Genomic DNA, 57,671 nt, shown 5'->3' with positions numbered 1-57,671 from the left:
GCGTTCCGCGGTAACCGCATGATCCAGCTCAAGCGAGCCGCTGAGGCGCTCGGCAAGCAGGTCGACGAAGCACTCGCGACCAACCGTGCCACGGTGATTGAGGCCATTGAGGGACGCAAGACCGAGGTTCTCGGCAGCGCCTACTACGAGAACGCCACGGAGGACGCAAAGCAGAGGGCCGTTCGTACGATCGACCAGCTCATCGATCGACTCAGCAGCGAAAGGCAGATCGCGCTCATCCGCGAGCAGGGGAACAGCTTCGAGGAGAAGACCTACCCTGCGCTGCTCGATCAGCTCGTCTCTTCCGCCCGCCCCACTGGCGGCACCGACGACCCCGCACCCGTGCCGGTCAAGCAGACCGTCTCGGTCAAGACCATCACGGTGCCGGATGCCCACGGCGTGCTGGAGACCCCCGAGGACGTCGACCGGTACCTCGAAGCGCTCCGTAGTGCCCTGCTGTCCACGCTCAACGACGGAAAGCGAATCGCGCTCTGATGGAAACCGCTCCGCTCAAGTCTTTCGCTGCCTGGGCCCGCACCGCACTCATCCGTGAGGTGGAGGCTCGCATCGCGGTCGTACTCGCCCCTGCCTCGCCCGAGCGTGTCGAGCAGCGCAGCGCCGTCGTGGCACTGGAGAAGGCCGTCAATGCGACTGGCGGCGGTGACAGAGGCCGCGCCGCCGTAGCGGACAAGGTCGCCTACACCTGGTTCAACCGCATCATCGCGCTGCGGTTCATGGACGCCAATGGCTACACCGGCGTCAGCGTCGTCTCACCCGAACGAGGCCGCGAGGCCGGCCAGCCGGAGATCCTTGCCGAAGCTAAGCGCGGGAACATCGACAGCACGGTCGTCACCGACCAGCGCACCGTCGAGACCGTGACGACCTTGCTCAATGGCACGCGCCGCAGCGACGACCCGCAAGGCGAGGCGTACTCGCTGCTGCTCGCGGAGTACTGCCGTCACTGGAACCGTGCCATGCCGTTCATGTTTGAGCGCGAGGGCGACTACACCGAGCTACTCATCCCCGCCAACCTGCTCGCAGACGACTCCGTGCTAGCCCGCGTTGTCACCGTACTCAACGAGGACGTCTGCCAAGACGTCGAGGTCATCGGCTGGTTGTACCAGTTCTACATCTCCGAGCGTAAGGACGAGGTCTTCGCCGGGTTCAAGAAGAACAAAAAGGCCGGCGCTGCCGAGATCCCCGCCGCCACCCAGCTCTTCACCCCACACTGGATTGTCCGCTACCTCGTCGAGAACTCCCTCGGACGGCTTTGGCTGCTCAACCGGCCCGCTTCGCAGCTCGCCGACCAGATGGACTACTACATCGCCCCGGCCGACGAGGAAAGCGACTACCTCAAGGTCTCCAGCCCCGAAGAGCTGAAGATCATCGACCCCGCATGCGGCTCCGGCCACATGCTCACCTACGCGTTCGAGCTGCTCTATGCCATATATGAGGAAGAGGGCTACGCGCCGTCTGATATCCCCGGGCTGATCCTCGCCAACAACCTTTACGGTACCGAGATCGACCCTCGCGCGGGAGCTTTGGCCGCGTTCGCTCTCACAATGAAGGCGCGCGCCCGCAAGCGTACCTTCTTCAACAAACAGGTCGAGCCGAACATCTGCGTGCTCGAACCTATTTCGTTCACCCCGGACGAGCTGAAAGACACGTGCGTCACCCGCGGTGGCGACCGCGCGGCCGAGGAGGTGTTCTGGAACCAGTTCCGGCACGCTGACACCGTCGGATCACTCATCCGCCCACGCGAGGAACTGATCGAGCCGCTCAGGGAGTACCTCGATGCGCAGAGGTCGGACGACGGCGACATCATCGGCGATGAGCTTCGGGAGCGTGCACACAAGGTCATACGGCAGGCGGAGTACCTCTCTCCCCGTTACCACGTCGTCGTCGCGAACCCGCCATATATGGGTACTGGAAACATGGATTCCCGCCTGAGCGACTTCGTCAAGGCCAAGTTCCCCCGCTCGAAGTCCGACCTCTTCGCAGCTTTCATCGAGCGCAACATTGACTTGTCCGTCTCGAACGGACGAGTGGCCATGATCACGATGCAGTCGTGGATGTTCCTGTCGTCGTTCGCAAAGCTCAGGAAGCAGATCGCCGACGGTCACCAGATTTCCTCGATGGCTCATCTGGGGACCAACGCGTTCGACAGCATCGGTGGGGAGGTTGTGTCCACCACGGCGTTCGTCATCGCGGTCGACTCACAGCGCAATCCCTTCCACGGAACTTACGTCCGGCTTGTCAGGGGTGCGAGGGAATCCGAGAAGGCGAGTGAACTGCGCCGGGTCGCGGCGGGGGAGAGTCGAGACATCCTGTACCGAGTCAGGAACTCGGACCTCGCCGCGTTGCCCGGCGCGGTGATCGCGTATTGGATGAGTCCTGTCCTACTCCACGCGATGACCGGCAACGAACTGCTGGGCAGTGTCGCGGAGCCGCGCTGCGGCATGAACACTGGAGAGAACGCGCGCTTCGTCCGGAACTGGTGGGAGGTCGACTCCGGACGCAGTTTCCTCGACGCGCCGAGCACGGAAGTCGCACATGGCTCCGGGAGGAAGTGGTTCCCGTACAACAAGGGAGGTTCGTACCGAAAGTGGTACGGGAACCAGCAGTCGGTTGTCGCCTTTGATTCCCACAGCTACGACATCTTGAGTAGGCAGGGGAATCACCTCCCGTCGCGGCAGTTCTACTTCCATCCGTCAGTGTCGTGGTCGAAGATCGCTGGCTCGTCACCATCGTTCAGGCACTTCCCCGAAGGATTCGTGTTCGATGGTGCCGGCATGTCCCTCTTCGCGGATTCGGAGCAGCAACGGAGACTCTTCCTAGGTTTCTTGAACTCCAAGGTTTCCGAGGCTGCCCTTGAGGCTATTGCGCCGACCCTCAACTTCCAATCCGGCGATATTGCACGACTTCCGCTTCCACAGAAAGTCGATCAACCGGACGTCGACAGTGTTGTTTCCGGACTCATCGAGGGTTCGCGTCAGGACTGGGACGCGCAGGAGATTTCCTGGAACTTCCGCGTGAATCCCTTGGTGGCCGCGTCGGACAATGGTGAATCCGCGTTGGCGTCGGTGCTCGCACACCACCGGGCGGTCGAGCTGGATCTGGTCGATGTGCAGCGCCGGCTCGAAGAGCGCAACAACGAAACCTTCATTCGCGCGTTCGGACTGGAAGGTGAACTCGATCCCCGGGTCGAGGAGAGCGAGGTGACGCTTCGGGTCAATCCGCCGTTCAGGTACGGACCGGGCCGGTCGGACTACGAAGAGATTCGCATCGCGGATTCGCTCGTCGATTTCCTGTCGTATGCGGTCGGTTGCGTCTTCGGGCGCTACAGCCTCGATGAGCCGGGACTGATCCTCGCAGACCAGGGCGACACGCTGCAGGACTATCTGGCTAAGGTGCCGAACCCGTCGTTCATGCCCGACAAGGACAATGTGATCCCGATCGTCGACGGCGATTGGTTCGAGGACGACATCGTGGCGCGGTTCCGGCAGTTCCTCCGGGTGGCGTTCGGTGGCCAGCACTTCGAGGAGAACCTGCGCTTCGTCACCGAGTCGCTCGGTGTCAAGGACTTGCGCGACTACTTCGTGAAGTCGTTCTACAAAGACCACGTTCAGCGGTACAAGAAGCGGCCGATCTACTGGCTGTTCTCCAGCCCCAAGGGATCGTTCAATGCCCTCGTCTACATACACCGCTACTCGCCGTCCACGGCCTCGACCGTGCTCAACGAGTACCTGCGCGAGTTCAAGGCGAAACTGGAGGCCAGCCGACAGCACCACGAGCGCCTTGCTGCCGGCTCCGGCACGCCGCGGGAGAGGGGTGCCGCGGAGAAGGAGGTGGACCGCCTACGCAAGGTATTGCTCGAACTTGACGAGTACGAGCACGACGTGCTGTACCCGCTGGCGACCCAGCAGGTACAGATCGACCTCGATGACGGGGTAAAGGCCAACTACCCGAAACTCGGTGCCGCCTTGAAGAAAATCCCCGGTCTCGAGGCAAGCGATGGCTGAGGCATCCGTCGTTCGGTCCCACTTGGAGCGTCGCTTCGAGACGCACCGGGTGGTGTTCTGGCACGACCCCGAGGGCGAGTACGCCGCCGACCTTGACTCACTCGACTTGGATGGCGTCGAGATCGTACGTGTCGCCAACGACGAGTACGCGGTCAAGAGCCGGCTGCTGCACTCGGAGCCCGAGGGGAAGTTCCTCGTCTACCGCTCGGGCGCCGTGCCAGCGGGAATCGGCAACTGGTTGCTCGACCTGGAGCTGGCTTACGGGGTATTCACTGCGGACCGCACCTCGTTGGTGCAGCAGGAACTAGGGATCAACGGCGACGGCGTCGGCGAGATAGTGCAATCTCACGAGAAGTTCTTCCAGGCGCCCAAGCGAGTGCAGAGCCTCAAGGCGCTACTCAACGCTGACGATGACACCCGGAAGCTGCAAGCCAAGATGTCCGTGGTTCTGCTCGGTCAGCGAGAGCACAGCCTGCTGGAAATCACCCGTACGTTGCTCATCGAGAACGCCAGTGGTGCGAGCGCGAAATACGGCGCGCTCGTCGAGTACGGCCTCGACCACTTCTACTGGCGGGGAGTCGGGTCGATCTACGGGTACACGTCGCCGAGCCCGAGCCTCGAAGACTTCGTGCTGTGGATGTTCCGGCAGGCCGTCGACGGGTTCAAGTCAGAACGCCCCGGAGGGCTACGGGACATCCAGCTCGACTTCGCCAGTTTGCGCAATGACCGGCGGAGCGAGAAGGCGATGACCACACTTGCGAGGCGGGCGGCCGGAGACCTGGACTACTTGAGCACCATCCAGGACGCAAGCTTCCGAGATCTGCTGGGCAACGACCTGTTCGAGGAGGTCGACCAGAAGATCATCAGTGATCTTGCGCGCGCCGTAGCCGACCGAGCGGTCACGGCCCGCGAAGTCACTGAAGTCGTTCGCGGGCGTCAGAGCAGCTTCTGGATCGACGGGTATCGCAGGCTGTACGCCGCGATCGGTAGCGCTTCTGACCTGATGACCGCGCTCAGCGCGCTCAGCCTGTCGATGCAGTCGTTCGATGAGGGCTTGGAGCGGTACCGGCGAGACTGGTTCCGCATCGATCAGTTCTACCGGCAGTTCACCTACGCGGCCCGCACCGCCGAGCACACCGGGCCGCTGGAAGGGCTGCGGGCGCAGGTCGAGTCGTTCTATGCGAACAAGTTCCTGTACACCCTCGGCGCGGCGTGGCAGCAGCATGTCGATGGCGTCGACCGGTGGCGTTCCGCCGTGCTCCGGCCGCAGACCTCGTTCTTCGCCGACCACGTCAGGCCCATCACGCGGGACGGCCGGCGTAAGGCCGTCGTCATCATCTCCGACGCCCTGCGCTACGAGGTCGCCGACGAGCTGGGTTCGCGTATCCGCCAGGAGGACCGTTTCGACGCGACCCTTGATGCCGTTCTGGGTGTGCTGCCGAGCTACACCCAGCTCGGGATGGCCGCGCTCTTGCCGCACACCAGGGTCGGGCATTCCGGCAAGGGTGATCTCGTCGATGTGGATGGCCAGCCGTCGTCAGGCACTGGCAACCGCAGCAAGATCCTCGCCAGCGTGCGGGGCACGGCGATCCCCGCTGAAGACCTGCTCGGCATGACCCGCGATGAGATTCGCGAACTTTACCGGCAGCACCAGGTGCTGTACGTCTACCACAACCGCATCGACGCGATCGGCGACAAGCAGGGCACCGAGCGGCAGGTTTTCGAGGCCGCAGAGAAGACGCTGGAAGAGCTTGTCGACCTGGTCAAGCGCCTCGCAAGCGCCGACGCAACCAACATCCTCGTGACCGCCGACCACGGCTTCCTCTTCCAGGACTCCGCACTCGACGACGCCGGCTACCTGTCGGTCGCCCCGCAGGGCGACAACATCGCCGTGCAGGCACGCCGCTACGTGCTGGGCACAGGGCTGAAACCCGACCCGGCGTTCAAGACGTTCACCTCTGCGCAGCTCGGGCTCGACAGCAACTACGAAGTGCAGGTACCGAAGTCGATCCACAGGCTGCGGCTCAAGGGTTCCGGCGCGAGGTTCGTCCACGGCGGCGCGACTCTCCAGGAGATCGTCGTGCCCGTGCTGGCGATCAACAAGAAGCGTAAGAGCGACACCCGCTTGGTCAACGTGGAGATCCTGCCCGAGTCGGACAAGATCACGACCGGGCAGTTGGTGGTGAAGCTCTTTCAGAGCGAGCCGGCGAGCGAGAAGGTCCAGCCACGCACGGTGCGGGCGGGCCTCTACGTCGGTGAGACCCTCGTCTCGAACCACGCCGCGCTGGTGTTCGACCAGGAGTCGACCGACAAGCGAGACCGTTACCAGCGCGCGGTCATGCTGCTCAGCCGGGATGCGAACGACTACAACAACCGGGCAGTCGAGTTCCGCCTGGAGGAACTGATCCCCAACACCAACCAATGGCGCGTCTACGCCAAGGCGATGTACACGCTGAAGCGCTCATTCGCCTCGGACTTCGACTTCTAAGGAGGGTGCAGCCATGAGCGAAGTGAGTGAGGTCAGCCAGGAGGCATCCGTCGGCCTAGACGCGCCAGTCGATGCCGTGCCGACGCAGAGCGAGCTGGACCGCAAGATCAACCGGCATTTCCCGGGAGCGGTCGTGCGCAAGGACCTGGTGAAGGCCGTCAAAGGCAACGCCATCGTGCCCTCCTACGTGCTGGAATACCTGCTTGGGCAGTACGCGGCATCCGACGATGAGGCCACCATCCAGGCGGGCATCGACACGGTGCGCAAGATCCTGGCCGACCACTACGTGCACCGGAACCAGTCCGAACTGGTGAAGTCCACGATCCGCGAGCGCGGGCGGCACCGCGTTATTGACAAGGTCACGGCCACGCTCAACGAGAAGGACGACGTCTACCAGGCCGAGTTCGCTAACCTCGGCATCAAGGGCGTACTTGTCGAGCCCACCACGATCAAGGCGCACCCGAAGCTGCTCGTCGGAGGAGTTTGGTGCATCTGCGACATCGAGTACTTCCACAGTGACGACTCGCGGGTTGTGCCGTGGATACTTGGTTCGATCAAGCCCATCCAGTTGTCGAACTTCGACGTCGAGGGCTACCTGGCGGCTCGGCGCGCGTTCACCACCGACGAGTGGATCGACCTACTCGTGCAGTCCATCGGGTTCAATCCCGAGTTGTTCGGGAGAAGGGCCAAGCTCATCCAGCTCGTGCGGCTCATCCCGTTCGTGGAGCGTAACTACAACCTCGTCGAGCTTGGCCCCAAGGGAACCGGCAAGTCCCACATCTTCTCGGAGTTCTCGCCCCACGGCATGCTCATCTCCGGTGGCGAGGTCACCGTGCCGAAGCTGTTCGTCAACAATGCCAACGGGCGCATCGGCCTGGTCGGCTATTGGGATGTCGTCGCGTTCGATGAGTTCGCCGGCAAGAAGAAGCGCGCCGACAGGGCGCTCGTCGACATCATGAAGAACTACATGGCGAACAAGTCGTTCTCCCGCGGCGTCGAGACGCTCGGTGCTGAGGCGTCGATGGTGTTCGTCGGCAACACCTCCCACACCGTGCCGTACATGCTCAAGCACTCCGACCTGTTCGACGAGCTGCCCGAGAGCTACCACGACTCCGCCTACCTCGACCGGCTGCACCACTACAGCCCTGGGTGGGAGGTCGACACCATCCGCGGGGAGATGTTCTCGGAAGGCTACGGATTCGTCGTCGACTATATCGCCGAAGTGCTCAAGTCGATGCGCTCCCAGGACTACTCGGACCGCTACCAGCAGCACTTCTCGCTCTCGTCGGACATCTCGACGCGTGACCGTGACGGGATCCACAAGACGTTCTCCGGGCTGATGAAGATCCTCTACCCGCACGGGGAGGCCGCGCCTGAGGAGATAGAGGAGATCCTGCGGTTCGCGATCGAGGGACGCAAGCGCGTCAAGGACCAGATCCTGCGGATCGACTCGACCATGGCCGATGTCAAGTTCGGGTACCTGGACAGGAGCGGAACCTGGCACACGGTCTCGACCCTGGAGGAGGAAGAATATCCGGCGTACTACCATCGCGACCGCCGCGAAGGTTCGGGGGCTGCTGATAGCGCGATCGAACCGCCGACAGGCGTGACGGTGCCCGCCGTCCATGACGAGACCCCGGATGAGCACGCGCATGTGGTGGCTCCGCTGTTCGAGGGGCACCGTGAGTTTCAGGAGAACCAGCGCGGCGTCTCGTTCGACACGCTGCTCGCTCCGTACCTGCGTGGAGCCGGGCAGATTACGATCACAGACCCCTACATTCGACAGTTCCACCAGGCTCGCAACCTCATGGAACTCATCGAGGGGATCGCCGTCATCAAGGACGCCGCCGACGAGGTCAACGTCAAGCTCATCACCTCAGAGAGCAACGGCGGCGAGGACAAGGTCCGCAAGCAACTTGAGCTCCTGGTCAAGGTTAAGCAGGGCGCAGCAGCCGGCGGCATCAACCTCGACGTCTCGTTCACAAACACGATCCACGACCGGTCGATCGTCACCGACACTGGCTGGAAAATCGTGCTAGGGCGCGGCCTCGACATCTTCCAGTACGTCACCGGTGACGCGTTCGACCTCGCGACCCGGCTCCAGGAGTACCGCCAGGTGAAGACGTTCGGTGCGACCTACATTCGCGAGGGCAAGTGATTGAGGCGTGACTGCCTGGCCAGGACTCCGGTGGACTGGGCGTCACGCCGGTCAAGGGCGAACATCTTTGATCAGCGGAAACGGGATTCTGCGACACTGCCCAGCGCCGCCCGAGATGCTCTTGCGCGCCCTCGCAGTGCGTAAGCGCAGTCTTCCGGACGCCGCCCCAAGCGCTGGTCCATCAGGGCACCCTGAGTTGCCTCCGGGTCGCATTCGGTCCCGCATACAGGGCGTTCTCGTCCGGTTCCCGGTCCTGGTACTCGGTGCCGGCGACCGGCGCGAGGCATGAGCCGAGGAGGTCGATGCGCGGGCCGACGGCCAGATCGCGGCGAAGGAACACCAGTCGGTGAGGGCGCCCCTAGCCGTACGAAGCACCCACCCACGAACATTCTCATTCAGCGGCGGTGCACGTCCCGAAAACTCATGGACCGATGCCTCTGGGCCCACGGGTTCCGCAGCGGGTCACTGCAGCCCCACCCGCCGGCCCGAGAACCCCCTTGAAGCGACGCGACAGGCGTGGGCACATGCCCGTCGAGCCCTGAAGGGGTACTGGCACAGCCACATCAGAGGCGATGAGTCGGCTCTGGCAAACGCCGTCGCGATGGCGGACCGCGGCAGGTCGATCGCACCCAGCGTGAGACCCGTACCCCAGGACTGATACTCCACCGCAACGCAGCCGGCCGACGCGCGTTGTGGCGGCTGATCTCCGTCATACCGGATGAGGACTTCAGTGCGCCCTGCCCTATGGCCTACGCTCCGTCGGCGAGGGCTGGCGTGCAAGGTCACCGCGAAAGCGGGCCGCCCATCACGTCGAGACCCACCCCGCACCGCGCACTCGCGCTAGTGTTCTGAGTCAGGGATTCTGTTCAGATATGAGGCGAGGCGTTCGAGGATCTCGTCGGAGGTCTTCGTCCAGACGTATGGCTTGGGGTCTGTGTTCCAGGCTGCGATCCAGTTGCGGATGTCCTTTTCCAGGGCCTGGACGGATTTGTGGACGCCTCGCCGTATCTGCTTGTTGGTGAGTTCGGCGAACCACCGCTCGACGAGATTCAGCCAGGACGAGCCCGTCGGTGTGAAGTGCAGATGGAACCTGGGGTGAGCCAGCAGCCACTTCTTGATGGCGGGAGTCTTGTGGGTGGCGTAGTTGTCGCAGATCAGGTGGATGTCCAGACCGGCGGGTACTTCCTTGTCGAGCTTGGCCAGGAACTTCTTGAACTCCTCGGCGCGATGCCGGCGGTGCAGCGAGCCGATCACCTTGCCGGTAGCGACCTCGAGGGCGGCGAACAGTGTGGTGGTGCCGGCGCGGACGTAGTCGTGGGTTGCCCGCTCGGGAACCCCGGGCATCATCGGCAGCACGGGCTGGGACCGGTCCAGGGCCTGGATCTGCGACTTCTCGTCCACGCAGAACACCAATGCCCGCTCGGGCGGGTCCAGATACAACCCAACGACGTCGTGGACCTTGTCGACGAAGTACGGATCGGTCGACAGTTTGAAGGTCTCCGATCTGTGCGGCTGCAGCCCGAACGCCCGCCAGATCCGTGACACCGACGACTGCGAAAGACCCATCTCTTTCGCCATGGACCGCGTCGACCAGTGCGTCGCGTTCTTCGGGGTGGACTCCAGCGTCTTGGTGACGACTGCGGCGACCTGTTCGTCCGTCACCGTTCTCGGGCCGCCCGGACGCGGCATGTCACCCAGACCGGCTATCCGATACTGCACGAACCGGGCCCGCCAACGGCCCACCGCATGAGGCGTCGTGCCCAACTGCTCCGCAACATCCTTGTTCGAAGCCCCGGTTGCACAGGCCAGGATGATCCGACACCGCAAGGCCCACGCCTGCGGCGTGGACCGGCGCCGCACCCACTCCTCGAGTGCGGCCCGCTCCTCACCCGACAACGTCAACTCGGCCTTCGGCCGTCCCGTCCGCACCATAGGGCAAGCCTATACATCTGAACTGAATCCCTGACTCAGAACACTAGGGCCTGTCTGGAGTTGAAATCTTTGTGGGCTGATTCGGGCTATCGAACTGGCGCTTGACTGGTAGAACCGTCGGTGTGACGCGACGCCAGCTGAGCGACAGTGAGTGGGAGTTGATCGAGTCGATTCTGCCGGTCGGACAGTACGGCCCGTACCCGCAGCGGCTGCGTAAGCAGTGCGAGGGCTTGGTGTGGCGGTTCCGGACCGGTAGCCAGTGGCGGGAGATGCCGCGGGAGGAGTTCGGGGCCTGGCAGACGGTCTACGAGCGCTTTGCCTACTGGCCCATAGTGTCGACTCTGGCAGGGCTGCAGGGCATTACGCTCCTTCCATGTGGAGTGAGTCGAACAACTATGGCTTCGAGAACGAGCAGGACTACCTGCGGTCGATCAAGAAGGACGACAGCTATACGTTCACGTACCCGTTCGAGTACATCGCTAAAAACCACGGGAACGACAACTACGACATCGGCACAGCGGTCATGGTGGTCCGGGTCCAGTGGACCGACACGGAGGCCGGGTACACGATGGCCTACGACGTCCCCGAGATGGACAAGATCGACCCCGCTGAGGGGAACGGCGATGCAGCGAGCTTTTACGAGAGCGACGTTTGCTGGCGGCTCGAAAGCGACCTCGACGGCATGGGGATCAGCTTCGAGCTTCGTGCCTTCTAGAGCCTGTCTGGAGTTGTGCATCACGTGGCGGGGTCGAGGCTGCACATCCAGATGATCGAGCTGCGTAGTTGGAGCCCTGCCATGTAGCTGTCGGGTATCTTGTCGTAGCGCGTGGCCAGGCCCCGCCAGGCCCGGATCCTGTCAATGCAGCGCTCCACGGTGTTGCGGTCCTTGTACTGCTCGGCGTTGTGGGACACCGGTCGGCCGCCGGCGCTGCCGCGCTTCTTGCGGTTGGCGGCCTGGTCGGCCTTCTCCGGGATCACGGCCTTGATGCCGTGTTTGCTCAGGTGGGCGCGGTCGGCCGGGAAAGGTACGCCCAGTCGGCAGCATCCGCGTCGGGGCGGGTGCGGGGGCGGCCGACGGGCCCGCGCACCCTGACGTTTTTCAGTACCGCGACGAACTGAGGACTGTCGGCGGCCTGCCCGGATTTCGCTGCCCTTTTTCTCCGCCGCAGCCTCCTCCAGCGCCGTCAGGACCTCCGGGTCCACCACCATCTCGGCCGCGTCGATGCGCACGCGCCACCGTGGAGTCCACGCTCACCAACGACATGTCCGCCTGGCCGCGTCGGGCGGCCTCGGCGATCATCCCCTCCATCAGCGCGGCGAACACGCCCGCGTCCCGCCACTGGGCAAAGCGCTCGTAGACCGTCTGCCAGGCCCCGAACTCCTCCCGCGGCATCTCCCGCCACTGGCTGCCGGTCCGGAACCGCCACACCAAGCCCTCGCACTGCTTACGCAGCCGCTGCGGGTACGGGCCGTACTGTCCGACCGGCAGAATCGACTCGATCAACTCCCACTCACTGTCGCTCAGCTGGCGTCGCGTCACACCGACGGTTCTACCAGTCAAGCGCCAGTTCGATAGCTCGAATCAGCCCACAAAGATTTCAACTCCAGACAGGCCCTAGTCGTGATCGAGGTTCGAGCAGCATCCCCAGCTGTGTACATATCGATGCCGCGGCTCAGCAGCCGCGCCACCGCCGACTTTCAGATCCCGGCGTGCAGGTGTGCCGCCCAGAGGTAAGGGGACCTTGGATATCGATCACGGAAATTACGCACAGTGCGGTGCAGAGCACGGGCAGCTGCATCTATGTCGAGGCCACCATGCGGGTCGGTGCCCCCGCCGAGCTCAGCATAGAAATCGGCTGCCATATGTGAGGCCACCTCGTCGTTTATCTCCCAGAGGGTGCCAACGACGTGGGGGAAACCGGCAAGCTGAAAGGCCGATGTGAGGTGGATGGCCTCATCGATCAGCTCTACGGATTCCATGAACGCTGTTCGGCACGCTGACAAATAGGCCAGGTGGGCCGAGTCCGTCCTCACTGCTGCGAGGCTCGCCACCGTGAGCGGATCACGTTCGTGGTCGTGCAGAAGCAACAGACTTTGGGACGGATCGTCGGGGTCGTGGGCGCCGTGACATGCGAAATGAACGACCCCACAATCGGAGAGAGACTTCAGGACCCGCGCCTTGGTCGGTCGTGTCTCCGAACCGGGGGCGGTCATGCCGTCAGCCTCTGCGCCCGGCTCCATCAGGAGCGTCGACTCGGGCAGCAGGCCGCACAGCATTTCGGCTTCTTCCGAGACGTGGTCCAGGCGGCCTTGGACGCCCGGAGTGGTGGGCATGGCCACGATCAATGCCCGGCTCACGGACGGCGTGGAGGCCCGATGACGGCGTGCGTGGTGCAGTGCGCGAATAGTGGTGGTGTACGAGGAGACGACGCGGTCCATGACCGTCCGCGGTTCGCTGTCTTCCAAGCCCGCCCGGAGCGGCTCGGAAAGATGGCCTGCAGCGTGCAGGGGTAGCAATGAGAGAAGCCCGCCAGGTGCCCACCAGACGCGGGGCCACGGCTGGGCAGGAGTGGGCTCACGAGTGAAACCGAGGCTACGCAGGACCGGTTCGACCGCCGCGTCCCACAGCCACCCCAAGACAGCGTGAAGCGCCGCTTGCGCCTCTTTCCGAGCGAGGGGCGTCGAGTGCGGATCCGCAACGGTTTCCAGGGCCCTGTGGAAGGTCTGTATCTGGTCGATGACGAGGTCGTACGTGAGGTCGGGCAGGTTCAGGGACTCGATTCCATCGGACGTCAACAGCAATGCGTCGCTGCGATAGTTGCTGACGTTGAAGCTCACCACTGGGCCGGAGTTGGCTTGTGCTAGAAGCTCACTGACGGCGGGGGGACGAGCAAAGCTGGCGAATCCGTCCTGCATTCGGATGTTGTCCAGCGTGGCCTGAAGTTGGGCGGCCCGGTTGCGTCGTTGCTCCTGAGCATCGACCGCACGTACGGCCGCGCTAACTCGGCCCTGGGGCTTCGTGGGGGAGGCCATTTCCATCGGCCGGTCGAGATCGTCCCGCAGCGCCTCGAAGCGATGGGCCAGGTCGGGATGGCGCTCACGAAGCTCTGCGAGGTCGCTCCGCATGTCCAGCGCCTGGCTGTGGAGGACGCCGCGGCCGACCTCGATCAACTGCAGTGCCTGCACTGCTCGATCGGCGGGTGTGCCGTCGTGAGAATCGAGAGCCAGTGCAGCGGCGTCTCCGGCCAGTCCGGACCACTTGCCCATGGCGTGCTGCTGGTCACCACGGCTCAGCCGGCGGTCTGCCACTTCGGGTAGCAGGCGTACGGCACCGGCCAGGAGCTCGGCTGCGAGATCAGGATCTGGGCGTCCGGTCATTGAGGCCGCTGCCTGAGCGGCCCGAATCCGAATCGAGGGCCTGGACCCGTCGGCTCGCGCACCTTCCACGTGGGCAGCCAGGGCGGGATCAAAGTCGTGCGGTGAGTGAGTCTGCTGATACCGGAGATGCAGGGCCGTCCCGAGCTGGAACAGGTAGTCGGCGCGCTCTGGATGTTCCGCGGGCGAGATGTCGAGCGCGGCCTGGCACGCAACCACCGCCTGATCCAGGTCCGCTATAGATCCGGTCTTCTCGAACCTGCCGGTCAACACACCTCCCAGCAAGGACAAATACTTCGGGCGCTCGGGGTGGTGGGATGGGACAGTGGCGGTCGCATCGCGTCCCGCCACGACCGCGCCGTCCAGGTCCTCAACGCTTCCAGTGCGCTGAAAGCGGGCATGCAGGGCGGTGCACAGATTCGCGAGGAAACGAGGGCGATCAGGGCTGCTTGCTTCCACAATCCTGAGGACCTCGCGGTTCCCTCGGATGACCTCGTCGAGGTCTTGAAGGTCCCTGTTCCGTTCGTAGCGTTGCAACAACACTGCGCCAAGATTGGACAGCATCGCCGCCAAAGCGGAATGTGCACGAGGTGCCGTCTTCACAGCTCCGTGTGCAAACTCGATCGCGGCATCCAAGTCCGACGACGCCCCGGTGTGCTTGAACCGAGTCCACAGCATCAGACCAACATTGGACAGACGGGTCGGCCGGTCAACGTGACTGTCCGCGGTGGCCTGTGCGGAAGCGCGACTCGCGCTGATCGCCTCGTCCAGGTCGGCCATATGACCAGTGCGTTCGAATCGCTGCCAGAGGGAGGTGGCCAGGTTGTTGAGAACCGCGTTGAACTCGCTCTTCTGCGGGGCGATTTCTCGGGAGGCGGCGCGGTTCATTTCGATCGCCGCCTCGAGGTCAAATCTGTCGCCGACGAGGCGGTATCGCGCTAGGAGCGCTTGTCCGAGGCCAGAGAGACGAAGCCCACGAGCCCGGTGCCCCGGCGGGAGCAGCTCCAGAGCCTCTCGGAACGCGTTCACGGATCGGTCCAGATGGGCTGCTTCCCCGGTACGCTCGAATCGCGTTAGCGCGATGCCGCCGAGCCCAGACAGGAATATGGAGCGCCCAGGATGTTCTTCGGAGGCAGCCTCGACTGCGGCTTGGCAGCACTCCATCGCGTTCTCCAGATCCGCCGGGACACCGGTACTTTCATATCGGGCCCGCCAGGCGATCCCAAGGTTGTGAAGAACTCCTGCCTTGTCGTCGTCCTCGGCGCAGAGGTCTGACGCTTCCTGGAAATCTTCGATCGCCGCGTCCAGGTCCGACAGGATGCCTCTCTCGGTGAACCTAGTCTGCAGTGCGGTGCCCAGATTGTTGAGTCCGCCAGCCCGGTGGGCAGGGGATCCCGCGGCCGCTTGGACTGCCAATCGAGCAATCTCGATCGCATCGTCCAGGTCCGCCACCTTACCTAGATGGGTGAAGCGTCCCATCAGCATGCCTGACAGGTTGGACAGCATGACCGGCTGGTTCGGATGTCCTGTGCCCGTGCTTTCCACTGCGCCCAGGGCAGCGTCAATCGCCGCTTCCAGATCCGCTGATTCGCCACCTGCGTCAAAGTGAGATTTCAGGATGACGGAAAGATTGGACAGCGTTTCCGCGTGCTCGCTTTCGCCGCGGGGGACAGCTGCCGCGATGCGCCGCAGGAGATCGGTCAATCTTGCTCGCAGCGCCGGGCTCGGCGAAGCGTTCCCTTGCTGGATTCTCCAGGCAAAGGCAAGCGCTCGCTGGGCCACATCTGGAAGCAGTTCGTCCGGCAGGTCCTCCTCGTCCGCGCCGAACACGAAGCAGGGCGTGAACTTCGCGACGGCCTCCTCTCTGTCCCGCTGCCCGGCCCCCTCGGGAAGTGCCCGGTACCTGAAGGCGTGCAACCAACCGAGGGCGTAATGGCCTTCCAGATCGGACTCATCATTTCCGAGTATCGCGGCAAGTTGGCAAGCTTCAACCAGTGCTTCTTGCTCCAGCACCACCCCAAGGTCCTGTTCGCGGGCCAGCCGGTCCAGCCGTAACCCGACTGCGGCAATCCGCTTCTCCAGTTCGTGCTCTCTTGCGAAGTCCTGCTCACGCCCCTGCATGAACCGTCCTGTCACTTCAATTCTCCGGTAGGTCTGGTTGCTGAACGGTCCGCGTCTGCCGAGGTGAGTCTCTGAATTTGACTGAGCTCACAAAGCCGGTTCCGTCGCAGGCACTGGGCTGCTAAGCCGTCGCATGACCGCGCCACCGAGCGGAGGCCCCATCGGCTGCTCGTCGATCCGCAGCTTGTCGGCCAGGTCCGTCAGGTGAAGGCGCACGGATGCCTCCAACAGCGTGGCGTAGGTGTCCGACGCAGCATGGAGACGACGTGCCGAAATGACCACCAGCGTGGCGGCGAGCGGCATCGCGGGCCACCACCACCAGGCCAGGGCCAGATAGAGCAGGGCCCATCCACCGAGAACGGCTGCTCGCGTCAACGCGGCGCGGGCCCTGCCGATCTCACCACGTATCTCCTCCGGCAGCACGAGCCAGAGGTGCGGCCAGAGGATGAGTAGATTGGCATGTACGTCTCGGTCCAGCCTGACCGCGGCAGCGTGGATTCGATCACCGCTCCAGGTCGGCCGTTCAGGCCGTTCCACTGCAATCCGTACGCACCTGTGGGCCGCGCGGTGACGCTCCCGGGGCCGTGGGCGGTCGGCCGGACGCGGAGCACGTTCCAGAAGCTGTAGGGCTTCGTACTCCGCCCGTGCCACATCCCATCGGCGCTGCCGGCGTGCCACGTGACGCTCGGCCAACTCAACGAACGGCCACGGCCACGCTTCCCAGCCGGCGGCCAGGGCGGCACGCTCGACAACGGAGCCGAAGGACTGGGCGGCCACACCGGTGGCGGCCGCACCGGCCAGGATGGCAGCGAGCAGCACGACCTGGCCTCCTATCGTGGTTGCTTGGGGAGCCCGGGCCGCGTCCGAGATCGCGTGAGTAAGCCGCCCCACGTCCAGCGCAGCGCTCTGCCCAAGAGTGTGTCCAGCTGCGGCGATCGCCAAGTAGAGCGCGCCTGGCAGTACGAGAAGGGTCAGCCACCGCTCGGCTAGCTTCTTGCTGAGTTCGCTGAGAAGCCCTCCCACTACGGAAGCCTCTCCCGGATCAGCGCCGTCTCGGCGGAGGCAAACTGGCAGCGCGGCAAGTCGTCATACACCTCATGAGTGGATCGACCGATGCACATCTGCAAGGGGCACCGGTACACGACGTCCACATCTGCGACACCGGCTGGCATCACGCTGCGTCCCGATCCGCCGTAGACCCCCGACGGGTCGCCTGCGCGTCGAACCGCTGCGTGCAGAGCGTCCAGAAGGGCGGTGAGCGAGACGGTGTCCGCGGCGGGACCACCGACTACGGCTCCGACAGCGCGCAAGGCGGCGTCGTCCTCATCGAGCAGCGCAGCAAGTTCGTCACGATGTGCGCACACGTACGACAGTGCCTTGGCGATCCTCAGGCCGCCTACTTCCGCCTGGCTCGTCATGCAGAACTCCGCCCCTGCCCTTGTTGATCCACCAGGCAGCCATTCTTGCTCCAGATGTGAAGGTGCACGCCCGGGTTCGCCAAACTTCCTCAGGCAGAGCTACGAAGTCGTCGAGGTCCCTGAAAGGGCGGTTCAGCCGATCTGTTCTGCCCGATCGGTCTGCGGGCGGACGGCGCACCAACTGACACGCAGCGGTTACACCACGCCACCTGTCCGAGCAGCGACTCTGACTGAGGTCCCGCTGGGAGCCATCTGGGAGCCAACCCGCTCCCCCACCCCCCTTGAGACCACCCGAGACCACGACAGACCGACCCTCTGACCAGGGAAAACACCATCGCCCCTGGCAAGATCGGTAACCGACCCTCATTCGGGACGAAGAGGTCGTGGGTTCAAATCCCGCCACCCCGACAGCCGTAATAGCAGGTCAGAGGGCACTTACGAATTTTCGTAAGTGCCCTCTGTCGTGCTTGGGGGCCAAACAGGGGGCCAACGGCTTTCGATCAAGCCTCGCTGTCGCTGCGCCTGGCCTCGAACTGGAAGATCTCGTCCATCGCCTCCGCTCCCTGCGTGATCACAGGACGAAGCTGCTTGCGGTAGACCGCCTCCGTCGTCGCCTGGCTGCTGTGGCCCACCAGCATGGCGATCCGTTCCAGCGGGATGCCGTGGTCCGAGAGCAGTGACACGAAGCTGTGCCGGAGCTCCCGCGGCGTCCACTCCGGCGCCAGTCCGGCCTTCTTCACGATGGCCCGGAAGTCGCGACGCACGTTGGCAGCGTCCACGGGCTCGCCACTCCTGGTTGCGAAGACACGGCCCGCCGGATTCCACTGGACTCCGCGTGACGCCCGCTCCTGCTTCTGGCAGCGTAGGTGCTCCTCAAGGACCTCCACCCCCTGCATAGGCAGAGCGATCGCCCGTCGGCTCTTCCGAGTCTTCGTCTCCCCGTGGCGACGCACAGATCGCCATACGGCAGCGTGGGGCGGAATATCGTTCTCGGGCGCGAGGTACACGTGATCCCAGGTGAGAGGACGCGCTTCCTCCGTCCATACCCCGCTCAGAAGGGACAGCACAAGGTACGCGTACAGCCGCGAGCCCCGGGCGGCTACCAGAACCGCCTTAGCCTGCTCAAGGTTCAGAGCCTTACTCGGTCGCCCCGTCCGGCCTTCCGGCACGGTGACCAGGGCGGCCACGTTGCGCACGGCCTTCGAAGATGCCTCCTCAGAACGCCAGACCCAAGTCCTCCACAGGGCAGCGGATCCGAGGCTCGACGCCGAACTGCACTGGCTGATCGGCCTCTTCAGGGCCCTCGACAGCACCAGTTGCCCCGTTGCCACCAAAGAACCTAAGCCATATCATTCCATTCGCGATTGCGAACAGAAGGCACGCTGGGTTCGAGAATTGACGAACGGGGAGGGCCCGTGGCCGTATTAATGGCCGCAGCGGCACTGTGGGGCGCACTGCAACTGTTCACTCTTGCGTGGCCGACACGTTCGGTGCGGCTGTCGACACTGCTGCTCGCCCTGATGGTCGGAATCTACGGATGCGGCACCGCAACGGCGCTGATCGAGGTGGCCTACACGCGCCTGTACGCGGATCAGTCCGGCCACCCGCTGACCGAGATCGTGAACACCACCAGCTATACCGTGGCACCGTGGGTGGAGGAACTCCTCAAGCTGAGCCCGCTGTTGCTGGCCGGCCTGTATGCCAAGGTGCGCCGCCAGTGGGGGCTGACCGACTTCGTGGTGCTCGGATCCGCGGTGGGTGCCGGGTTCGGACTGCTGGAGGCGTTGCTGCGGTTCGGCGGCGAGGCCAAGCGTGCGATCCCGCGCCCGGGCGGTGGATGGGTGATTCCTGACGGCTTCTCCCCGCCCTATGTGCCGGGCCTGAGCCAGGTGTTGACCAGTTGGCTACCGGCCCCGTTTGCCACCGTCGAGATGGGACAGGCATCGGCTTCGGCGACGTTCTCGCACCTGGTGTGGACGGCCATGGCCGCCCTGGGCGTTGGCGTGCTGCTGCGCGGCCGCGGCTGGCAGCGCCTGCTATCAGCCGTGCCGATCGGGGGCGCTGTCGCCTATCACACGCTCAACAACTACGCAGCCCAGCACAGTGAATCCACCGACGCGCTGCGCTGGCTGGAGACGCTGGATGCCAAGGCGTGGATGATGCCGCTGCTCTGTCTGGCCGCAGCGATGCTCGTGGACCTGCGCCGGCTTCACCGCGGTAAACGCCTCATACCCGGCATATTGCTGGCCACTGAACGCCGCGATGGCGACAGCGCCGCCGCGCTGGTCCGTTACGCCGCCTGGCGACCGCCCTGGACCCTGCTGATCGCGCTCCGCTTCATCCGCTTACGCCGCGCCCTCTGCTACGCCTCAACTCTGCCCCCACCCGCAGAAGATCCGCACCCCGCCTCTCGCCAGGTGCCGCCCGCAGCGCCCCTGCGACACCCGACCGCCCACCCCCCAAGCGGAGCCACCGAAGACCTGGGCCGTCTCACAGCGCGAATCGCAGCTCGCATCGACGCCTCCGACCATGCGGATGCCTGGAAGGACCTCGATATACGCGGCTTGCTGCGCCAAGCTCGGGCGCGCGCTGGGCGCCGCAGATGGCTGCTCCTCATCCCGTGCCTGCTCGCCCTCCCCTCCCTGGTCTTCCTCGGCATTGGCTCCTTCCACTCCCAAGCCGACCTCCAGCACTACATCTCCACCGGTCCGCGCCCGCGCATCCTGCTCTACTGCGCGATGGCGGCCCTGGCCTGGAGCGCCTGCCTACTCGCCGCCCTGCTACGCACCTGGCGAGCTACGGCCGCCCAGCCCACCGGTGAGCACCTGGCCCTCCACCGCTTCCGCATCACCACCGCCCTCGGCTCCGCCACCACCGGCACGTACCTCCTCCGCCGCGGCTTCGACAACGCCGACCCCACCGGCACTCTGACCTCTACCGCACACCTCCTGGAAGCCCTCAACCAAGCAGCATTCTGGATTGGCCTCCTGCTACTCCTCATATCCCTTGCCGCCCTCTTCCCGCCAGGCGCCGGCCTGGCCATGGCGGGAGGCGGCGCCATGGCCGGAGGCATTGCCACGGCCGGGATCACCGCCGAAGCCGCCATGAACGCCGCCCTTCTGGGCAGTGCCGGGATCGTCCTCATGGCAGCGGGGAGTCAGGGAAGCGGCTGGGGCGAGACCACCTCATCTGGATCCAGCGGAAAGGGTTCTGGGTCAACTGGAAGAAGGGGGAAGTGGCGGGCGCGAGAAGATATCGAAGGCCCTGCTGCGGGGAAAGAGCTACGCTTTCCGCATTCTCGGCATACCGTCTCGGGTTCAGGCACCGGCACACCCAAAGCCAAGAACAGCGTCATCATGCGCGGCCATGAAGGAGAGGTCGCACAGGACATCGAGGGGATCGCTACCGGGCGAGCAGCGTGGAACAAGATCCTGTCGCGCTACGAGATAAATGGCCGTACGTATGGGATAGAAGGGAACGGCACGATATTTCCTGCAGGTGGACCAAACATAGTCAATCTGAACCGAGTTGAGTACGGAGCCTTGAAGCAGATTGTCCGGGCTCGCGGCGACATTTCAGCAGCCCCACAGCTCGCAAGAGATCCAAATTTTGTGCGAAACCCGGAAGCCATAGAAAAGGCTTTGAAGATCTACAACGGGATCATTCCATGATGTATAACCTGCTGGTCGTCGGCGCGATTGAATCACGCATACTGGTATCCGTTCTGGCATCGTCCTTTGGCGTGAGTGTCGCGGATGTGGATGTATCCGACTCCTTCGGTGATCCCGACCTGAGGAACTGGGAAGCCGCCGTCTCATGCCAGTACAGCCCCCTTCGCGGGGACCTCTCTTGGGGGTTGGACATCTATGCGCAGGAGTTTATTGCCGACCCTCCCTCGGAATCGGTGTTGGCTCAGCATGTAGCCACAGCAACCGAACTGGTGGTCCTTTTCCCTGCCGAGTCGATGCCGCCAAGCGCCTACTGGGCAGCCACCCCCGCAGGAGACGTCACGCGGGTACGCCTCTACGAATCCGACGAAGAAGCCCCCGTCTATGTGGTTGATGCCGTGGAAATCCCGGTCCGGCAGCTGCCGAACGCAAAGGTGACGAGGATCCCGGAGGTTGTGCGGGAGTTGAGGATTCCCACTCCCATCACGGACAGCTTCCGCGAGCAAATGCCCGCACATTTCCTGGCCCAGCGAGGCCCTGAATGGAAGTTCTCGGACGGTCTGGCAGCGTGGGAAATGCTCGTCGCCCACATGGCATCGGGGTGGGCCGGTTCGGGCTGGTGCCCCCCGGACATCTACCGGGAGCGGCTGGCCGCGCGAGACGGGCTGACTACCGTCCCTCACACCCTTCCCCCTCCCGCTGCGGCCGTACTCCAACAGGGGCTTCAGCGCCTGGACAGCACCTACACCCACCTCACGACGGAGGACCCACAGGGCTCACTGATCGGAATACTCCTGGGCGCGGAGGCGCGTGGCAGGAAACTGGGCTGGTGGTGGCACCGGCGGCCCGAACCACTGCCCTGGTAATCGGCCACCGTACGGCTGCCCGCGTTGAGACGAACCCCGTGGCTTGCGAACTCGCTGCACCGTAGCGCCGGTTGGAGGTGCAGACGGGCTGTTCCGCGCCCGCACCGCGCCATGGCGGCGCACTCACGCATGAGGTGCGCCCCGCCGGGCGGAGTGCGCGAGCCGTGCGGCGAGGGCCTCGACGAGGCCGCGGAGTTCGTCCGGGCGTTCGATGACGAAGGGCCGGTCCAGCGAAGCGAGTACGGCGGGCAGCCAGTCGAGCCGCTCCACGCGCAGGTCGACACGGGCCCAGCGTCCGGATTCCGGGGCGGCGTCGTCCGGGGGCGGCAGTTCTTGCACGATCGCGATGCCTGCGGGGAGCCGGGCGTGGATCTGCTCGGCCGTGCCCTGTACCCGCAGGCTCACCTCGTGCCGGTACGGAGCCGTGGCGAGCCCGGTCAGCACGCGCTGCGCCGGGTCTGCTCCCGCGGGTGGCTCGAACGAGCCGGGCAGGGCCCGCACGCCGCTGATGCGGTCCAGCCGGAACGTCCGGTCCTCGCCGATCGCTGGGTCCGAGGCCGTGAGGTACCACCTCCCCGAGTGGGCGACGATCCCGTGCGGGTGCACGGTGCGTTCGCCGGATCGGCCGTCGGCTGCGGTGTACCGCATCGAGATCGGCCGGTGGCGGGCCACCGCGTCGGCGATCGGGAGCAGCACCGCGGAGTCCGGCGGTGCCGCCTCGCGGGGCGGAGCCGTGAAGGCGAGGGTCGCGAGCACGGCGTCGAGTCGAGCCCGCAGGCGGTCGGGCAGCACGCGCCGGATCTTGGCCGCCGCCGTCTCACCCGCCGTGCCCACGGCCGTCGTCGAGCCGGACCGCCGGCCAGCGGCCAGGCCGAGCAGGACGGCGAGCGCTTCGTCGTCGGTCAGCATCAGCGGAGGCATCCGGTAGCCGGGGGCGAGCCGGTAGCCGCCGTAGCGGCCCCGCACCGATTCGACGGGCACGTCGAGGTCGATGAGGTGGCCGGCGTAGCGCCGCACGGTGCGTTCGTCGACGCCGAGCCGGTCGGCCAGCTCGGTCACCGTACGGATGCCACCCGACTGCAGAAGCTCCAGCAGGGTGAGGACGCGGGCAATGGGGCGGGTCATGCACCAAAGTCTCTCGCGCATACCGGGCGGATCCTGCCCGGTATGCGCCGTAGCGTGCGTTCGGAAGCACCGTCCGACCAGGAGAAGACCATGGATTTCGTCTCTGTCCGCATCATCACGGGCGACGTCGCCCGCCTCGTCGCCTTCTACGAGCGCGCCACGGGCACCCCGGCCCACTGGGCCACCGAGGACTTCGCCGAGCTCAGGACCGCCTCGGCCACCCTCGCGATCGGCAGCACCCGCACCGTTCCGCTCTTCGCGCCCGGCTCCGCGAGGCCGGCCGAGAACCACAGCGTCATCCTCGAGTTCCTCGTCGATGACGTGGACAGCGTGTACGAGAACCTGACCGGCTTCGTGGAGGACTTCGTCAACGAGCCCACCACGATGCCCTGGGGGAACCGCGCGCTCCTGTTCCGCGACCCCGACGGCAATCTCGTCAACTTCTTCACTCCCGTCACGCCGTCCGCCATCGAGAAGTTCGCCCGCCGATGAGCATCTGCCGGACGCCGACGACACAGGATTATTACTAAACGTTGACCTAAACTAAACCGTTTACTAGACAACGTTGTCACCACCCGTCAAAGTGTGCTCCGGAGCGAAGGGAACCCGCTTCCTTCCCGAAAGGAGTGGTGACGTGACGGTGTACGGAGCACTGGACATCGGCGGCACGAAGATCGCCGGAGCGCTCGTGGACGACGCGGGCACTCTGCTCGTACGCGCACAGAGGCCTACCCCCGCACAGAAGTCCGCTGCCGAGCTCATGGCGGCGGTCACGTCGGTACTCGACGAACTGGCCGTACACCCGCTGTGGGACGAGGTGGCCTGCCTCGGTATCGCCAGCGCGGGCCCGGTCGACACCGCCGCGGGCACGGTCAGTCCCGTCAACATTCCCGCTTGGCGGCGCTATCCGCTGACCGAACAGGTGGCGGCGCACCCGCGGCTGCCCGCAGGCCTGCGGCCCGTACTGGTCGGGGACGCGGTGGCCATGACAGCCGCGGAGCACTGGCTGGGGGCGGCGCGGGGGTTCGGGAACGCGCTGTGCATGGTGGTGTCCACCGGGGTGGGGGGCGGCCTGGTCCTCGACGGCCGGCTGCACACCGGCAGGACGGGGAACGCCGGTCACATCGGGCACATCACCGTCGATCTGGACGGTTCGGTGTGCCCGTGCGGGGCTCCGGGCTGCGTCGAGGGGTTCGCCAGCGGGACCGCCATCGCCGCGCAGGCGCAGGCGGCCGGGTGGGCCGCGCCGGCCGGGGTCGCGCCGACGGCGGCGGCGGTCGCGGAAGCGGCGCGGGCGGGGGATCCGAGGGCGCTGGGAGCGTACGAGCGGGCCGCCCAGGCCCTCGCGGCAGCCATCTCCGCGACAGCGGCTCTCGTCGAGCTCGACCTCGTGGTCATCGGCGGCGGCGTGGCGCAGGCCGGTGACACGCTCTTCGTTCCCCTGCGACGGCGCATGGCCGACTACGCCGTGCTCGACTTCACCCGTGGGCTGCCCGTCGTGCCGGCTCTCCTCGCCCTGGACGCCGGCCTCATCGGGGCAGCCGCCGTCGCCTCTTCGCAGCTCGGCGCCCCCGCACTGGCTGCGGGGGCCCACCCGTAACCCGTCTCCGCAGTCCGTGATCCTTGGGTCACCGAGCAAGGCCGAGGGCCCCGCCACGATCACGGGGCCGCCCGTGGCATACCCCTTCCCTCCGGACGCACACGCCCCATGACACGCCGTCAAGAGCGTTGTGCGATACGTCGGTCCGCCTCACCGGGAACCGCAGCACCCCTGCACCACACAGCGCTGTGGCCTCCCCACCCGGACGGGTGGGGAGGCCACAGCTCTGTGCCGAGTTCCGCGCTCAGTTCCGCGCAGGCGCCTGCGCGGTGGAACCGCGAGGAGTCAGGGACGGGGTCGGCACCTGTACGGAACCGGTGTGCTCACCCTCGATGACCGCGAACAGGGTGCGGGCCACCTGCGCCCCGAAGCTGTGCACGTCGTGGCTCATCGCCGAGAGCGTGGGATGCGTGATCCGGCACAGCTGCGAGTCGTCCCAGGCGAGCAGCGACACGTCGTCAGGGACCACGAAGCCCATCTCGGCGGCCACCCCCGCTCCTGCCACGGCCATGATGTCGTTGTCGTAGACGATGGCCGTCGGACGGTCGGCCGACATCAGGAGGGAGCGGGTGGCCCTGGCCCCTTCGCTCCCGTCGAATCCGGTCGCTATCTGGCGGCCCTCCTCCAGCCCCAGCTCGCGCATCGTGAGCGCGAACGCAGTGGCTCGGATGGCGCTGTGCCCGAGCCCGACCGGACCGCCGACGCGGGCGATGCGCCGGTGGCCGAGCGCCGCCAGATAGCGGACGGCCTCGGCCGCCGCGGTGGCGTCGTCCGTCCACACCGCGGGGAACGAACCGGTGAGGGACGGGTGCCCTACGGCCACGGCCGGCAGCCCGATGGACTGCAGCGCCGGGACCCTCGGGTCGTTCTCGTGGAAGTCGACCAGGATGGCGCCGGCGATCGTCTGGCTGCGCCACCAGGCCTTGTACTGCTCGGTCTCCTCGTCGAGGTCCCGCACGAGCCTCAGGAGCAGCGAGTGCGACCGGTCGGCCAGCACGCTCTCGATGCCGGAGATGAAGTCCATGTAGAACGGCTCGAGCCCGAGCAGCCGGGCCGGACGGCACAGGGCCAGGCCGATGATGTCGACCTTCTGGCTGGAGAGGCTGCGCGCGGTGAGGTTCGGCGCCCAGCCCAGCTCCTTCGCGGCCTCGAAGATCCTCTGCCGGGTGGCGTCGGAGACACCCGGCTTCTGGTTGAACGCCAGCGAGACGGCCCCTTTGGACACGCCGGCACGAGCGGCCACGTCCTTGATCGTCACACGTGCGGGACTGTTCACCTCGCGTCCGCGCAGAAGAGGGCCGCCCGCGCCCTCTTCGCGTCCACGGGACCGCAGCCGGTCACACGGAACCGGGCCTGCTCGCCGGGCAGCAGCGTCCGCAGGCCCTGATCGGCCGCGGCGTGCGGGTCCAGGCGGTCGGCCTGGAGGAGGAGATCTCTCAGCAGAGTGTGCGCACTTACCACGACGTCGACTGTATCGCCCTTGCCCGCCACTGCCTCCACGGTGACGTCGTACTCCGGCCGCGGGTAGGCGAAGTCCTTGTCCGCGACGGGGAAGTGCAGCGCTCGCAGGCCGTCGGCATCGGCGACGAGGAACTCCTTGGCCGACTGCTCGGCGGGGACCAGTTCCACGGGTACGGGGAGGCGGAGGACCGAGCGGGGGCCGACCGTCACCTCGTGGACGCCGCGGTGAACGGTGGTGCCGTCCGCCTCCAGGCGGCGCAGGGTCACCGAGGTACGCCACTCGGCGCCGGACTGGTTGATCACCGCCAGGACCGGGCTTCCGCCGTCGTCCGGCTGCAGGGTCAGCAGCCTGTCCGCGTAGACCCGGCGCAGCTCGTGATAGAGCGGCTTGAGCCGGCCGTCACCGTCGATGGCCGACCAGGAACTCACCGGCCAGCAGTCGTTCAGCTGCCATACGACCGTACCGGCGCAGACGGGCCAGTGGGAGCGCCAGTGCTCGATTCCCGCGGCTACGGCGCGTGCCTGGACGACCTGGGTGAGGTAGTGCCAGCGGTCGAAGTCGTTCTCGGGAAGCTCGAAGTGCCGCGCGACGCCTCTGTCGAGCTTGCCGTTGCCGTCCTCCGCCTTCTGGTGGTGCAGCATGCCCGGGGAGTCGGGAGCCAGTTCCTCGCCGGGCAGGGCGCGTCGCAGTGTTGCCATGGCCGGGGGTGCCTGCCATCCGAACTCCGCGACGAAACGCGGCACGTCGGCCCGGTACTCCGCGTAGTCCTGACGGTTCCATACCTCCCAGGAGTGATAGGTGCCGTGTGCGGGGTCGTTGGGGTGGTGCTCCCAGGAACCGGACCACGGGCTGCCCGCGGCGTAGGGGCGGGTGGGGTCGAGTTCGGCGACCAGCCTGGGCAGCAGCCCGAGGTAGTAGCCCTCACCCCAGGAGTCGCCGGCCAGCTCGGGCTCCCACCCCCAGTCGCGAAAGCCCCACAGGTTCTCGTTGTTGCCGTTCCACAGCACCAGACTGGGGTGCGGCATCAGCCGGACAACGTTGTCACGCGCTTCGGCCTCCACCTCACCGCGCAGCGGCTGCTCCTCGGGGTAGGCCGAGCAGGCGAAGAGGAAGTCCTGCCAGACCATCAGTCCGAGCTCGTCGCAGGCGTCGTAGAAGGCGTTGTCCTCGTAGATGCCGCCGCCCCAGACCCTGACGAGGTCGACGTTCGCTTCGGCGGCCTGCCGGAGCCGGGCGCGGTAGCGCTCGGGCGTGATCCGCGAGGGGAAGACGTCGTCGGGGATCCAGTTGACGCCCCGGGCGAAGATCCGCACCCCGTTCACCACGATCGTGAAGCCGGAGCCGTGCTCGTCGGACGAGCGGTCGAGCTCCACGGTGCGGAAGCCGACCCGGCGCTCCCAGGTGTCGAGTACCCCGCCCGCGTCACGGAGCTCCACGTCCAGTCGGTACAGGGGCTGCTCACCGTAACCACGGGGCCACCACAGCCGGGCGTCCTCGACGTCCAGCCGCAGGACGGCCTCGTCACCCTCGAGGGCCACTTCGGCGTGCACGCCCGCCACCGTCGCGGCAGCCACCAGACCACGCCCCCGGCCACCTGCGGTGCGCTCCACCAGGAGCCGCACCTCGACCCGGCCGGCACCTTCCTCGACGGTCACGACAGGCCGCACCGAGGCGATGCGTGCGGTGGACCAGTGCTCCAGCCGGACCGGCCGCCAGATACCGGCGGTCACCAGCGTCGGCCCCCAGTCCCACCCGAAGTTGCACGCCATCTTGCGGATGTACTGGGAGGGTTCCGGATAGACGTTGGGCCGGTTTCCCGTCAGCGCCCGGACCGCCTCGGCCTCGTCGTAGGCGGAGGCGAAATCGACCTCCAGCACGCCTGCCGCTCCGGTGACGTCGAACCGGTACCCGCGGTGCATATTGCGGGTGCTGCCCAGCTCCCGGCCGTCCAGGGTGATCGTCGCGGCCGTGTCCAGGCCGTCGAAGACCAGGTCCGTGCGCTCGTGACCGCTGCCGTGGCCCACGCTCGTGGCGTAGGTCCAGGACCGCTTGCCCACCCAGGCCACCTCGGGCTCGTTGAGGCCGATGCAGGGGTCCGGGATGATCCCTGCCGCGTACAGATCGGTGTGCACACAGCCGGGGACCTGAGCGGGGAGCGGTGCCTCGTCGTGGCGCAGGGTCCAGCCGTCGGTGAGCGGGGTGACGTCCTTCATGGGTGCGGCTCCAATCGCCTGACTCAGGCCGGTAGATGTACGACGCCGACAACCTAACCCGCTCAACACAGCCTGTCCATAAACCGGTCTAGTACCGTTTACGTAACTCCATGCGCACGAAGTGCCCACCAAAGCGGGGCAAATCTTCCCGGTGGTAACGATTGAGCATCACGATCGAAACTGCTGCTTTACCGGTTCACCACCTGGCTGTCATAGTGCCGATATTCCACCGCAGACCTTGAGCCGCCATCTTGAAGGAGTTGGGCACATGGGTAAGACCAAGACCCTCGCCGGTGCGTTGCTGGCCGTTGCGACGCTGACCGTGACGGGCTGCAGTGGCGGCGGAACGGCCTCCACGGAGACCGCGTCGGCGCCCAAGGACGCGAAGGAGGTGTCCGGGACCATCACCGTACTCACCCAGCGCACCGACCTCGTCAAGAGCGGCGCGATGGACGCCTACGCGGAGCAGTTCCGGAAGATCTACCCCGGCGTCAAGGTGAAGTTCGAGGGCCTCACGGACTACGAGGGCGAGGCCCGGATCCGTATGAACACCAAGCACTACGGCGACGTCCTCATGATCCCCGGAGCGGTGGCGAAGAACGACTACCCGCGGTTCTTCGCTCCGCTGGGCACCACCGAGGAGCTGAGCAGGCAGTACCGCTTCAGCGACAAGACGGCGGTCGGCGGCAAGGTCTACGGCGTCGCGCAGTTCGGCACGGCCAACGGCTTCGTCTACAACAAGGCCGTGTGGAAGAAGGCCGGCGTCACCCAGTGGCCGAAGACGCCCCAGGAGTTCCTCGCGGCACTCGGCGCCATCAAGGACAAGACCGGCGCGGTCCCCTACTACACGAACTTCGGCGACGGCTGGCCGCTCGTGCAGTGGACCAGCAACGTCGGTTCGGTCACCTGCGACAGGGACGCCAGCAACAAACTCGCCGGGGCCGTCTCGCCCTGGAAGGCCGGCAGCGAGCTCAACGTGACCGACACCCTGCTCCACGACATCGTCAAGGGCGGCCTCTCCGAGAAGGACCCCAACACCACCAACTGGGAGGAGTCCAAGACTCTGGTCGCCAAGGGCAAGGTGGGCGCGATGATGCTCGGCTCCTGGTCGATCACGCAGATGCAGCAGGCCGCCGAGGCGGCGGGCGGCAGCAAGGACGACATCGGCTTCATGCCCTTCCCCGCCCAGAAGGACGGCAGGTTCTGCGCCACGCTGGTCTCCGACTACCAGCAGGCCGTCAACATCAACTCCGAGCACAAGGACGCCGCGCGGGCGTGGATCGACTGGTTCACCGGGAAGTCCGGCTACTCCGCCAAGGAGGGAGCCGTCCCCACGGTGAAGTCCGAGGCCATGCCGGTCACCCTCAAGGCGTTCGTTGACAACGATGTCACCTTCACGGAACGCTCCGAATCGGACACCGCGAAGGTCAACGACATCGACAAGGCGTCCGAGATCGGGCTCAACACCCCCGACTACCGCCAGAAGTTGATCGACATCGCCCGCGGCGCGGAGGACGGCGACCTCAAGGACTTCTTCGCCGGCCTCGACAAGCGGTGGGACGAGGCCGCGAAGACCGCCGGTTCCTGACAACGGCGGAGGCAGGCCCCGGCCGCGCGGCAGCGGCCGGGGCCGCCGACCTGACGCGCCAGCGGAAGAGAGAAGGCCCTGACATGACCGAAACCGCCGACCTGGCCCCGGTGAAACCGCCGCGGGCCACGGCCCGACGCCCCGCCCCGGGCAGCCGACGACGCCCGCCCCGGCGGGCGGCGCGCGGGCGGCTGTTGCGCCGCCTGACCCCGTGGATGTTCCTCGTCGTCCCGCTCGTCCTGCTGATCACGTTCACGTACGTGCCGGTGGGCAACATGCTCTACTACAGCTTCACCGACTGGGACGGCATCAGCCCGGACCGCAATTTCACGGGCACGGACAACTACGTCCAGATCTTCACCCGGCCCGAGCTCTTCCGGGTGTTCTTCGTCAGCTTCTACTACCTCGCCGCGTCCGCGGTGCAGATCTCGATCGCGCTCTTCTTCGCGACCGTGCTCAGCTTCGACCTCAGGTTCCGCAACCTGTTCAAGGGGATCCTCTTCTTCCCCTACCTGGTCAACGGCGTGGCCATCGGCTTCATCTTCCTGTACTTCTTCAAGGACGGCGGAACCCTCGACTCCGTACTGTCCTGGGTCGGCATGGGATCCGACCACGCCTGGCTCGGCGACCCCGCCTCCGCGAACACCTCCCTGGCCGGTGTCTCGGTCTGGCGCTACACGGGCCTGAACTTCGTCCTCTTCCTCGGCGCGATCCAGTCCATCCCCGGCGAGCTCTACGAGGCCGCCCAGCTCGACGGCGCGACGCGGTGGCAGCAGTTCCAGCACATCATCGCCCCGAGCATCCGGCCGGTGCTGAGCCTGAGCATCATCCTGGCGATCTCGGGGTCGCTCTCGGTCTTCGAGATCCCGTGGATCATGACCGGCGGCTCGACCGGTACGTCGACGTTCGTCATCCAGACCGTCAAGCTCGCGTTCCAGTTCAACAAGACCGGGCTGGCCTCGGCCGCCGCGGTGGTGCTGTTGCTGATCATTCTGCTGATCACGTGGATCCAGCGCCGGCTCGTGCCCGATGAGAAGGTGGATCTCGTATGACCACGGCCCGACAGACCGCAGCGGCAGCCGCACGGACTCGCGGCCTCATCGGCCGGACGCTCGTCTACCTGAGTCTGGTGCTCGCCTCCCTGGTCATCCTCATTCCGCTGGCCGTGGTCTTCCTGACGTCGCTCAAGACCTCGGACGAGATGGCCGGCAGCGGACCGCTGTCCCTGCCCTCGAACTGGTTCAACTTCGCCAACTACGCGACCGCGTTCACCGACGGCAAGATGGTCACCGCCTTCGGCAACACCGCGTTCATCCTGCTGTTCTCGATCACCGGCACGGTGATCATCGGCTCCATGACGGCGTACGCCATCGACCGCTTCCACTTCCCGGCCAGGAAGCTCGTCATGGGGCTGTTCCTGATCGCCACCCTGGTGCCGGCGGTGACCACACAGGTGGCCACCTTCCAGGTCGTCAACAGCTTCGGGCTGTTCGACACCCGGTGGGCCCCGATCCTGCTGTACATGGGGACCGACATCGTCTCCATCTACATCTTCCTGCAGTTCATCCGGGGCATCCCGGTGTCGCTGGACGAAGCGGCCCGCCTGGACGGTGCCAACTCCTTCACCGTCTACCGGAAGGTCATCTTCCCGCTGCTCAAGCCGGCCATCGCCACGGTGGTCATCATCAAGGGGATCACCGTCTACAACGACTTCTACATCCCCTTCCTCTACATGCCCTCGGAAGACCTGGGGACCGTCTCCACCGCCCTCTTCCGGTTCAAGGGCCCCTTCGGCGCCCACTGGGAGAACATCTCCGCAGGAGCGATCCTCGTCATCCTTCCCACCTTGATCATCTTCCTGTTCCTGCAGCGCTACATCTACAACGGGTTCGCGCAGGGCGCGACCAAGTAGCCCCGGCGCAACCGAAGAAGCGGGGCCCCGGGCGCCCGACCTCCTGCGGTTCGGGCACCCGGCCCCCTTTGAGCAGGGAAAGCGGACAACCCCCCGTCGCGAGGTGTTCGGCCCGGTCTACGACGAGAGCGCGGAAGCCGCCGGCAGGAACCCGGCGGCGGTCCGCCGGGTCGCCCACCACACCCCGGCCCATGGGGCCCGCCGCACGCCGGCCGCGCAGGAGGGCGTCCGGCGCCGAGGCCGAGTGCACGGTCGAGGCGTTCCGGCGGGCGGCGAGCCGGGCGGCCCGCAACGCCTCCCCGATGCCCTGGCGCCTGCCGTCGCTCTCCCCGCAGGGCCCGTCCGCCGCTACCTGTGAAGTGATGAGCAAACGGTCCTCAAACCTTTGTTTCAGGGCCAGTTGAAGGTTTATCTACGCGCGGAGCTACGACTACCGAACGATCATTCGGGCAAATCCGGCACGTTCTCGCGTAGCTATTACCGGTGGGTACCCGGAGCTGCTACAACAGGTGACGCTTCATCAACCCCCCATCCACCCCCCACACTTCGGAGGGCTGACAGCTATGTCAGTACGGAGATTCTGGGCGTCCGCATCCACGCTGCTCCTCGCCGCCGCAGCTGCCCTCGGCATGGCCCAGCCGGCCTCGGCCGCCGCCGGCGGGTACGTCGCCCTGGGCGACTCGTACTCGTCCGGCGTCGGCGCCGGGAGCTATCTGTCCGACAGCGGTGACTGCCGTCGCAGCACCAAGTCCTACCCCTACCTGTGGGCGGCGGCGAACTCCCCCTCGTCGTTCGCCTTCGTCGCCTGTTCGGGCGCCACCACGAGCTCCGTGGCAAGCGGCCAGCTCGGCTCGCTGAGCTCGTCCACCTCACTGGTCAGCGTCACCGCGGGCGGCAATGACGTCGGCTTCGCCGATGTCATGCAGGACTGCGTGCTGTCCGGCGAGTCCGCCTGTCTCGCCGGTGTCAGCACAGCCGTCGGCCAGATGAACAACACTCTGCCGTCACGGCTGGGCTCGCTCTACGCGGCGATCCACTCCAAGGCCCCGCAGGCACATGTCGTGGTGCTGGGTTACCCGCGCTTCTACAAGATCGGCGGCAACTGCATCGCCGGTCTCACGGAGAAGGAGCGCACCGCCATCAACAACGCGTCCGACGTGCTGAACGGCGTCGTCGCCAAGCAGGCGGCGAACGCCGGATTCACCTTCTCCAGCGTCGTCGACGAGTTCACCGGGCACGAGCTGTGCTCCGGCAGCCCGTGGCTCCACAGCGTCACGATTCCGGTCTACAACTCGTACCACCCCAGGGACTCGGGGCAGTTGGGCGGCTATCTGCCCGCCTTCCGTTCGGTCGCCTAGCGCCCGAACGGTCACGGAGGCGCGGCATCGCTTCGGAGTTCCCGGCTCCGGAGCGGTGCCGCGCCTGTGTCGTACTCAGGTACGGCCGTCGGCTGCGCGGCGGTGCAGCGCGAGGGCTGTCACCGCCGCCAGGACGGCGGTGACAGCCGCCGCCCACCAGCCGCGGCGGAACGCCTCCAGTGCGAGCTCCGGCGTACGCGGGGCACCCAGCAGAGTGATCATCAGGGCGACGCCCAGGACGGAGCCGGTCTGGCGGGCCATCGTGGTCACCGCCGAGCCGGTGGCGAACCGGGTCGGCGGGAGGGCCGCCGACGCCGCGCCGACGAGCGTGGGCAGCGCCAGGCCGACGCCTACGCCGGTGATCATCATTCCTGGCAGGAAGCCCGCCGCGTAGTGCGGAGCCGTGTCGAGCGCGACGGCCCACCAGGCCAGTCCCGCCCCGAACAGCAGGCAGCCCACAGCAGCGGTGCCGCCCGCTCCGAGGCGCCGCACCACCGGGCCGCAGGACACCGCCAGCAAGGGGACGAGCAACGGCCCCGGGGCAATGGCCAGTCCGGTCCGGATCGCCGTGTATCCCCACACCTGCCGGCACCAGAGCACCGAGGTCAGCAGCATCGCCGCGAACGCCACGGTGAAGAGCAGGGCGGCAAGCGTCGCGGCGACGTAGGACGGCGTACGCAGCAGGAGCGGTTCGACGACCGGGGCGGGGTGCCGGGCGGACCGGAACCAGAACGCCCCGGTGAGCAGCACGGCGGACGCCAGCGAACCCACCACGCCCGCCGAACTCCAGCCCCAGGCGTCGGCCTCGACCACGCCGAGCGCCAGGGCGCCGATGGCGAGGGTGAGCAGGGCGGCCCCCGCCAGATCGGGGAACGGGCCCTCGCGGTGCGGGCGGGCGTCCGGCAGCAGACGTACGCCCGCGATCAGTCCGAGCGCGCCGACCGGAACGTTGACGAGGAACACCCAACGCCAGTCCGCCTCCACGAGCACTCCGCCGATGACGGGCCCGAGCCCTGCGGCTATGCCACCGATCGCGGCCCAGCCACGGATGGCCCGGGGGCGACGCTCGGGCGCGGTGTTGACGAGCAGCAGGGCGAGCGAGGTCGGCATGAGCGCCGCGGCGCCGACGGCCTGGAGAGCGCGCGCGGCGACCAGCCAGCCGACGCCGGGCGCGAGTGCGCAGAGTGCGGAGGCGACCGTGAAGAGCCCCAGGCCGAACAGGAAGCCCCGCCGGTGTCCGTAGCGGTCGGCAAGCCGGCCCGCGACGACGAGCAGGGCCGCGAAGACGATGGCGTACGCGTTGAGGACCCAGGACAGCGAGGCCAGGGAACTGCCGTCGTAGGCGTCGCCGAGGGCGGGTACCGCCACGTTGACGATGAACAGGTCGAGATTCACGACGAAGACGCCGGCCGAGACGATCCACACGGTGGCGCGCGAGGAGGCGGGAGCGCCGGGACCTGCAGCCGCGTCCCGGCCTCCGGCGTCCGCAGCCGCTTGCCGACCTCCGGAGATGAGTGAGTTTGATTTCCCAACTGTCATGACGGCAAGGTAGCGCCAGTGAGTTTGAGATGGCAACCTTGTAGGAATGAGTGCCGCACGTGATTACCGCGCCCCTGCCGCACCGGCTGCCGCGCCCGCCGCCCCGCTGCCCGGCCGGCCCTGCTCCGCGGCTGCCGCGCTGCACGTCGTGGGCGAGAAGTGGGCGCTGCTCGCGGTGCGGGAGATCTTCTTCGGCAACCACCGCTTCGAGGCGATCGCACGCAACACGGGCGCGCCACGCGACCGGCTGGCCGCCCGGCTGCGCTCACTGGAACAGGCGGGCGTGGTCGAACGACGTCCTTACAACGAGCGGCCGCCGCGCCACGAGTACCACCTCACCCGGTCGGGGCGCGATCTCGCTCCGGTGCTCCGGGCGCTGCTGGACTGGGGTGACCGGTGGGTGCTGGAGGAGCGGCCGGTGGTGATGGTCCATGAACCGGCCGTCGCCGAGGGCCGGGGGGATGCGGACGCGCGGCACGCGCACGATCTCGACGCGGCGTGGGTGTGCCGCACGTGCGGCGAGGAGATCGCGATGAACACGCTCAGCGTGGACGTCCGCGCACCGGGATGGGACAGGGCGGGGCCGCTGCCGGACGCCTGAGCACGGGGCGGGGCTCCGGCCGCCCCGGGCACCGCGCACCCGTCAGCACGGCACGCCCTCAGGACCACGCGCCCCTCAGCACCCCACGCCCCCTCGGTTCAGTACCGCTCGACCAGGTGTTCCCGGCCTGCCGGGGGCTCGTACGGCTCGGGCCAGAAGTCGGTGATCTCGCTGATCCGCCCCTGCGCGTCGAAGGTGAAGAAGTGCACGGCGTGCGAGTCCTGTCCGCCGTCCGTGAACAGCGTCCGGACGGCGACCTGCCGGCCGCCGCGGTCGGCCACGATCCGTTCGACGCGCACCCGCCAGTCCCCCGGGTACTCCCGGTTGAACGCCATGTACCGCTCCTTGCCACGAATCCGCTCGCGGGTCTGCGGCAGGTCGTACAGCACCTCGTCGGCGAGAGTCGTCCCGAAGGTGTCCCAGTCACGGAGGTCGGCCGCGGTCCAGTACCTCTCGACCGTGGCGCGCAGATCAGCAGTCGTGGTCATGGTCCGAGTCTGGACCCGACCACTGACAATCGGTTCCGGCCTCGGCGAACGGCCCCGGCGGGCCGGCCCGTTGCGCTATCGGCCGGTGCCCGGGCCGTCCGGCCGGGTCGCCTTGACCGAGTACATCAGCGGAATCCGCGGCCGCTCCGCCGGGAAGCGGTAGAAGCCGTCCGATCCGCGCTCCAGCATCGGGAACCGCGCGAAGAGCGAGGCGTCGTGCTCGTGCAGGAACTCGATCCGCAGGCCGGCCGCGGCCAGCGCGGAGACCACACTGCCCACCGGGTGCTGCCATTCGACGCTGCGGTTGTGGACGGTCGGCGCGTCGAAGTCCGCGTACGTGCCCGGCGTCTCGTCCACCCACGCGTCGCGGGAGAAGTAGTCGTGCACGAGCTTCGAACCGGTCGCGTCGTCGAGGCAGTCGGTGAGCGGATGGAACTCCGCCAGGTAGAGGAACCCGCCGGGCGCGACGAGCGAGGCCGCCGTCTCGGCCCAGCGCTCGATGTCGGGCAGCCAGTTCAGCGCGCCGATGCCCGTGTAGACGATGTCGTACGAGGAGTCCGGCACGGCCTCGGCCGCGTCATGGACGTCCGCGGCGACGAACGCCGCCCGGTCCGGGCCCAGGCCCAGCTCCTGGGCGAGCGAGCGGGCGGTCTCGACGGCCGGTTCGGAGAAGTCGAGGCCGACTACCTGCGCGGCGCCGTGCCGGGCCCAGGAAAGGGTGTCGAGACCGATGTGGCACTGCAGGTGCAGCAGCGTCCGGCCGGTCACGTCCCCGACCTCCGCCAGCTCGAAGTCGCGCAGGGCGTCCTTGCCCGCGCGGAAGGCATCGAGGTCGTAGAAGTCGCTCTCGGCATGAATGGGCACTCGCTCATCCCACATCGCGCGGTTGGCCTCGCGCCAGTCGGGAGGTATCGGAGCATGCATGCCGGCGAGGTTATCCACAGGCTGCGGACGACGCGAACGGATTGTCGGCCGTCCGGCGCAGAATGGGGGGCATGACTGAGACCACTGGTTCGACGAACGAGTCCGTCCCGGCGTGGGAGCAGCGCTTCCGGGCCCCCCGGGTGTCGCTGCCCGACTGGGCGGAGGACGCGCCGGACCGCGCGCTGTTCGTCTCCAACGCGACGGGGACGTACGAGCTGTACGCATGGGACCGGTCGACGGGCGGGCAGCGCCAGGTGACCGACCGGCCGAACGGGACGACGGACGGCGTACTGACGCCGGACGGCGAGGCCGTGTGGTGGTTCAACGACACCGACGGGGACGAATTCGGGGTGTGGATGCGCCAGCCGTTCAGCGCCGGGAGCGAAGGAGCGGTGGACGAGCCCGCGGCTCCCGGTCTTGAGCCCTCCTACCCGGCCGGGCTCGCCATCGGACGCGACGGGACCGCGGTGATCGGCCGTTCGACGGACGAGGACGGCACGACGGTCCACGTCGTACGGCCCGGGGCGGCGCCCGTGGAGATCTACCGCCATCGCGAGTCCGCCGGGGTCGGCGATCTGTCGCACGACGGCTCGCTGATCGCCCTGGAGCACACCGAGCACGGCGACGCGATGCACTCCGCGCTGCGTGTGGTGCGGCCCGACGGCACCACGGTCGCTGAGCTGGACGACACCGAGGGCGGCACGAAGGAGCTCGGTCTCACGGTCCTCGGCTTCGCGCCGGTCGCCGGGGACACCCGGCTGCTGGTAGGGCACCAGCGGCGCGGCCGCTGGGAGCCGATGATCTGGGACCCGGTGGCGGGCACGGAGACGGACCTCGCCATCGATCTGCCCGGCGATGTGGGCGCCGAATGGTATCCGGACGGCTCCGCGCTGCTCGTCGAGCACGACTTCGAGGCCCGCAGCGATCTGTGGCGGTACGAGCCGGCCACGGCCGACGGGGCCCTGGCACGGGTGGAAACGCCCGCCGGTTCGGTCTCGGGCGCCACGGCCCGGCCGGACGGCACGGTGGAGTACCTGTGGTCGTCGGCCGCCGAGCCGCCCGTCGTCCGTTCCACGACCGGTGCGGTGGTGCTCGATCCGCCCGGGGCGAAGGCCCCGGTCTCCGTCCCGGTCGAGGACGTATGGGTGGACGGGCCGGGGGGCCGCATCCATGCGCTCGTCCAGCGCCCGGCCGCTCCGGCCGAGGGCCCGTTCCCGACCGTTTTCGAGATCCACGGCGGACCGACCTGGCACGACAGCGACGCCTTCGCCGCCGGACCGGCCGCCTGGGTGGACCACGGCTACGCCGTCGTGCGGGTCAACTACCGCGGCTCGACCGGCTACGGGCGGGCGTGGACGGACGCGCTCAAGCACCGGGTCGGCCTGATCGAGCTGGAGGACATCGCGGCCGTGCGGGAATGGGCGGTGAAGTCCGGCCTCGCGGACCCGGCGAAGCTGGTCCTGGCCGGCGGGTCCTGGGGCGGCTATCTGACACTGCTCGGTCTCGGCACGCAGCCGGGGGACTGGGCCGTGGGCCTGGCCGCGGTCCCGGTCGCGGACTACGTCACGGCGTACCACGACGAGATGGAGGCCCTGAAGGCGATGGACCGCACCCTGCTGGGCGGGACTCCGGAAGAGGTGCCCGAACGGTTCGAGGCCTCGTCGCCCCTCACCTACGTCGACGCCGTGCGGGCGCCCGTCTACATCTCGGCGGGCGTCAACGACCCGCGCTGCCCGATCCGCCAGGTGGAGAACTACGTCGACCGGCTGAAGGTCCGCGACGCCGTGCACGAGGTCTACCGGTACGACGCGGGCCACGGCTCGCTCGTGGTGGAGGAGCGCATCAAGCAGGTGCGCCTGGAACTCGACTTCGCCCGGCGCCACCTGGGAGACCCGGCCGAAGGCGCCTAGGGCGTAGGGAGCACATAAAAGGCGGCCCACGGGGTGCCCCCGCTCCGGTGAGCCGGAGCGGGGACCGTACCGTGGAGGGGTGTACCGGTTCCTGCTGACCCCGCGATGGTGGGGGATCAACCTCTTCGTCGTGCTGGCCATCCCGTTCTGCGTGTTCATGGGCACCTGGCAGCTCGGTCGTTTCGAGGACCGCGTGCAGACGCACGAGGCCGCCGAGAAGCAGCCCGCACCGGGCACGATGGCCGCCGAGCCGCTCGACGAGCTGCTGCCCGTCGACACCGTGTCCTCCGGCCGCCCCGCCACCGCGAGCGGCCGGTATGCCGATCAGTTCCTGGTGCCCGGCCGGAAGCTGGACGACCGCAGTGGCTTCTACGTGCTGGACATGCTGCGCACCGACAGCGGCAAGGCCCTGCCAGTGGTACGCGGCTGGCTGCCCGGGAAGGCCGGACAGACCCCGGTGCCGTCCGCACCGGCCGGCCGGGTCACCGTGACCGGCGACCTCCAGGCCTCGGAGAACACGGGCACGGACGGCGTCGACGCGAAGGGTGGCCTGCCCGACGGCCAGGTCGGCATGATCAGCGCCGCCTCCCTGGTCAACCTCGTGTCGTACGACGTCTACGACGCCTGGGTGACCCTCCAGGACACCGACGCCCGGACGGCTGCGACCGGTACCGCGGGCGCCGCCCTCACCGACGTCCCGGGAAAGGGCGACGGTGAGCTGCGCCCCGTACCGGCCGCCGCGCCGCAGGGCAGCGGGCTCGACCTGAAGGCGTTCCAGAATCTCGGCTACACGGGCGAGTGGTTCGTCTTCGCCGCGTTCGTCGTCTTCATGTGGTTCCGGCTGCTCCGGCGCGAGGCCGAAGCCGCCCGGGACCTGAAGCTCGGCCTGATCGCCGACGAGGAAGCCCCCGCGAACTGACCGCCCGCGCGGCCCCGACGGTGCGGGCGTCCCCCTGCCCCAACGGCGGAAGGATCCGCCCGTCGACGCTCGCAGATGCGGAGCGTCTGTCAGTTCCGGCGGCGGGTGTCCGTCCGTGGACGTTCCCCCGCCCCGGGCCTCACGACGTGGCTTCGAGCACGCCCGTCCGGTAGATCGTGCCCGCGCAGGCGTTGGCGATCGTCGTCTCGGCGACCGGCGCACCCGGTTCCGGGGTGTGCGTCACGGACACGGTGCCCTTGGCCGCACCGTCGCCCTCGTCGCTGCCGAACTGCGTCTCCGTACCCGCTTCGCCGTCCCCCGTGCCGCTGCCCGTCGTGGATCCGGCCGCGACCCCGGTACTGCCGGCCGCTCCGTCCGTGGGTGTCGGGGAGGGCGAGCTTCCGGTGGTCGGGCAGGTCTCCTGGGGCACCCAGGCGAACTGCACCTCATAGGCCATGGCCGGCTTCAGGAGCACGGTCGCCTCCTCCTGGGCCGGATCGGGCAGTCCCGACGCCGGGTCCCCCTGGGTGTGCCGCACGACCACGATCCTGGCCGGGTCGGCCGCGCCCGCCGCCGCGAAGCCCACCGTGCCGCTGCTGCTCACCGAGCAGTTCTTGCCGGACACGTTGGCGATGCGGAACGTCCCGTACACCGTGCCGTCCGCCCCGGCCGCGCCGGTGCTGGCCGAGGCGACCCCGAGCTGGTCGGGGGTGCAGGCCGGCATGACGGCCTGCGCACTGGCGGCCGGGTCGTCCGCCGAGCCGCCGTTCGTCTTCTCGTCCGCTCCCTGACCACCGCTGTCGGAGGGGGTGGCCGTGCTGTCGGGAAGGCCCTGGGTACCGCTCTGCTGCCCGTCGCCGCCGCCGGTGCCGCCCCCGTTGCCGGATTCCGCGCCGGGCTCCTCACCGTTGCCGCCCTGCGCCTGTTCGCCGTGGCCGGCGATGGCGGGGCTGGCCGTGTTCGAGCCTTCGGAGTTGGCCACGTGGACGAAGGCGGGGACCGCGGTGCCCATGAGCAGGGCGGCCGCCGCCACCCCGACGAGCGCCTGCCGCCGCCGCGCGCGCCTGGCGGGCACCGCACGGAACAGGTGCTCGAGGGTGCCGTCGCCCGGTTCGAGGTCCTGCACGGCGCCGCGCATCATCCGGCGCAGCGCGGCCTCGTCCAGGGGGTCACCGCCCAGGGAGCCGGAACCGAAGAGGCTGGAAGCGCCAGCTGCGGAAGGGGCGCCGTCGCCACCGGGCTGCACGCCCTCCCCCGGATCGCCGTCCGTGTGCGGGGTCTTCTCCGGCACGTGGTTCACAATTCCGTTTCCAGTCCGGTCATTCCGATGTCCGCGAGCGGTCCGGCGCCGATCGTCGTTCGTGTCCTCGCGCACGTGATCGTCGTCGTGACGCCTGCTCATGCCTGCGCCTCCATCACCACGCGCAGTGCCGCGATGCCGCGGGAGCCGTACGCCTTCACCGAGCCCAGGGATATCCCCAGCGTCTCGGCGACCTGCGCCTCGGTCATGTCCGCGAAGTAGCGCAGCACCAGCACCTCCCGCTGGCGCCGTTGCAGGCCGCGCATCGCCTTGATCAGCGCGTCCCGCTCCAGCTGGTCGTACGCCCCCTCCTCCGCGCTCGCCATGTCCGGCATGGGCTTGGAGAGCAGCTTCAGCCCGAGGATGCGCCGACGCAGCGCGGAACGGGAGAGGTTGACGACGGTCTGGCGCAGATACGCGAGCGTCTTCTCGGGCTCGCGTACCCGGTTGCGCGCCGAATGCACGCGGATGAACGCTTCCTGCACGACGTCCTCACAGGACGCCGTGTCGTCCAGCAGCAGGGCGGCGAGGCCGAGCAGCGAACGGTAGTGGGCACGGTAGGTCTCGGTGAGATGGTCGACCGTGGTTCCGGCTGTCACGCTCTCCTCAGCGCCCTCGCGCTGCGACGGCAGTCCCGCAGGCCGTGCTGCGGGCATGGGCGCGATCACCGGCATACCACCGGACGCGCGGGGCCGTCTGAGCGGTCGCACCGAAGCGCCGCGCAGGGGGCCCACCACTGTGATATCGAGAACCTCTGCCACGCCAGTTGGACACGTTTCCCCCCGTCAGGGTTGTACGCATACGGCACCGCGTTTGACACCATGCGATATGACCCCATACGTACCCGCTCTTCCCCAAATACCCCGAATGTGCGCCCCGCAGCGCAGAAGTGACCGCTGAGACGCAGACCGGCCGGCCGACGGTTGCGGCAGGCCGAAAGGTCATCGTCGGCCACCGCGATACCCCAGCTCAAGAGGTTCAGGCCCGCAAGTTGCTCACAGGGCGTTCATAGAGCGTACAAAACAGGCCCGTTCAGGACCGGGGAAATTCGGCAGCGACCGCTTCGGCGATCTGCGCCACGTTCAGCGCCGCCCCCTTACGGAGATTGTCGCCGCACACGAAGAGTTCCAGCGCCCCGGGGTCGTCCAGCGAGCGCCGGACCCGGCCGACCCAGGTCGGATCGGTGCCCACCACATCGGACGGGGTGGGGAAATCGCCGGCTCCCGGGTTGTCGTAGAGCACCACGCCCGGCGCGGTGGCCAGGATCTCGTGGGCCCGGTCGACCGCGACCTCGTTCTCGAAGCGGGCGTGCACGGACATCGAGTGCGTGGCGATCACCGGCACGTACACACAGGTCGCCGAGACCTTCAGGGCGGGAAGGTCGAGGATCTTGCGGCACTCGTCGCGGATCGCCCGCTCCTCGGACGACCAGCCGTCGCCCGCGTCCGTACCCGCCCACGGCACGACGTTGAGGGCGACGGGTGCGGCGAAGGGGCCGCCGTCCGTGTCGCCCACGACGCGACGCACGTCGCCGGGCTTCGTACCGAGTTCTGTACCGGCCACCATCGAGAGCTGCTCACGCAGCGCGGCGACGCCGTCGCGCCCGGCCCCGCTCACGGCCTGGTAGGAGGAGACGACCAGTTCCCGCAGCCCGAACTCGGCGTGCAGGGCGCCGACCGCGACGATCAGCGACAGCGTCGTGCAGTTCGGGCTCGCCACGATGCCGCGCGGCCTGATCCGCGCGGCATGGCGGTTGATCTCGGGCACGACCAGCGGGACGTCGCCGTCCCCCCGGAAGGCGGCGGAGTCGTCGATGACGACGACCCCCTTGGACGCGGCGATCGGCGCCCAGCGTGCGGACACCTCGTCCGGCACCAGGAAGAGCGCCACGTCGACGTCGTCGAAGACGTCCTCGGTGAGGCCCAGGACCTCGGCCTCCTCACCGCGCACGACCAGCTTGCGGCCGACGAGACGCGGTGAGGCGATCAGTTTCACCTCGCCCCAGACATCCGCGTGTTCCGAGAGGATCTGGAGCATGACGCCGCCGATCGCCCCGGTCGCGCCGACGACCGCGAGCGAAGGGCGGCGTGCGGTCATCGGCCGGTGCCCCCGTACACGACTGCCTCGTCGGAGTCGCTGTCGAGACCGAAGGCGGTGTGCACGGCGCGCACGGCCTCGTTGACGTCGTCGGCGCGGGTGACCACCGAGATGCGGATCTCGGATGTCGAGATGAGCTCGATGTTCACACCGACGTCGGAGAGCGCCTCGAAGAAGCCCGCGGTGACACCCGGGTTGGTCTTCATGCCCGCGCCGACCAGGGAGATCTTCGCGATCTGGTCGTCGTAGCGCAGCGACTCGAAGCCGATGCCGGCCCGGCTGCGCTCCAGGGCGTCGATGGCCTTGCGGCCCTCCGCCTTGGGGAGCGTGAAGGTGATGTCGGTCAGACCGGTGGCCGCGGCGGAGACGTTCTGCACCACCATGTCCATGTTGATCTCGGCGTCCGCGATCGCGCGGAAGATCGCTGCTGCCTCGCCCGGCTTGTCGGGCACGCCGACGACCGTGACCTTGGCCTCGGAGACGTCGTGGGCGACTCCGGAGATGATGGCGTGCTCCATCTGCTGGTCCCCTTGCGGCTCGTTGCTGACCCAGGTTCCGCGCAGCCCCGAGAAGGACGAGCGGACGTGGATCGGAATGTTGTAGCGGCGTGCGTACTCCACACAGCGGTGCAGCAGCACCTTGGAACCGGACGCGGCCAGCTCCAGCATGTCCTCGAAGGAGATCCAGTCGATCTTCTGGGCCTTCTTCACGACCCGCGGGTCGGCGGTGAAGACACCGTCCACATCGGTGTAGATCTCACAGACCTCGGCGTCCAGCGCCGCCGCGAGCGCCACCGCGGTGGTGTCGGACCCGCCGCGGCCGAGGGTCGTGATGTTCTTGCCCTCCTGGCTGACACCCTGGAACCCGGCGACGATGGCGATGTTGCCCTCGTCGATCGAGGTCCGGATGCGGCCGGGCGTGACATCGATGATGCGCGCTTTGTTGTGGACCGAGTCGGTGATGACACCGGCCTGACTGCCCGTGAACGACTGGGCCTCATGGCCCAGGTTCTTGATCGCCATCGCCAACAGGGCCATGGAGATCCGCTCCCCGGCGGTCAGCAGCATGTCGAACTCCCGCCCGGCCGGCATCGGAGATACCTGCTCGGCGAGATCGATCAACTCGTCCGTCGTGTCACCCATCGCAGACACCACGACAACCACCTGGTTGCCGTTCTTCTTGGCGTCCACGACTCGCTTGGCGACCCGCTTGATGCCCTCGGCATCGGCTACGGAGGAGCCTCCGTACTTCTGCACGACAAGGCCCACGTGCGCTCCTCGCTCAATCCATTTATCGCGGTCGGCTCAGTCTAACGAGCAGCCCGGAAACGCCCCGTTAATACCACATGCTGAGATGTCCCGCTCACCAAGTGATCGTCGGCGTGTCGTCCGAGCTGCTCGTACGGGGCTGCTGCCCGCTGATCAACCCGGCACTCCCTTATGTGTCCCAGTCCACACGGCGTCGGCCCGGTCCGCACCTGCGGATGCGTCCCGCCATTCCGCACGCAGCATCGCGAACAGCACGGTGTCGTACCGCTTGCCCGACACCAGCACGGTCTCCCGGCGCCGGCCCTCCTCACGGAAACCCGCTCCGGTGAAGGCCCGCACGGCCCGCTCGTTGCCGCTCCAGGTGTCCAACTCGATCCGGTGCAGCCCGAAGGCCCCGAACAGGTGCCCCACCAGCAGCCTCAGCGCCTCCGAGCCGTACCCGCGGCCCCAGTGGTCGCGGCTGCCCACGGTCACGCCGACCGTGACCACGCCGGTGAACGGGTCCAGGTCCCGGTAGTCCGCCATGCCGATCACCGAGCCGTCGGCCAGGTCCTCGACCGTGAAGACGGCTGACTCCCTCGGGTGCAATCGCAGCATCGTCTCGAAGGCGAGGGCGAGCGCCTCCTCCGTCACCGGCCCGAAGCACGGGTCACCGGCCGTCGCCCAATACGCGACCTCCGGGTCGTTGCGCCACCGCAGGTGATGCGCCGCGTCGTCCGCGCGCAACGCGCGGAGCCTTACCGATGTGCCTTCGATCATCCGGTGATCATATTCCCGGACACGCCTCGTGATGATCTTGAATAGCGGGTGCCGGGGCTCGTGCGGGCCAGGGAGAAGCGGGTGCCAGGAGAAGCGCGTGCCAGGGAGGGGCCGGTACCGAGACCAGCGCCAAGGAGAATGCGGAGGCCGGGAGAGGCGCGTGCCCGGACTCCCCCGAGGCGCCCCGCCCGGCAGGCGCCCCTACTTGACCGGACGCAGCCCCAGCGGCCCCGCGATCTCCTCGAGCATGACGCGACCCGCCTCCTCGGCGAGGTCGTCGTCACCGGCGTCCTGGTCGGTGTCCAGGCCGTCGAGCTCCTGAAGGGGCTGGTTCAGCCGGATGTGCGCGATCAGGGACTGGAGCGCGCGCAGGGTGGCGGAGGCGGTGGAGCCCCAGTTGGAGAAATAGGAGAACTGCCACCACCACAGAGCCTCGGTGGTGCGGTCCTCCTCGTAGTGCGCCAGGCCGTGGCGCAGGTCCGTGACCAGGTCGGCCAGGTCGTCGGAGATGCGCGCCGGGACCGGGGCCTTGCGGGGCTCGTACGGGTCGAAGACCTCGGAGTAGACGTCGATCGGCTCCAGCAGGGCCGCGAACCGCTCGCGCAGGCCGTCCGCGTCCGGCTCGGCGCCCAGGTCCGGCTCGTAGCGTTCGTCGGGAAGGATGTCCTCGTACGCGCCCAGCCGGCCGCCGGCCAGCAGGAGCTGGGAGACCTGGAGGAGCAGCACCGGGACGGCTTCCTCCGGCTCCTCGACCTTGGACACCTCGGTGACCGCGACGATGAACGTCTTGATCTGGTCGGCGATCTGGACCGCGAAGTCGTCGGGGTCCTGCGTGACAGTGTTCAGCGTGGCATCAGACATCGAGGAGACCTCCCGTGGGCACGGTCGCGGACGGTGTGTAGAAGATAACGGCGCTGAACGTAAAGCCGTCGTGAGACCGCAGGAGAACGGCCGGAAGAGGATCAGACATCGAGCAGGCGCCTCCCCTCGAAGGCGCGGCCGAGGGTGACCTCGTCCGCGTACTCCAGGTCGCCGCCCACCGGCAGGCCGCTGGCCAGCCGGGTGACGCGCAGGCCCATCGGCTTGACCATCCGCGCCAGGTACGTCGCGGTGGCCTCGCCCTCCAGGTTGGGGTCGGTCGCCAGGATCAGTTCGGTGATGGAGCCGTCGGCGAGACGGGCCAGCAGCTCACGGATGCGCAGATCGTCGGGACCGACACCCTCGATGGGGCTGATGGCGCCGCCCAGGACGTGGTACCGGCCCCGGAACTCACGGGTCCGCTCGATCGCCACGACGTCCTTCGGCTCCTCGACCACACAGATGACCGTCCGGTCGCGGCGCGGGTCCCGGCAGATCCCGCACTCCTCCTGCTGGGCCACGTTGCCGCACACGGCGCAGAAGCGGACCTTGTCCTTGACCTCCAGCAGCGCATGGGCGAGACGGCGCACATCCGTGGGCTCGGCCTGCAGGATGTGGAAGGCGATCCGCTGCGCGCTCTTGGGACCGACGCCGGGCAGCCTGCCCAACTCGTCGATGAGGTCCTGAACCACGCCTTCGTACAACGGATCGCCTTTCGGGCCGGGTCGGCTGCTGCGTCGTGGTACGTACCGTAGGGGGTGCGTACCGTGTTGGATATGTCCGCGCTCAGAAGGGGAGGCCGGGCATGCCGCCCAGGCCCTGGGTGAGCGGACCCAGCTTCTCCTGCTGGAGCTGCTGGGCGTTCTCGTTCGCCGCCTGGACCGCCGCCACGACGAGGTCCGCGAGCGTCTCGGTGTCCTCCGGGTCCACCGCCTTCGGATCGATCACCAGGCCGCGCAGTTCGCCGGAGCCGTTGACCGTCGCCTTCACCAGGCCACCGCCCGCCTGGCCGTCGACCTCGGTCCTGGCCAGCTCCTCCTGAGCCTGCGCGAGGTCCTGCTGCATCTTCTGAGCCTGCTGCAGCAGCTGCTGCATGTTGGGCTGCCCACCACCGGGAATCACGGTCACTCCAGGCATTTCGACGACAAATGTTTCGGTAAGCCGAGCCTACGTGCTCCCCGGTCGGCGCGCTCCACCCGTCGGCGAGCAACTCTTTCGAGTGAGTTCCGGCGGACTGCGGCAGGGCTCCTATACCTGACCAGAGGCCGTGTGCACCCGGGAATACCGCGATTTCGACCCCACGGCCCACCATTCGGCGGTAGGAAGGGGTGCGTCCCGGTACACGCACGCGCATCTCCCGTCACGCAAGGTTACGCACGGGGGACTGCGGGTCGCAGCGGGGCCAGTGAGCAGCGAGTGCACCGAGAGCAGAGACCCGCCCATCGTCGAGTACGCGGTCGAGAACACGCGTCGCTATGCAGCATGCAGAGGAGTACCCCGGTGAGTCAGCCGGAGATGCAGCCCGAGGGGCCGCCCCGCAACGAATCCGGTGTGCCCGGTCCGGCCACTTCCTCCGGTGCGGGTTCCGGCACTCGGAGCCGGGAGGCGCAGGGCAGAGACCTGACCGGGACGCCTTTCCCGCTCGGCGACTGGGGGGAACCCGCCCAGCGGCTCGACGAGCTGTACCGATGGGTCGAGGCCGACGCGCTGCGCACCGCCGACTGGTATCTGGGCGACCGGGTGTGGAAGCGGCGCGGCGCCAGGGCGCTGCGGCTGGGGACCGCGGCCGGAGCGGTCGCCGGTGCCGCGCTGCCGCTGCTGGACCTGACGGGCGCGCTGCACGGCGCGGCCGGCTGGGGGTACCTGTCGCTGCTGCTGGGCGCCGCGTGCATGGCGTGCGACCGGTACTTCGGACTGACCTCGGGCTGGATAAGGAATCTCGCCACGGCTCAGGCCGTGCAGCGGCGGCTCCAGGTGCTCCAGTTCGACTGGGCGTCGGAGTGCGTGCGCGAAGTGCTCGGCCCGGCCGAGGGGACGGCGAGCGAGGCGGCCGAACGGTGTCTGGGGGTGCTGCGGCGCTTCTCGGAGGACATCACGGAACTCGTACGGTCGGAGACCGCGGACTGGATGGTGGAGTTCCGGGCCGGTCCCGCACCGATGGGGATGCAGGCGCTGGTCTCCGGCGGCTCGGGCGGCGGGCGCGCGGAGCCCGGCACCCAGCCGGGAAGGTTCCCGCTGCAGTCGATGAGCCGGCCGAACATGCCGCGGCAGCGGCCGCCGGAGTCCCCGCGGTGACCGTTCACCGTTGAACACCGCGGGGGACGGGGCCGACGGGCTCTCAGCTGAAGATGATCATCGAGCCCTGGGCGAGGCTGCGGGTGACCGCCGCGTGCAGGCCGAGCCAGACGTGGCGTTCCCGGGCGAACGGACTGCTGTCGTACGGGACCGGCATCGCCGGTTCCTCCAGTGAGGTCGGCGCGGCGGGCGGCATCGGGGCGGGCGGCGGGTTGGCCGGGTCGATGCCGATGGACGGGGCGACGAACTGCAGCTCCCGCAGCAGTCCGTGTGCCGAGCCCAGCGGACCGCCGCCCTCCAGCAGGGCGTCGGTGGACAGCGGCACGGCGAAGTCCACGGGGACGTACGCGCCGGCGTGGTCGTAGTGCCACACCAGGTGCGACTGCTGGGCGGTCGGCTCGAACATCTCCAGCAACTGCTCGTAGTCCCCGCCCAGTTCATCGACGGGGGAGACGGCGAGGCCGCTGAGGTGGAGGAGGTAGGCGCGGCGCAGGAAGTGCAGCGCGTCGTAGTCGAAGCCCGCGACCGGGGCCACGTCACCGGTCAGCCCGGGCATGTACGCGTAGACGGGCACGGGCGGCAGCCCTGCCTCGCCGAGCGCTTTGTCGTAGACGGCTATCTCTTCGGCGAAGGGGTTGTCGGGGCTGTGGCACAGCACATCGACGAGGGGGACCAGCCACAGGTCACAGGCCACGAAGTCTCGCTCTCATGCGGGGATGCGTGCGGTGGTGCGATGGTCGGGACAGCGTAATGCGGTCGGGACGTCGCGGACAGTGGCCCATCAGGACCGGCTCGTCCCGGCCCGCCAGCCGGTGCGCCGGGCTCAGGGCTTCGGACGTGCCCGGTCCGCGGGTCCGTCGGGCCCGTCCGTCCGAGGGGGGTGTTCCGTACGCGCCCGGTCCCCGGCAGCCAGCCGGTCCGCCCAGCTCAGCGCGTGGTTGTTGTAGTCCTCGACCGCCGCACGCAGCGCCTGGCGGTCGCGGAGCGAGATCGCGGCGACGAGGTCGGGGTGCCCGTTCCAGAGCCAGTCCCGCATGTCCGCGTCACCGCGCAGGTACGGCACGGCGAACACCCACGCCTGGACCCGCAGCCGGTGGAGGAAGTCGGTGATGTAGCTGTTGCCGACCAGGGCGCCCAGCTCGCGCCAGAAGCGCAGGTCGTAGCCGATGAGGATGTCCAGGTCGCCCCCGCGGGCCGCACGGGAGGCCTCCTCGGCCCGGCGGCGTACGGAGACGAGCGCGTCCCGGTAGGCGGTCTGCCGCGCACCGGCGGGGGCCGGCCCGTGGAAGACGTCCCGGATCACCCCGTCCATCACCAGGGTGCGGGCCTCCACCATCGCGCGGTAGTCCGCCACGGTGAACTCGTGGACCCGGAACCCGCGGTGCTGGTCGGATTCGAGAAGGCCCTGCGCGGAGAGGTCGAAGAGGGCCTCGCGAACGGGCGTCGCGGAGACCCCGTACTGCTCGGCGATCTGCTTGACGGTGAACTCCCGTCCCGGCTGCAAACGCCCGGCGAGCACCTCGTCACGCAGCGCGTCCGCGATCTGCTGCCGCAGCGTACTGCGTGTGACAGCTCCGCTCGCGCGCATGGCGCCCCTCCCTGTTTCGGCCTCGGGTCACCTTAGACGAGGCCGTGGGGAGGGGCGCACAGCGTTACGCGGTGTGCTCGTCGGCCACGGACAGCGCGGCGTCGAGAGCGGCCAGGCCCTCCTTGGCCTCGGCCTCGGTGACGTTGCAGGCAGGAACGGCGTGCGTGCGGTTCATGTTGATGAAGGGCCACAGGCCGTTCTTCTTCGCGGCGGCACCGAAGGCGGCCATCGGCGCGTTGGCCTCGCCCGTCGCGTTGTACGGGACCAGCGGTTCACGGGTCTCCTTGTTGCGGACCAGCTCCAGCGCCCAGAACGCGCCGAGACCGCGGACCTCCCCGACCGACGGGTGCGTCTCGGCGAGTTCGCGCAGACCGGGGCCGAGGACGCTCTCACCGATGTGGGCGGCGTTCTCGACGACCTTCTCGTCCTCCATCACGTGGATGGTGGCGACGGCGGCGGCGCAGGCCAGCGGGTGGCCGGAGTAGGTGAGTCCGCCCGGGTAGGGGCGGGTCTCGAAGGTGGCGGCGATCTCGGCGGAGATGGCGACTCCGCCGAGCGGGACGTACCCGGAGTTGACGCCCTTGGCGAAGGTCATCAGGTCGGGCGTGACGTCGAAGTGCTCGGCGGCGAACCACTTGCCGGTGCGCCCGAAGCCGGCCATGACCTCGTCGAGGACGAAGACGATGCCGTACCGGTCGCAGATCTCGCGGACACCGGCGAGGTAGCCGGGCGGCGGCGTCATGATGCCGGCCGTGCCCGGGATCGTCTCCAGGATGATCGCGGCGATGGTCGACGGGCCCTCGTAGGCGAGGGTGTCCTCCAGGTGCTGGAGCGCGCGGGCGCACTCCTCCGCCTCGGTCTGTGCGTAGAACGGCGAGCGGTAGAGGAACGGGGCCCAGAAGCGGACGACGCCCGCCGAGCCGTTGTCGGACGCCCAACGGCGCGGGTCGCCGGTCAGGTTGATCGCGGTGGAGGTGGCGCCGTGGTACGAGCGGTATGCGGACAGCACCTTCGTACGGCCTGTGTGCAGACGGGCCATCCGGACGGCGTTCTCGACGGCCTCGGCACCACCGTTGGTGAAGAAGATCTTGTCCAGGTCGCCGGGGGTGCGCTCGGCGATGAGGCGTGCGGCCTCGGAGCGCGACTCGATCGCGAAGGCGGGCGCGAAGGTCGTCATCTTCGCCGCCTGCTCCTGGATCGCGGCGACGACGGTGGGGTGCTGGTACCCGATGTTGGTGAAGACGAGGCCGCTGGTGAAGTCCAGGTAGCGGTTGCCGTCGTAGTCCCAGAAGTACGACCCCTCGGCGCCGGCGACGGCGAGCGGGTCGATCAGGCCCTGGGCGGACCAGGAGTGGAACACGTGCGCGCGGTCGGCGGCCTTGACGGCCGCGCCGGCGGCGGAGTCGACAGGGGGATGAGGGGTCATGCGACGAGCGTAGGCGGCGGCGGGCGGCGCCCGGTATGGCCACCTTGTATGGCGTGGGCCGCCTGGTTCGGCAGGGTGTCGGGTCGCCGCGCCCCCGAGCAGTTGACAACATGCTGTCGATTCGACAGGATGTTGTCATAAGCGTTCTTCCCACCGAGGAGGCCGTCATGACCCGCAGGACCGCACACCTGGCCGTGTACGACACGTACGCCGACTGGGAGACCGGGCACACGACCGCCCACCTCGCCCAGAACGGCTTCACGGTCCGGACGGTCGGCCCCACCACCGGTCCCGTCACCAGCATGGGCGGGCTCACCGTCCGTCCCGACCTGGATCTCGCCGGGCTGCGCCCCGAGGACAGCGCGCTGCTGATCCTGCCGGGGGCGGCGCTCTGGGATTCCGGCGACACGCTCGCCCCCTTCGCCCGCACCGCGCGCACCTTCCTGGACGCGGGCGTTCCGGTCGCCGCGATCTGCGGGGCGACGGCCGGCCTCGCCCGCGAGGGGCTGCTCGACGGGCGAGCGCACACCAGCGCGGTCTCCTTCTACCTGGCGGGCACGGGTTACGCGGGCGGCGCGCACTACATCGACGCCGACGCCGTGACCGACGGTGACCTCATCACCGCCGGGCCGACCGAACCGGTCGCCTTCGCCCGCGAGGTCTTCGCCCGACTCGGTGTGTACGACGAGAAGAAGCTCGACGCCTGGTACCGGCTCTTCCACGATTCGGACGCGAGCGCGTACGAGGTGCTGCAGGGATGAGTCACGCGGACCAGGACCGGCTGAGCCGGACCGCCCTCGGGGTCTTCCACCTCAACGGCCGGTTCCTCTCCGTGGCGGAGCGGCTGGCCGCTCCCGCCGGGCTGACCGCCGCGTGGTGGCAGGTGCTCGGCGCGGTGATCACCGAGCCGCTGCCGGTCTCCGGAATCGCCCGCTCGATGGGCATCACCCGGCAGGCCGTGCAGCGCATCGCCGATCTGCTCGTGGCCAAGGGCCTTGCGGAGTACCTCCCCAACCCGGCTCACCGCCGCGCGAAACTGCTCCGCCCCACGCAGGAGGGCCGCGCCGCGATGTCCCGGATCAATCCGGGCCATGCGGAGTTCGCGGGGCGCCTGGCCGGGGAGTTGGGGGACGAGGGGTTCACGGAGACGGTACGGGTACTGGAGCGCCTGAGCCGGGCGCTGGAAACCCTCGGGCTCCCGGACGCGCCCGACTCCAGGTCCTCGCCCGCGCCTTGAGGCGGGGGCGATCGCCCCCGCACGCCGGGTGAGCGACGACACGGCGCGGCCGCCCGCACCCCGGCGGCCGGGCCCCGCCCACCGGCCCCCACCGGGGCGACCCGCGCCGCTATTCTCGACCCCGTCCGGTGTGTCGCCGTACGGGGGAGGACTGCACACCATGGAGAAGCTCGGGTCCACCGATCCGCAACGCATCGGCGCCTACCGGCTGCTGGGCCGGCTCGGCGCGGGCGGCATGGGCCAGGTGTACCTGGCCCGCTCCGACCGCGGACGCGTGGTCGCACTCAAGCTCGTCCGCGAGGAACTGGCCCAACAGCACGAGTTCCGCGCCCGGTTCCGGCAGGAGGTGCAGGCCGCCCGCCAGGTCGGCTCCACCTGGACCGCCCCCGTACTGGACGCCGACACCGAGGCCGCCGTCCCCTGGGTCGCCACCGGATACGTCGCCGGCCCCTCACTCCAGGCCACCGTCTCCGGGCGCGCGAGCACCTCGCCAGGCCCGGCCCCGGGGGCGTACGGACCACTGCCCGACCGCTCCGTCCACATCCTGGGCTCCGGTCTCGCCCACGCCCTGCGGGCCATCCACGCCGCCGGGCTCATCCATCGTGACCTCAAGCCCTCCAACATCCTGCTGACGATCGACGGCCCGCGCGTCATCGACTTCGGCATAGCCCGGGCGCTCGACACCGCCACCGACGGCGGTCTCACCCGCACCGGTGCGCTGGTCGGCTCGCCCGGCTTCATGGCGCCCGAGCAGGTGCGCGGCGAGCACGTGACCACGGCGTGCGACGTGTTCTGCCTGGGGGCGGTGCTGGCGTACGCCTCGACCGGGCGTCTTCCGTTCGGGGCGGCCACCAGTGGAGTGCCCGCACTGCTGTTCCGGATCGCGCAGGAGGACCCGGACCTGACCGGCGTGCCGGTCGATCTCGTGGAGCTGATCCAGGAGTGCCTGCACAAGGATCCCGGGGCCCGTCCCTCGACGGAGGAGATCCTGGAGCGGCTGGACGAGGGCGACACCGCCGAACCCTGGCTGCCGGGCGCGCTCATCGCCCAACTCGGCCGCCACGCTGTGGGCCTGCTGGACTCCGAGGACCCGATGGACGCCGTCCCGAAGGCCCCCGCACCCACGGACCTCGTGCCGGGCGAGGCGCCCACGGTCGCCACCACTCCGGTCGGCACGCCGCCCGTCGCCGTGCCCCCGCAGGACGCGTCGCCGGAACCGGCGTCCGCCGAAGCCGCACCACCGGCACCCCCTGCGGCCGGCCATGACCACGGACTCCCGGCCATGGCCGAGCCCCCCGCACCCCCCGCCTCGCCGGCCGGACCCCCGCCGCCGCCGCCCGGGACGCTCTCTCCCCCGTACGGCTATCCTCAACTGCCCGCCCAGCCCCACCCGGGCCAGGGTTACGGCCTCCCGCAGCCGCCGCACCCGGGTCAGGGCTACGCGTACGGCTACCCGCAGCAGCCGGGCTTCGGTCCCACGCCCCCGTACGGCCGGCCCCACCCGGCCGGTGCCCAGCCGCCCGCGCGCCGTGGCGCCGGCTCGACCGTGGCCCTCGTCGTCGTCGCGGTGCTCGTCGCCCTCGGGGCGGGAGGGTCCGTGTACGCGCTCATGAACGACCGCGGCGCGAGCACCACGGCCTCCCCGACCGGTTCGGCCGACCACTCCCCGTCGGACGGCACCTCCAACTCCCCTTCCGCGGACGGTTCCCAGGATCCGTCGCCCGGCGCCGACGGCGGGACCGGGGACGACGACGCGAACGGAGACGGCAGTGTCCCGGAGGCGTATCTGGGCAGCTGGTCAGGCAGCATCGACAACGCCTCCGGCCATTCCACCCGTGAACTCGTCATCCAGCAGGGGCAGGTGGGCGACGCGGTCCTCACCCTCACCGCAGAGGGGCCGCTGGACACCGGCGGCTCCTACCGCTGCGTCTTCCAGGCGGATCTCGCGACCGAGCCGTCCGACGGCGAACCGGTCAGCATCGGCCCGTCCACGGTGACGGAGGGCGAACCGATGACCTCCTGCACCCCCGGCAGCTCCACCACCCTCACCCTGCTCCCGGACGGCACCCTGAGCCGCCTGAACACGGACTCCGGCGAGAAGCTCACGTACACGAAGTCCGGCTGACACCGACGGGCCGGACCAGCCGCCTCGGGCCGCCCGCGCCGCATCAGACCAGCGGCTTGACCGACATCAGCAGATGTTCGTGAGCCGGCTGCCCGGCTCCGTCCGGCCGCATCGCGCGCTCGTGGTCCGCGTGCCCGGTGACCATGGCGCGCTGCCCCGGCCCCATCAGTTCGAACCGGACGACCGGGGTGTCGAACGAGGCCAACGCGTCCATCAGATAGGAGGGGTTGAAGGCGACCGTCAGCTCGTCCGCACCCCTCAGCTCCGCGGCCAGCCGCTGGGACGCCACGTCGTCCTCGTACCCCGCCTGGAGGAGCACCGAGTCGGGCCGGAAGGCGAGTTGCAGCGGGCTGTCCCCGTCCGCCACCACCGAGACCCGCTTCACCGCCTCGACCAGCGGCGCGCGGTCGGTGACCGCCGTGAACGGATCCGTCATCGCGAACAGCTTGTCGTGGCGCGGCAGCCGGCCGTCCAGCAGCCGCACCGTCGTACGCATCCCGGCGAGCTCGAAGCCGGCCGAGCCGCCGTCCATCGCGAGGCTGACCATGCCCGCCCGGCCGAAGGAGCGGGCGATCTCGGTGAGTCTGCGGGCCGAGACGACGACGTCGGCCGAGACGTCCGCCACCGTGGGCTTCCACGCGAGGCTGCGGACCGCGAAGCGGTACCGGTCCGTAGCGGCGAGGGTCATCCGGTCCTTGTCGAGCCCCAGCCGGATCCCGGTCAGCGTCGGCAGGGTGTCATCCTTTCCCGCGGCCACCGCCACATCGGCGACGGCCTTCGCGAACTCCTGGCCGTCGACCGCTCCGAGTACCTCCGGCAACGGCGGCAGCGCCGGACAGTCGTCGAGCGGCAGCACCGACAGACCGAACCCCGCACCGCTGCCCGTCACCGTGAACCGGGACCCCTCGACCGCGCACTCCACCGCCCCTTCGGGCAGCACCCGGCACACGTCCAGCAGCCGGCGTCCCATGACGAGCACCTTGCCGGGCCGTACGGTCTCGGCCGGCACCTCGATGCGGGCGGACGCCTCGTAGTCCAGGCCGGAGATGCTGAGCCGGCCGTCCGCCGTCTCCAGCAGCAGACCACCCAGCACCGGAACGGGTGACCGCGTCGGCAGCACCCTCGCTGCCCAGGCCACGGCATCCGCGAGCTCGCCGCGTTCGATCCGGAACTCCATGGTGGTGACCTCTCCTCGCGCCCGACCGTCCCCGGTCTCCCCGACGCTACAAGTCACCACTGACAACCGGCAGAAGGGCGGCTGCGGCCGACGACAGCGGCCACCCCCGTGAGCCGATGCCGTCGCCCCCGTACCTCTCCCCCGAAAGGCCCGCAACCGCGTTCGGACTCTAGGCGGTGGGGTAGGCGGGGGACAGATTCAGTTCGCACTGTGTGGCCGGGCAGAGGTATCAGTTCGCACAGCCGAACCGGTACGCTGCACTCCGGTTTTGGCGGGAACAGGGGACGGGGGCGGCGCGGAAGTGCACGCGCGGAGGCGGGCGGAGGACGTCGTACGGATGCACGGCCTGGCCCGCTCGGGCGGCTCGCAGGAACTGCTGCGCTGGGTATCGGGACGTGCGGAGGGCTGGGCGGGGCTGCTCGGCGGCGACGGCACCGTTCTGCACGGCGTCGCCCGGGCGCCCGACTCCTCAGGCATCGGATCGGCAGACCTCGCGGTCGAGGGCGCCAGGGAGCTGACCGCGCTCGGGGCCCGCTCCCTCGCCTTCGACAAGGGCGCGCACACCGCCCTGCTGTACTCCCTGGACGCGCCGCCGGACGTTCCCGCGCCGGTGCTCGCCGTCGTCGGCCGGCGTCCGCTCCCCGAGGGGCTGTCCACGCTCCTTGCCGACGCGGCCCTGCCGCTCAGCATGTGCTGGGCGGCCGAAACCGTCGAGCGCAAACGCCGCCGCGTCGACCTGGCGGAGTCCCGCGGCCGGGAAGCGGTGCTGCACCTGCTGATGACCGGCCAGTTGTCGATCGCACACCAGGTCGCGGGCGCCCTGAAGCCCAGCCTGCCCGACCCGGTCAGGGTCTGCGTCGTCGAGTGCGCGGGCCGGGACCGGGACGAGGTGGCCCGCATCTGCGCCGACCTCTCCGGCGGGCGGTCCTGGATCGTGCGGTGCCCGGTCTACGCGCGCCATCTGATCCTCGTCGTGCCCGCGGAGCCCGGGCAGTCGGACGGTCGGCTCGGCCCGCAGGTCGCCTCCGTGGTGGACGACTGCGTCGTCGGCATCAGCGAGGACGCGGCACTGGCCGACACGGCGACCGCCTACCGCCAGGCGTTCCACGCGCTCGCCGTCGCCCGCGGGCTTCCGGAGCGCCATGCCCGCTTCGGCTCGGCTCCCGAACTCGCCCTGGTGACCGGTGCCGAGGGGGCCCGGTGGGCGGACGCGCTGCTGGCTCCCCTGCTCACCCATCTGCCGCGCCGCGGCCAGGACCCGGGCAGCCAGGAACTCGCGGCGACCCTGGCCTCCTGGCTGGCGTTCTCCTCGCACGCGACCGAGCACCTGAAGATCCACCGCAACACGCTGGCCGCGCGACTCCGGCTGATCGGCGAGCTGCTGGACATGGACCTGAACAAGGTCGCCGACCAGTCCGCGCTCGACCTGGCCCTGAGCATCCGCGCCACGCCCGCCCTGCCCCGCCCGGCCCGGCCGGCCGTCGGCCCGCCGGGATCCGTTCACACACCTGAGTGCGTGCGCACGCTGGACGGGATCCTGCGCCTGCCGGCGGTCCGATCCTGGGCGACGCAGCAGTTGCGGCCGCTGGGCGACGCGGAGGCAGCCACCGGCCCCTCGTACTCCACCTTGCGCACCTGGCTGGAGCACGAGGCCCAACTCGGCGCGACCGCGACGGCGCTGGGCATCTCCGTACCGGGGGCACGCAAGCGGCTGACCCGGCTGGAGAGCGTGCTCCAGCGTTCACTCCTGCGGTCGCCCAGTGCCCGCTACGACCTCTGGCTGGCGTTCCGGGCGCTGGATCTCACCGACGGCGGATGACGGGAACGGGGGTGCGCCGGGCCCGAAGGCCCGGC

At 68.4% G+C, this 57,671-nt stretch carries 44 protein-coding genes and 2 pseudogenes (1 of these 46 running past the window's edge); 22 read left to right on the top strand and 24 right to left on the bottom strand.

Features of this window, described 5'->3' with window-relative positions:
- The 4 genes in view from brxC to brxL are tightly spaced (at most 13 nt apart) and all read left to right on the top strand, a layout consistent with a single transcriptional unit that may run on beyond the window.
- On the top strand, positions 1-495 hold the 3' end of the coding sequence (gene brxC / locus ABZ434_RS10290; protein ID WP_359133826.1) for a BREX system P-loop protein BrxC. It extends 2,994 nt beyond the left edge of the window; only the last 495 of its 3,489 coding nucleotides appear in the window; its start codon lies off the left edge, out of view; its stop codon occupies positions 493-495.
- A complete protein-coding gene (pglX, locus tag ABZ434_RS10285) occupies positions 495-4,022 on the top strand; it encodes a BREX-1 system adenine-specific DNA-methyltransferase PglX (protein WP_359133824.1) in 3,528 nt (1,175 codons plus the stop codon). The genes brxC and pglX overlap by 1 nt, the downstream gene beginning before the upstream one ends.
- Positions 4,015-6,510, top strand: a complete 2,496-nt coding sequence (pglZ, locus tag ABZ434_RS10280; protein WP_359133822.1) for a BREX-1 system phosphatase PglZ type A — start codon at positions 4,015-4,017, stop codon at positions 6,508-6,510. Before pglX ends, pglZ begins: the two co-directional genes overlap by 8 nt.
- Positions 6,511-6,523: 13 nt before the next feature.
- Positions 6,524-8,668 (top strand): BREX system Lon protease-like protein BrxL, encoded by a 2,145-nt coding sequence (gene brxL / locus ABZ434_RS10275; protein WP_359133820.1) that lies wholly within the window; start codon positions 6,524-6,526, stop codon positions 8,666-8,668.
- 840 nt (positions 8,669-9,508) lie between these two features.
- Here the strand turns inward: brxL and ABZ434_RS10270 are convergent.
- On the bottom strand, positions 9,509-10,600 hold the full coding sequence (locus ABZ434_RS10270) for an IS630 family transposase (protein WP_359133818.1): 1,092 nt from the start codon (positions 10,598-10,600) through the stop codon (positions 9,509-9,511).
- 122 nt (positions 10,601-10,722) lie between these two features.
- Here ABZ434_RS10270 and ABZ434_RS10265 point away from each other — a divergent pair.
- Together ABZ434_RS10265 and ABZ434_RS10260 are read left to right on the top strand one after the other, a co-directional pair.
- Positions 10,723-10,917 (top strand): annotated as a pseudogene (locus tag ABZ434_RS10265) (transposase); the annotation flags it as partial.
- 56 nt (positions 10,918-10,973) lie between these two features.
- Complete coding sequence (locus ABZ434_RS10260) at positions 10,974-11,315, top strand: hypothetical protein (protein ID WP_359134200.1); 342 nt, start codon at positions 10,974-10,976, stop codon at positions 11,313-11,315.
- Positions 11,316-11,335: 20 nt separating this feature from the next.
- Here the strand turns inward: ABZ434_RS10260 and ABZ434_RS10255 are convergent.
- The 5 genes and pseudogenes from ABZ434_RS10255 to ABZ434_RS10235 form a co-directional block, all read right to left on the bottom strand.
- Positions 11,336-12,140: pseudogene (locus tag ABZ434_RS10255) on the bottom strand (IS5 family transposase).
- 158 nt (positions 12,141-12,298) lie between these two features.
- The gene (locus ABZ434_RS10250; RefSeq protein ID WP_359133816.1) at positions 12,299-16,096 is read right to left on the bottom strand and encodes a CHAT domain-containing protein; all 3,798 of its coding nucleotides are present in this window, start codon (positions 16,094-16,096) and stop codon (positions 12,299-12,301) included.
- A gap of 87 nt (positions 16,097-16,183) precedes the next feature.
- Positions 16,184-16,915 (bottom strand): hypothetical protein, encoded by a 732-nt coding sequence (locus ABZ434_RS10245; RefSeq protein WP_359133814.1) that lies wholly within the window; start codon positions 16,913-16,915, stop codon positions 16,184-16,186.
- Between the two features lie 203 nt (positions 16,916-17,118).
- Positions 17,119-17,514 carry a hypothetical protein gene (locus ABZ434_RS10240; protein WP_359133812.1) on the bottom strand — a complete coding sequence of 132 codons (396 nt, stop codon included), beginning with the start codon at positions 17,512-17,514 and terminating at the stop codon, positions 17,119-17,121.
- A 500-nt stretch (positions 17,515-18,014) separates the two neighbouring features.
- Positions 18,015-18,683, bottom strand: coding sequence for a site-specific integrase (locus ABZ434_RS10235; protein WP_359134174.1), 669 nt, complete (start codon positions 18,681-18,683; stop codon positions 18,015-18,017).
- Positions 18,684-18,929: 246 nt separating this feature from the next.
- On the opposite strand from ABZ434_RS10235, the gene ABZ434_RS10230 reads away from it, so the two are divergent.
- Both ABZ434_RS10230 and ABZ434_RS10225 read left to right on the top strand, forming a co-directional pair.
- Positions 18,930-21,185, top strand: a complete 2,256-nt coding sequence (locus tag ABZ434_RS10230) for a PrsW family glutamic-type intramembrane protease (protein ID WP_359133810.1) — start codon at positions 18,930-18,932, stop codon at positions 21,183-21,185.
- The gene (locus ABZ434_RS10225; RefSeq protein WP_359133808.1) at positions 21,182-22,048 is read left to right on the top strand and encodes a hypothetical protein; all 867 of its coding nucleotides are present in this window, start codon (positions 21,182-21,184) and stop codon (positions 22,046-22,048) included. The genes ABZ434_RS10230 and ABZ434_RS10225 overlap by 4 nt, the downstream gene beginning before the upstream one ends.
- Positions 22,049-22,171: 123 nt before the next feature.
- Here ABZ434_RS10225 and ABZ434_RS10220 read toward each other — a convergent pair whose 3' ends face one another.
- Positions 22,172-23,173 (bottom strand): WYL domain-containing protein, encoded by a 1,002-nt coding sequence (locus ABZ434_RS10220; RefSeq protein WP_359133805.1) that lies wholly within the window; start codon positions 23,171-23,173, stop codon positions 22,172-22,174.
- Between the two features lie 90 nt (positions 23,174-23,263).
- Here ABZ434_RS10220 and ABZ434_RS10215 point away from each other — a divergent pair, with 90 nt between their 5' ends.
- Positions 23,264-23,665 carry a VOC family protein gene (locus ABZ434_RS10215; RefSeq protein ID WP_359133803.1) on the top strand — a complete coding sequence of 134 codons (402 nt, stop codon included), beginning with the start codon at positions 23,264-23,266 and terminating at the stop codon, positions 23,663-23,665.
- Positions 23,666-23,807: 142 nt separating this feature from the next.
- A complete protein-coding gene (locus tag ABZ434_RS10210) occupies positions 23,808-24,773 on the top strand; it encodes an ROK family protein (protein ID WP_359133801.1) in 966 nt (321 codons plus the stop codon).
- A gap of 244 nt (positions 24,774-25,017) precedes the next feature.
- Here ABZ434_RS10210 and ABZ434_RS10205 read toward each other — a convergent pair whose 3' ends face one another.
- On the bottom strand, positions 25,018-26,049 hold the full coding sequence (locus ABZ434_RS10205; RefSeq protein WP_359133799.1) for a LacI family DNA-binding transcriptional regulator: 1,032 nt from the start codon (positions 26,047-26,049) through the stop codon (positions 25,018-25,020).
- Positions 26,046-28,448, bottom strand: coding sequence for a glycoside hydrolase family 2 protein (locus tag ABZ434_RS10200; RefSeq protein WP_359133797.1), 2,403 nt, complete (start codon positions 28,446-28,448; stop codon positions 26,046-26,048). The genes ABZ434_RS10205 and ABZ434_RS10200 overlap by 4 nt, the downstream gene beginning before the upstream one ends.
- A 268-nt stretch (positions 28,449-28,716) precedes the next feature.
- On the opposite strand from ABZ434_RS10200, the gene ABZ434_RS10195 reads away from it, so the two are divergent.
- The 4 genes from ABZ434_RS10195 to ABZ434_RS10180 all read left to right on the top strand — a co-directional run bounded on the left by ABZ434_RS10195 (position 28,717) and on the right by ABZ434_RS10180 (position 33,306).
- Positions 28,717-30,036, top strand: a complete 1,320-nt coding sequence (locus ABZ434_RS10195) for an ABC transporter substrate-binding protein (RefSeq protein ID WP_359133795.1) — start codon at positions 28,717-28,719, stop codon at positions 30,034-30,036.
- Between the two features lie 83 nt (positions 30,037-30,119).
- Positions 30,120-31,088: a sugar ABC transporter permease gene (locus ABZ434_RS10190; protein ID WP_359133793.1), complete on the top strand. Its 969-nt coding sequence runs from the start codon at positions 30,120-30,122 to the stop codon at positions 31,086-31,088.
- A complete protein-coding gene (locus ABZ434_RS10185; protein ID WP_359133791.1) occupies positions 31,085-31,948 on the top strand; it encodes a carbohydrate ABC transporter permease in 864 nt (287 codons plus the stop codon). Before ABZ434_RS10190 ends, ABZ434_RS10185 begins: the two co-directional genes overlap by 4 nt.
- Before the next feature lie 563 nt (positions 31,949-32,511).
- Positions 32,512-33,306: an SGNH/GDSL hydrolase family protein gene (locus tag ABZ434_RS10180; RefSeq protein WP_359133789.1), complete on the top strand. Its 795-nt coding sequence runs from the start codon at positions 32,512-32,514 to the stop codon at positions 33,304-33,306.
- 75 nt (positions 33,307-33,381) lie between these two features.
- On the opposite strand, the gene ABZ434_RS10175 is transcribed toward ABZ434_RS10180, so the two are convergent.
- Entirely contained in the window at positions 33,382-34,845 is a 1,464-nt protein-coding gene (locus ABZ434_RS10175) for an MFS transporter (protein ID WP_359133787.1), read from the bottom strand.
- A gap of 46 nt (positions 34,846-34,891) precedes the next feature.
- Between ABZ434_RS10175 and ABZ434_RS10170 the strand changes: the two genes are divergently transcribed.
- Complete coding sequence (locus ABZ434_RS10170) at positions 34,892-35,446, top strand: helix-turn-helix domain-containing protein (RefSeq protein ID WP_359133784.1); 555 nt, start codon at positions 34,892-34,894, stop codon at positions 35,444-35,446.
- Positions 35,447-35,544: 98 nt separating this feature from the next.
- Here ABZ434_RS10170 and ABZ434_RS10165 read toward each other — a convergent pair whose 3' ends face one another.
- Positions 35,545-35,934 carry a nuclear transport factor 2 family protein gene (locus tag ABZ434_RS10165; RefSeq protein WP_359133782.1) on the bottom strand — a complete coding sequence of 130 codons (390 nt, stop codon included), beginning with the start codon at positions 35,932-35,934 and terminating at the stop codon, positions 35,545-35,547.
- 75 nt (positions 35,935-36,009) lie between these two features.
- On the bottom strand, positions 36,010-36,858 hold the full coding sequence (locus tag ABZ434_RS10160; protein WP_359133780.1) for a methyltransferase domain-containing protein: 849 nt from the start codon (positions 36,856-36,858) through the stop codon (positions 36,010-36,012).
- 62 nt (positions 36,859-36,920) lie between these two features.
- On the opposite strand from ABZ434_RS10160, the gene ABZ434_RS10155 reads away from it, so the two are divergent.
- On the top strand, positions 36,921-38,768 hold the full coding sequence (locus ABZ434_RS10155; RefSeq protein WP_359133778.1) for a prolyl oligopeptidase family serine peptidase: 1,848 nt from the start codon (positions 36,921-36,923) through the stop codon (positions 38,766-38,768).
- 79 nt (positions 38,769-38,847) lie between these two features.
- Positions 38,848-39,687 (top strand): SURF1 family protein, encoded by an 840-nt coding sequence (locus ABZ434_RS10150; protein ID WP_359133775.1) that lies wholly within the window; start codon positions 38,848-38,850, stop codon positions 39,685-39,687.
- Between the two features lie 139 nt (positions 39,688-39,826).
- On the opposite strand, the gene ABZ434_RS10145 is transcribed toward ABZ434_RS10150, so the two are convergent.
- The 8 genes from ABZ434_RS10145 to ABZ434_RS10110 form a co-directional block, all read right to left on the bottom strand.
- The gene (locus ABZ434_RS10145; RefSeq protein WP_359133773.1) at positions 39,827-40,987 is read right to left on the bottom strand and encodes a hypothetical protein; all 1,161 of its coding nucleotides are present in this window, start codon (positions 40,985-40,987) and stop codon (positions 39,827-39,829) included.
- Between the two features lie 98 nt (positions 40,988-41,085).
- Positions 41,086-41,661 (bottom strand): SigE family RNA polymerase sigma factor, encoded by a 576-nt coding sequence (locus ABZ434_RS10140; protein WP_359133771.1) that lies wholly within the window; start codon positions 41,659-41,661, stop codon positions 41,086-41,088.
- A gap of 358 nt (positions 41,662-42,019) precedes the next feature.
- Positions 42,020-43,084 (bottom strand): aspartate-semialdehyde dehydrogenase, encoded by a 1,065-nt coding sequence (locus ABZ434_RS10135; protein ID WP_359133769.1) that lies wholly within the window; start codon positions 43,082-43,084, stop codon positions 42,020-42,022.
- Positions 43,081-44,352, bottom strand: coding sequence for an aspartate kinase (locus ABZ434_RS10130; RefSeq protein ID WP_359133766.1), 1,272 nt, complete (start codon positions 44,350-44,352; stop codon positions 43,081-43,083). Before ABZ434_RS10130 ends, ABZ434_RS10135 begins: the two co-directional genes overlap by 4 nt.
- Before the next feature lie 153 nt (positions 44,353-44,505).
- Positions 44,506-45,111 carry a GNAT family protein gene (locus ABZ434_RS10125; protein WP_359133763.1) on the bottom strand — a complete coding sequence of 202 codons (606 nt, stop codon included), beginning with the start codon at positions 45,109-45,111 and terminating at the stop codon, positions 44,506-44,508.
- Between the two features lie 201 nt (positions 45,112-45,312).
- A complete protein-coding gene (locus ABZ434_RS10120) occupies positions 45,313-45,972 on the bottom strand; it encodes a DUF5063 domain-containing protein (protein WP_359133761.1) in 660 nt (219 codons plus the stop codon).
- A gap of 101 nt (positions 45,973-46,073) precedes the next feature.
- Entirely contained in the window at positions 46,074-46,673 is a 600-nt protein-coding gene (gene recR / locus ABZ434_RS10115) for a recombination mediator RecR (protein WP_266780167.1), read from the bottom strand.
- Positions 46,674-46,755: 82 nt separating this feature from the next.
- Complete coding sequence (locus tag ABZ434_RS10110; RefSeq protein ID WP_359134172.1) at positions 46,756-47,091, bottom strand: YbaB/EbfC family nucleoid-associated protein; 336 nt, start codon at positions 47,089-47,091, stop codon at positions 46,756-46,758.
- Positions 47,092-47,469: 378 nt separating this feature from the next.
- Between ABZ434_RS10110 and ABZ434_RS10105 the strand changes: the two genes are divergently transcribed.
- Positions 47,470-48,264 (top strand): SLATT domain-containing protein, encoded by a 795-nt coding sequence (locus tag ABZ434_RS10105; RefSeq protein WP_359133759.1) that lies wholly within the window; start codon positions 47,470-47,472, stop codon positions 48,262-48,264.
- Positions 48,265-48,307: 43 nt separating this feature from the next.
- Here ABZ434_RS10105 and ABZ434_RS10100 read toward each other — a convergent pair whose 3' ends face one another.
- The 3 genes from ABZ434_RS10100 to ABZ434_RS10090 form a co-directional block, all read right to left on the bottom strand.
- Positions 48,308-48,958: a hypothetical protein gene (locus tag ABZ434_RS10100; RefSeq protein WP_359133756.1), complete on the bottom strand. Its 651-nt coding sequence runs from the start codon at positions 48,956-48,958 to the stop codon at positions 48,308-48,310.
- A gap of 129 nt (positions 48,959-49,087) precedes the next feature.
- Positions 49,088-49,852, bottom strand: coding sequence for a GntR family transcriptional regulator (locus ABZ434_RS10095; RefSeq protein WP_359133753.1), 765 nt, complete (start codon positions 49,850-49,852; stop codon positions 49,088-49,090).
- Between the two features lie 64 nt (positions 49,853-49,916).
- Positions 49,917-51,278, bottom strand: coding sequence for an aspartate aminotransferase family protein (locus ABZ434_RS10090; RefSeq protein WP_359133750.1), 1,362 nt, complete (start codon positions 51,276-51,278; stop codon positions 49,917-49,919).
- Between the two features lie 167 nt (positions 51,279-51,445).
- Here ABZ434_RS10090 and ABZ434_RS10085 point away from each other — a divergent pair, with 167 nt between their 5' ends.
- The 3 genes from ABZ434_RS10085 (at position 51,446) to ABZ434_RS10075 (ending at position 54,640) form a co-directional block, all read left to right on the top strand.
- Positions 51,446-52,039, top strand: a complete 594-nt coding sequence (locus ABZ434_RS10085; RefSeq protein WP_359133747.1) for a type 1 glutamine amidotransferase family protein — start codon at positions 51,446-51,448, stop codon at positions 52,037-52,039.
- Entirely contained in the window at positions 52,036-52,515 is a 480-nt protein-coding gene (locus tag ABZ434_RS10080; protein ID WP_359133745.1) for a MarR family transcriptional regulator, read from the top strand. Before ABZ434_RS10085 ends, ABZ434_RS10080 begins: the two co-directional genes overlap by 4 nt.
- A 160-nt stretch (positions 52,516-52,675) precedes the next feature.
- A complete protein-coding gene (locus tag ABZ434_RS10075) occupies positions 52,676-54,640 on the top strand; it encodes a protein kinase (RefSeq protein WP_359133742.1) in 1,965 nt (654 codons plus the stop codon).
- A 43-nt stretch (positions 54,641-54,683) separates the two neighbouring features.
- Here ABZ434_RS10075 and dnaN read toward each other — a convergent pair whose 3' ends face one another.
- Entirely contained in the window at positions 54,684-55,817 is a 1,134-nt protein-coding gene (gene dnaN / locus ABZ434_RS10070; protein WP_359133739.1) for a DNA polymerase III subunit beta, read from the bottom strand.
- Positions 55,818-56,154: 337 nt separating this feature from the next.
- Here dnaN and ABZ434_RS10065 point away from each other — a divergent pair, with 337 nt between their 5' ends.
- The gene (locus ABZ434_RS10065; protein ID WP_359133737.1) at positions 56,155-57,636 is read left to right on the top strand and encodes a helix-turn-helix domain-containing protein; all 1,482 of its coding nucleotides are present in this window, start codon (positions 56,155-56,157) and stop codon (positions 57,634-57,636) included.
- The last annotated feature ends 35 nt before the right edge of the window (positions 57,637-57,671 follow it).

This window comes from Streptomyces sp. NPDC005761, assembly GCF_040630635.1.
Classification (GTDB): Bacteria; Actinomycetota; Actinomycetes; order Streptomycetales; family Streptomycetaceae; genus Streptomyces.
Note: the sequence above shows the minus strand (reverse complement) of the source record. Positions and strands in the feature narration are given on the sequence as shown.

What these genes read in the sequence shown, in the direction of transcription:
- pglZ (WP_359133822.1), top strand. Translation starts at nt 4,015, where the DNA reads ATGGCTGAGGCATCCGTCGTTCGGTCCCACTTGGAGCGTCGCTTCGAG.
- ABZ434_RS10180 (WP_359133789.1), top strand. Translation starts at nt 32,512, where the DNA reads ATGTCAGTACGGAGATTCTGGGCGTCCGCATCCACGCTGCTCCTCGCC.
- ABZ434_RS10260 (WP_359134200.1), top strand. Translation starts at nt 10,974, where the DNA reads ATGTGGAGTGAGTCGAACAACTATGGCTTCGAGAACGAGCAGGACTAC.
- ABZ434_RS10125 (WP_359133763.1), bottom strand. Translation starts at nt 45,111, where the DNA reads ATGATCGAAGGCACATCGGTAAGGCTCCGCGCGTTGCGCGCGGACGAC.
- ABZ434_RS10065 (WP_359133737.1), top strand. Translation starts at nt 56,155, where the DNA reads ATGCACGGCCTGGCCCGCTCGGGCGGCTCGCAGGAACTGCTGCGCTGG.
- ABZ434_RS10095 (WP_359133753.1), bottom strand. Translation starts at nt 49,852, where the DNA reads ATGCGCGCGAGCGGAGCTGTCACACGCAGTACGCTGCGGCAGCAGATC.
- ABZ434_RS10185 (WP_359133791.1), top strand. Translation starts at nt 31,085, where the DNA reads ATGACCACGGCCCGACAGACCGCAGCGGCAGCCGCACGGACTCGCGGC.
- brxL (WP_359133820.1), top strand. Translation starts at nt 6,524, where the DNA reads ATGAGCGAAGTGAGTGAGGTCAGCCAGGAGGCATCCGTCGGCCTAGAC.
- ABZ434_RS10220 (WP_359133805.1), bottom strand. Translation starts at nt 23,173, where the DNA reads ATGACCCGCCCCATTGCCCGCGTCCTCACCCTGCTGGAGCTTCTGCAG.
- ABZ434_RS10215 (WP_359133803.1), top strand. Translation starts at nt 23,264, where the DNA reads ATGGATTTCGTCTCTGTCCGCATCATCACGGGCGACGTCGCCCGCCTC.
- dnaN (WP_359133739.1), bottom strand. Translation starts at nt 55,817, where the DNA reads ATGGAGTTCCGGATCGAACGCGGCGAGCTCGCGGATGCCGTGGCCTGG.
- ABZ434_RS10160 (WP_359133780.1), bottom strand. Translation starts at nt 36,858, where the DNA reads ATGCATGCTCCGATACCTCCCGACTGGCGCGAGGCCAACCGCGCGATG.
- ABZ434_RS10090 (WP_359133750.1), bottom strand. Translation starts at nt 51,278, where the DNA reads ATGACCCCTCATCCCCCTGTCGACTCCGCCGCCGGCGCGGCCGTCAAG.
- ABZ434_RS10120 (WP_359133761.1), bottom strand. Translation starts at nt 45,972, where the DNA reads ATGTCTGATGCCACGCTGAACACTGTCACGCAGGACCCCGACGACTTC.
- ABZ434_RS10225 (WP_359133808.1), top strand. Translation starts at nt 21,182, where the DNA reads ATGATGTATAACCTGCTGGTCGTCGGCGCGATTGAATCACGCATACTG.
- ABZ434_RS10140 (WP_359133771.1), bottom strand. Translation starts at nt 41,661, where the DNA reads ATGCCGGTGATCGCGCCCATGCCCGCAGCACGGCCTGCGGGACTGCCG.
- ABZ434_RS10240 (WP_359133812.1), bottom strand. Translation starts at nt 17,514, where the DNA reads ATGACGAGCCAGGCGGAAGTAGGCGGCCTGAGGATCGCCAAGGCACTG.
- ABZ434_RS10165 (WP_359133782.1), bottom strand. Translation starts at nt 35,934, where the DNA reads ATGACCACGACTGCTGATCTGCGCGCCACGGTCGAGAGGTACTGGACC.
- ABZ434_RS10080 (WP_359133745.1), top strand. Translation starts at nt 52,036, where the DNA reads ATGAGTCACGCGGACCAGGACCGGCTGAGCCGGACCGCCCTCGGGGTC.
- ABZ434_RS10135 (WP_359133769.1), bottom strand. Translation starts at nt 43,084, where the DNA reads ATGACCGCACGCCGCCCTTCGCTCGCGGTCGTCGGCGCGACCGGGGCG.
- ABZ434_RS10075 (WP_359133742.1), top strand. Translation starts at nt 52,676, where the DNA reads ATGGAGAAGCTCGGGTCCACCGATCCGCAACGCATCGGCGCCTACCGG.
- ABZ434_RS10190 (WP_359133793.1), top strand. Translation starts at nt 30,120, where the DNA reads ATGACCGAAACCGCCGACCTGGCCCCGGTGAAACCGCCGCGGGCCACG.
- ABZ434_RS10085 (WP_359133747.1), top strand. Translation starts at nt 51,446, where the DNA reads ATGACCCGCAGGACCGCACACCTGGCCGTGTACGACACGTACGCCGAC.
- ABZ434_RS10155 (WP_359133778.1), top strand. Translation starts at nt 36,921, where the DNA reads ATGGGGGGCATGACTGAGACCACTGGTTCGACGAACGAGTCCGTCCCG.
- ABZ434_RS10195 (WP_359133795.1), top strand. Translation starts at nt 28,717, where the DNA reads ATGGGTAAGACCAAGACCCTCGCCGGTGCGTTGCTGGCCGTTGCGACG.
- ABZ434_RS10170 (WP_359133784.1), top strand. Translation starts at nt 34,892, where the DNA reads ATGAGTGCCGCACGTGATTACCGCGCCCCTGCCGCACCGGCTGCCGCG.
- ABZ434_RS10175 (WP_359133787.1), bottom strand. Translation starts at nt 34,845, where the DNA reads ATGACAGTTGGGAAATCAAACTCACTCATCTCCGGAGGTCGGCAAGCG.
- ABZ434_RS10250 (WP_359133816.1), bottom strand. Translation starts at nt 16,096, where the DNA reads ATGCAGGGGCGTGAGCAGGACTTCGCAAGAGAGCACGAACTGGAGAAG.
- ABZ434_RS10200 (WP_359133797.1), bottom strand. Translation starts at nt 28,448, where the DNA reads ATGAAGGACGTCACCCCGCTCACCGACGGCTGGACCCTGCGCCACGAC.
- pglX (WP_359133824.1), top strand. Translation starts at nt 495, where the DNA reads ATGGAAACCGCTCCGCTCAAGTCTTTCGCTGCCTGGGCCCGCACCGCA.
- ABZ434_RS10270 (WP_359133818.1), bottom strand. Translation starts at nt 10,600, where the DNA reads ATGGTGCGGACGGGACGGCCGAAGGCCGAGTTGACGTTGTCGGGTGAG.